Genomic DNA, 51,240 nt, shown 5'->3' on the forward strand with positions numbered 1-51,240 from the left:
TATTCAGTTGTGGCGTGGCGATTGTTGTGGCTGACCTATGAAGCTCGCAAGAATCCAGACACTCCTTGTGACACGGTTTTGTCAGCTCACGAGTGGCAGTCTCTTTATGCAACGATTCACCGGACGCCAAATCCCCCGTCCACACCGCCTTCGTTGCGAGAAGCCGTGCGCATGATTGCGCAACTTGGAGGCTTTTTGGGTCGTAAGGGTGATGGGGAACCGGGAGTCAAGACAATTTGGCGTGGGCTGTGTAGACTCCATGATATTGCCTCTACTTGGCAACTGAGGGACTCTGGCCACCCCAAAGAGGTGATGGACTTCCAAATGGGCTATACATAAATCTTCATTAAGAAAGATGTGGGTAATGGATAGCCCCTTGTGGGAGAGGGGGTTGGGGGGTGAGGGGACTGCGGTCAATCAACCTGACACGATCTTACACCCTTGTGCGCCCAATAGATTGCCTAAAATCCCAGACCGCACCGGCAGCCCCACCCCCAAATAGCGCGCTCACCCCTTTCAACTTCAAGGCACCTGCGGCCCAGAAACCCGGTTTCTTTAAGAAACCGGGTTTCTCAGTATCTCACAAAGGATGAGAAACGCTAGAAACAGACAGACAGAATTAAACCTCACACCCCCTTCCCTGGAAAAACCGTCCTTCTCCCGCCCTTTTGTTCGGGGGCGCGGGGGATGCGCTAAGATAGCACAGCTTACAGCCAGCATCAACCGTGCTTCTCAACCCCGCCTATCAGCGCCCGCACCGGCAATTCCATGACTAACCAGCTATTCTGCGGCGACAACCTCGAAATTATGCGCCACTACCTGCTTGACGAATCGGTAGATTTGTGCTATATAGATCCGCCGTTTAACTCCCAGCGAAACTACTACCAAATCTGTAACGAGGGGGGCAAAGAAACCAAAGCAAAAGCCTTTGCTGACACCTGGAAATGGGACAGCACAGCCGAAACCGGCTTTGACGAGATAGCCGGCAGCCGCCAGGGCAGATTCACCCGCCAAACCAGTGACCTGATGGCCGGCTTATCCAAAGTCTTGGGCAAAGGCAGCTCCCTCGCCTATCTGGTCAGCCTCACCCTCCGCATCGCGGAAATTCACCGTATCCTCAAGCCAACCGGCAGTTTCTACCTGCACTGCAACCCCACCGCCAGCCACTATCTGAAATTAGTGCTAGACGCCATTTTCTGCCCCCGGGGAGGCGAGTTTCAAAATGAAATCATCTGGTGCTATTCTATCGGCGGGAAAAGCCGGCAGCGCTTCGCCCGAAAGCACGATACAATTTTATTCTATACGAAAGCCGGTGAAAACTACACCTTCAACCATCAAGCCGCCGCCATTCCCAGAAAAGTCACCTCTCACATGAAAATAAGGACCGACTCAGAAGGAAAGCAATATCAAGAAAAAACAGACCGAAAAACCGGCAAAGTTTACAAGTATTACCTGGAGGACGGAAAAATCGCTGAAGATTACTGGACAGACATTGAAACCCTAAACCGAACAGACAGACAGCGGTTGGGCTATCCCACGCAGAAACCGGAAGCCCTCTTAGAGCGCATCATAAAAGTCAGCAGCAATGAAGGCGATGTGGTGTTGGACGCCTACTGCGGTTGCGGGACGACCCTAGCAGTCGCTGAGCGCCTCAACCGGCAGTGGATAGGTGCGGACATCAATTCCAGGAGCGTCAGCCTAATTCTCAAACGCCTTGAAGATTCCTTCGGCACGGACATCCTCTCCCAAATCCAAATTATCTCCCATCCGGCTGATTAATTTACGTTTGGGAAATCGCCGGCCCCTGAAACTTCACGCTCTTGCCAGTATCTTACCAGATATCCCACAATCTCCAATCTAAAATCTAAAATCTAAAATAGATAGCACCGGCAAGCCGTGTCGCCCGAAGCGGCTCAGAACTGCCTGTAATATTGCCATCTGCCGACCGTAAAATTTTATGAATTCACCCATGCGCCGGTTACGCCTAGCACCCCAAGCCCTCCATCGCCTCCGCCGCCAGCACGCCATGATAGTCGCTGGACTGCTGGCAATTGCCATAACCGTGAGCGGCTGCGCCGCGTCGGGTCAGTCAGGTAGCTCCAAACCAGCGAGTCCAGAATTAAAAGCGCAAATTTTGCAGGTTATGCGCGAAAATCCGCAAGTAATTGTGGAGTCAGTACAGGCATACCAGCAGCAACAGCAGCAACAGCTCCAGCAGGCGCGCCGGTCATTTTTGCAGCAAATGCTCACCAATCCCGGCGCAGTGATTGGCGACTCCCCCGCCACCGGCGCAGCCGATCGCAAGATTGTCCTGGTCGAGTTCTCCGACTTTCAGTGTCCGTTCTGCGCCAAGGCGCACAAGACGGTCAAGCAGTTCATGGACAAATATAAAGATAAAGTCACCCTGACCTACAAGCATTTGCCGCTGACTCAGATTCATCCCGAGGCGCTGCCGGCGGCCAAAGCGGCGTGGGCCGCAGGACAGCAGGGGAAATTCTGGGAGTATCACGAAGCCCTGTTCAGCCAGCAAGAAAAGCTGGGCGAGCCGCTGTACGTCGCCACAGCCGAAGGGCTGAAACTCGACATGGCTCGGTTCAACAAGGATCGCAGTGGGGCGGCGGCGGAGGCTGCGATTCAGAAAGACATTCAGCTGGCTGAGAGCCTCGGGATTAATGGCACCCCCTTCTTCACCCTCAACGGCGAAACCCTCAGCGGCGCTATCGAACTCCCTGATATGGAGAAGGCTCTGGAGCGAGTCCGCGCTGCAGCTGGAGCTGGAGCTGCAGGCAAGTGAAAATGCCCTAACTGCTTTTAACTCGCTCCCCGCCTGAGGTTGGGAGCGAGAGAGTCGGCGGATCGCAGTAGAAAGACGGTGGAAATTTTTGCGGCCCTTAAGCTGTTAGGCTTTTAATCTGCTTGTCTGTCCGGAAGGGCATATCCTCAGTGACGTCCTTAACAGGCAGATACTGGCAGCGATTGCCAAGGCAGAGCATGCAAATTAAAAGCTTTTTTGCTTGTCTTTACCCTTTCTTACTCCCCCTCCCCGCAGCCGGCAATCGGGGGTTGGGGGGGTGGGGTTCATACCACCGGCTGCTGCTAGCCAGAAAGTCAGGGGTGTGGGGAAGCCGGCACCGTTAAACCGTGGCCAATTCCGGTGTGGGGCGCTTGCTGTTGCGAATGCCTTCAATCGCCTCAGCGTAGCTCTTAGCCTTGAACACAGCGGAGCCGGCCACAATGGCATTGGCACCGGCTTCCAGGACTTGCCAGGTATTGTTCCCCTTCAAGCCGCCATCCACCTCAATCCAGGGGTCAAGTCCGCGCTCGTCGCACATCTGGCGCAGCTGGCGAATTTTGGGCACCACAGCGGGGATAAAGCTCTGCCCGCCGAAGCCCGGGTTGACGCTCATGATCAGCACCAAATCGCAGACTTCCAGCACATACTCAATCAGCTCCAGAGGGGTGGAGGGGTTGAGAACCACACCGGCTAGCTTGCCCAGTTCGCGAATCTGGCAGAGAGTGCGGTGCAGGTGCGGCGAAGCGTTGTGTTCGGCGTGAACCGATATAATATCAGCCCCTGCCTTAGCGAAGTCCTCAACGTACTTTTCCGGCTCCACAATCATCAGGTGGACATCCAGCGGCTTCTGGGTGACCGGGCGGATGGCTTCCACAATCAGTGGCCCAATGGTTATATTGGGGACAAAGCGACCGTCCATGACATCGACGTGTATCCAGTCTGCGCCCGCTTCGTCCACGGCGCGAATCTCTTCTCCCAGCCGGCTGAAATCGGCTGATAAGATGGATGGAGCAATAACTACAGGCTTTCGGGAGGGTGCTGGTGTCATGGTTGGCGGTGTCTCCTGCGTCACGTTTCGCAATCAGTTTAACAAAATATTTATAGTCCTTTAAAGTAACCCGCGCACGCCTGAGAAGGCAAATTTAGGAAAATGGTAGCTTTGAATCAGCTGAGAATTGTTAGAAAACTGGCCGGGTTTGTGGCGGTGGCGGGCTTGGCGGGGCTGCCGGCGGCGGTCTGGGCCCTGGACACCTCTGTCGGACCTGCCGGCATCGACGCCCTCAGGTTGCACGAGCCTCCCTATAACTTGCTCGGACGCAAGATCGCGATTGGCCAGGTAGAAATAGGCCGGCCCGCACAGTTTGGTGTGGACAAAGCGGTTTCCCACGATCTGGCGGTCGCCGTGACGCGGGTGTTCCAAGGCGACCGCCCGCCCAAGTCCAACACCAACGTCGATCCCCACGCCCAAAACGTGGCTTCCGTGATGATCAGCGCCGACAAAGCCCTGCGGGGAGTCGCGCCGGGAGCTCGGCTGTACGCTTCATCCGCCACCAACACCCGCAGCAAAAACCGGCAGGCGCTGGAGTGTTTGGCCACGCAGCACGTGGCCCTGCAGAACGGCGGCGACGTGCGAGCGATTAACTTCAGCTTTGGCGAACCCCTCAGTCTCGATCCCCGCCCCGAGCCGGTGTTGGATGGCAACGCCCCACTGACCCAGTGCCTGGACTGGTCAGCCCGCGCCCACAACGTCCTGTACGTGATTGCCGGCAATCAGGGCACAGGCGGCATCCCCATCCCCACCGACAATTTCAACGGCGTCAATATTGCCTTCAGCGGGTTAGAGGGGGGAGTGTTCGCTCGGGTTGACGTTGCCAACTTGGGCAGCACATTCACCGGATTCGCCCGCCGGCTGGCTGGCATAGAGGGGAATGTCGGTTCGCGCCGGTCAGTGAGCCTGCTAGCCCCCGGTCGGGACGTCTCCCTGCTCAACCTGGACGGAAGCGTCACCCGCGCCACCGGCACCAGTTTCGCCGCCCCCCACGTCACCGCCACCGTCGCCCTGCTGCAAGAATTTGGCGACCGCATGCTGCGCACCAAGCAGCCCAACTGGAGCCTAGACGCTCGCCAGCAGGAAGTGATGAAAGCCGTCTTGCTCAACTCAGCTGACAAAATCAAAGACAGCGGCGACGGGCTGCGCCTGGGCATGACCCGCACCATTATAGACAAAGACAGCCGCGACTGGCTCGCTTCCGACGCTTACCAAAACCAGGCTATTCCCCTGCACGCCCAAATGGGAACCGGACACCTCAACGCCTTCCGGGCTTACCAGCAATTCAGTCCCGGCGAGTGGAAACCGGCAGCCCCCGTGCCGCCGGTGGGGTGGGATTATAGCACAGTCAGCGCCTCTAATGCAAGCGACCGGGCGGGGGGCCCCCAGCCCTCAATTCAAGAGTACGTCCTGGAGAAACCCTTGCAGCAGGGGAGTTTTGTGGCCATTACCCTGGCGTGGAACCGGCGGGTGGAGTTAGAAGACAGTAATAATAATGGCGAGTATGATCAGGGTGAGCAGTTTCGCGACATGGGGCTGAACAACCTCGACCTCTACATAATGCCAGCTGACGAAAGCGACCCCGCCAAGAGTGTGCGGGCTTCCGTGAGCGCCACTGACAGCGTAGAGCACATTTTCTACCCCATCCCCCAAACCGGTCGCTATAAAATCCGGGTGCAGTTTGCCGGGCAAGTCAATCAACCCACCCAACCCTACGCACTCGCCTGGTGGACGGTGCCCGCACGCTAGGGACTGGTAATATTGGATTGGGCTTGGCGTATTATAAACTAAAAATCGTTAAATGTCAAGGCGAAGCAGCCACAATTCATGCATTGAGCCGCTCGCTACATCTGGGGGAAAGTCCATGAAACAAGACGGCGATCCATTTGACAATCCAGACATCGAGCACGTAAATCTATATCTGTATCTGATTCCAGTGTTTGGCTTTTTTCCGGCGCTGTGGGCGCTGTACCGGCGTCCCCAGAGCCGGGAGCAGGCAAGAGCCTGCCGGCTGGCCGTGACCCTAGCCCTAATTTGGCTGTCGGGATACCTTTTTTTGGAAACAGGGGCCAGATCTTCGGAATTCCTGACGCTACCTCTGTTATTAATGAGTGGCGTGCTGACCTCAGGCTATTTTTTGGTCAGTGTTTGGCTGATGTTCCGCTTGTGGCAAAGAAAGCCGCTGCGCTTGCCCGGGATTAGCCATGTGGCGGAGCGAGTGGTTGGCAAACGCCTGCTGTAGCCCCGCCCAGCGGGCGGGCGCGCCAGTGGCGAAAGCGCCCTTTCTGACGCCCGGGCACAAAGGGCGACAACCTGCGGCAAAATGTCAGTTCCATAGGGCCGGTACCGGCCCGGTAGCGATGCGAGCCATTTCAGCAATGACCTACTCTTTTTTTTGTGTGTGAGGAAGCCAGTGTCAGCTCAGAACATCCCCAATCAACCCCCAGCCCTGCAAAAAGCCTCTACAAGCCCGCTCCGCAAGTCCCCTCAAGCAAGCCGTGGACATTGGCTGTGGCTGGGGTTGGGCTTGACCGGTGTGGCGATGCTATCAGCAACGGCGGGTGCGCTGCTAGCCGTGTCCCTTTCCAGTACGCCGCTGATGCAAAGCCGCCTGACTAAAGAACAGGCGGCCATTTTTGGCTCTGGGGAGCGCATCTCCACATCCATGAGCGTGCGCATGCCACAGCTCACCCGCCCGGTGAATATCTTACTTCTGGGCACCAAGGTGCTGACGGCAGACGTGAACACCCCTCCCCCAGAGAATGTGGGATACCAGGCGCTGGTCAATTCCTTGGACGGGCTGGCAGATACCATGCTTCTGGTGCGCTTTAACCCTGAATCTAAAAAGTTAGTCGTGCTTTCTGTCCCCAGGGATACTAAGACTTTGGTGGAAGGTGTCGGCGTTACCAAGATTAACGAAGCGAATGCCGCAGGGGGACCGGCGCTGAGTGCCAAAGCAGTCAGCGAACTCCTCGGCGGTGTGGGCATCGACCGCTATGTCCGCGTTAACGTGCAAGCGGTGGAAAAATTAGTCGATGCCTTGGGGGGCGTCACCGTGTATGTGCCCAAGGACATGAAGTATAGGGATGACTCCCAGCACTTTTATGTAAACCTCAAAGCCGGCAAGCAAAAGCTCAACGGGGATCAGGCGCTGCAATTCCTGCGCTTTCGCTACGACGAACTCGGAGATATCGGTCGGATTCAGCGCCAGCAAATGCTGATGCGAGCCCTTATGGAACAGGCGGTCAACCCAGCTACGGTGGTTAGACTGCCGAAACTTCTCTCGGTGGTTCAGGAATATATTGATACGAATTTGAGCATTGAGGAGCTAGTGGCTCTGGTCGGTTTTGCCGCCCAAACTCAGCGATCGGGCGTCCAGATGCTGATGCTGCCCGGTGATTTCAACCAGCCTGGAGCGCACGAGGCGAGTTACTGGCTGCCCAGCTACGACCGCATTGACACCATGATGGCCCAGCACTTTGACACCGGCCATGACGGCTGGAGTGCCGGTGAAGTTAACCCCGCCTCGGTGAGTGTGGCCATTCAAGACAGCACCGGCCAGGAGAGCGCTGTCAGCACCCTCATCGATCGCCTGCGTGAGGAGGGCTACCGCAATGTTTCTGAGGGCAACCCTTGGAACGAACCGCTGCAGGTGACTCGCATTGTGGCTCAGCAGGGAGATGAGGAGAGCGCCAAAGCTATTCGCGACGCCTTGGGCTTTGGGGAAGTGCGCGTGGAAAGCACCGGCTCTCTGCGCTCTGATGTTAGCATTCAGCTGGGTCAGGACTGGCTGGCTCACCAAAAGCAGAAATCCTCCTCTCAGAATTGGTGATATCAGTTTTCAGCGCGCCGGTCACAGTATGTCCGGTTGTGCGCCTGTCATTAAGCCGGCAGAATCAATTCTGCCGCTATACAAACCAAGCCCGCCGGTGCGGGCTAATTTTTATTTAGAATGATTAACTGGACTTCTATAACCCACATTCCGCACCTTATAACCTCGTTCCCAGGCTCCTTATCGGAGACGCCCACAAGGGAGGCTCTGACTTGAAAAGGTTTGTAGTAGGGCTTTAGCCCTACCGGCTCCCCCGCAGTGGGGCAAAGGCATACTTTTCATGGGTGCCGGTGCGCGCAGTTCCGAAGCGACTTTTCCCTTTAAGCTGGTTCCTGGACTCACTTATGGGAGGCACCGGCATTCGGAGGAGCTGCCTCCTATTTAACTCACGCCCAGTTGCAATAGACAGTCAGTTTAGGACACGCTTGATACGAAGTATAGGCGTAGGGCAGGCGAGACGCCTGCCCTCAAAGTCTCTGGGAAGGACGCTGTCGCGTCCCGCTAGCGCTGACGCGCCGCTAACGCTAACGCTATCGGAGGGAACGCCTGTCCTACGTCCGTTCCCTAAGTGGCTAGTGCTATACCGCGCGTTCCGCGCCGATGCACGCTAGCGCTCTCGGGACCGACTCACTTGTAAGTGGCAACTTGAGTTAAGCTCTTATAACCTGTTAGGCTGATATAGCCTTCCTCATACCAGTGAGCTACATTTTTCGCGCTCCCCCCTCCAGCGGAACTCCCTGCCGCGCTGCGAAGCGCGTTCATCATCTGCCGCAGGTTTACTAACATTCTGCACCTCGCAGAGATATCTTGGGTGAACCCGCCCCTACAGTAAATGCTATTTTCCCTTTTGGGAGAGGGGATGAGTTGAGGGTGTTTTTTAAGCTGGACTTACGCAGCGACACTTTACGCAGCGACACTTAATGTGGTGTCAGGTGGGTGACGCTATCGCGTTCCCCACCCTACAGATAGAGGCGCAAGCGTAAGTCATGTTAAGGTCAATTAACCGGACATGATATAACAATTAGCGCCGGCACAATCGTAAACCGCAATGGCACCATCCATCTCCATCATCATCACCACCTACAACCGAGAGCGCTACCTCCGCCTCACCATTGAAAGCGTCTTAGCGCAAACCAACCGCGATTTTGAACTTATAATTTGGGACGACGGCTCCACCGATAACTCTCTAAACATCGCCCGCAACTTCGCCAATCTCGATGGGCGAGTGAAAGCGATCGCAGCCGCCCATCAAGGGCGAGCCCCCTCCCTCAAAGCCGCTCACGCTATCTGCGAGGGGACTTACGCCGGCTGGGTGGACAGCGATGACTTGCTCGCCCCAACCGCACTGGAAGAAACCGCCGCTTTTCTGGATGCCAACCCAAAAGTAGGACTCGTCTACACCGACTATTTAGTTATCGACTCAAACAGCAACGTTCTCAACTACGGACAGCGCTGTCGCATCCCCTACTCCAAACACCGGCTCCTCCTCGACTTTATGACTTTCCACTTCCGCCTGATGCGCCGCGACGCCTACCAGGAAGCCGGCGGTATCGACGAGTCAATGGAACTCTCCGAAGACTATGACTTGTGCCTGCGACTCTCCGATATAACCGAAATTAAGCACCTTGAGAAACCGCTCTACTTCTACCGCACTCACGCAGACAGCACAACCAACCGGCAGCTAGAACTGATACGCTGGTCAGCAGAAGCCATCAACCGAGCGCTCAAACGCCGGGGACTCGCCGAAACCCACGAGCTAGACGTGCAAATTGTGGGCCGGTATTTTTTGCGACAGAAAGACAATCCATCAACCTGAGCCGGGGGGAGGGATGCAAGGATTTTGGATTTTGGATGCAAGGATTTTGGATGCAAGGATTGCCAAACCGGACGGGGGTTCTCCGGGCGTAAAAAAATACTATATATCTGAACTTTGTGTGAGATATTCATCTATCCAAACGGCGAGGGTTTTGACGTGCGGCTCATTCAAAATTTGCAAGTGATGGCAGGGCATAATTTGTTCAGTTAGCCGCCCGCCTGTGAGATAATACCATTTATCGTAACTCAAAAGATTGTCGTAGCGACCTACAAATAAAGCCTCCACCGCCACCGGCTGCGGCTGGTAGCTTTTGAGCGCTTCCTTCGCGGCTAGCTCCACCCGCCTGTACTCGGGCGGAATGTCCGAACGAGCCGCCAAAAACATCTCGCGCAACGCTTGCAGCTGCTCAACTGTTTGCCGCCTATTCCTGCCGGCAGGGGGAGCCGTCGGGTCAATCAGAACCAGCCGGACTTTATAATCCAGCGATCGCAGCGTGTGGGCCATTTCCAGGATAACTGCCGCACCAAAGCAGTACCCTCCCAGGGCGTAAGAATTGCTCGGACAGTCTCGCATTATTGCCGCTAAATACAGTTTAGCATGTTCTTCAACTGTCCGCAAGGGCTGAGTGCCCGGTAAAATTCCTGGTGCGTCGAATCCGTAAACTGTACGCCCCATCTCACTCAAATGATTGGCCAAATAGTACAGGCAAAAAGAGCTCCCTCCCAGTCCGGGGACGCAGAAAAAAGGAGCGGCTTGCTTTGACGGATTGCCCCTGTCAGTGGCGCTATCTTTGATTTTGACAAGAGGGTTGTAACCCATTGGATAAATGCTGCCGGTGTGATAGGATAAACCCTTATACAGTACAGCAAGTTGGTGCGCGATGGCAAGCTTGCCGGCTGCAGCCTGGGGAAATGTCTCGTATTTACAAGGAGAGAAGTCATGGATGAGGTCAAGACAGACCGGCACTCCCAGCCGGCACCCGAACCCAAGCGCTACCCCCAGAAATTAATTGCCCCCCGCAATGCCGTGGAACTCCACCTTCTGGCGATTTGGGAAAAAATTCTTGGGGTGCGCCGGCTCGGCATAAGAGACAGCTTCTTTGACTTGGGAGGGACATCCCTGCAAGCGGCGCGAATCGTTAACCAAATTCAGCTAAAATTTGATAGAGTTATTCCAGTGACAGCGCTGATACACGGTGCGAGCGCCGAGAGAATGGCCTTGTTCCTGACGCTTGAAACAGCGCCGGCTTCTTGGCAAGCCCTGACCCCAATTCAGCGGGAAGGAACTGAGCCGCCCCTGTTCTGCATCCACGGGCAAAATGGCAGCGTGTTCTCCTACAAACCGCTGGCGGATTATCTGGGAAAAGAGCAGCCGGTTTACGGACTGCAAGCGGGTGAGGTAGCGCCGGAAACCCGCGTCGAAGACATGGCGGCTGAATACATCAAAGAAATCCGCACCGTTCAGCCTGTTGGGCCATATTTTCTGGCCGGCTACTCCTCCGGCGGCGTCGTGGCTTTCGAGATGGCTCAGCAATTAACGAGAGCCGGTGAAAAAGTAGCCCTGCTCGCCTTATTCGATACGCTCAATCCCGCACTGCTGGATGACACTCCAACCCTCGGCGCTCAACTCCGCACGCACTGGATTAACCTTTCCCGACTCAACCCATTGCAAAAGCTCAACTATATTGTGGAGCGAGGTAAATGGAAAAGCTTTGAGCTGGTCAAGAAAATGTCAGGCAAGTTTTCCGAGCCGGATCGGCATTCAAACTCTGACGAAATACCCGATATTTTCCAGCGCATAGAAGAGACTAACCGCCAAGCCTTCATAAATTATATCCCGCAAGTTTATCCCGGAAAGCTAACTCTTTTCCTTGCGATTGAGCGACCGGCAGCGCAGAGCAGCGATTCCCTCCTTGGCTGGGGCGAACTGGCAGCAGGGGGGGTGGAAATTCAGGAAGTTCCCGGACATTACAAAACCCTGATGCAAGAGCCCCGCGTCCGGGTTCTGGCGGAAAAGTTGAGCGCTTCTTTGCGCAAGGCGCAGGTGGTGGGAGATTGAAGACAGCACCGGCTCGCCGGAATGGTGCCAGCACCCGAACCCAGCAGGGAAATCGGTCGAGCGCCAACGCGATTATAACGACATTATTTTTCAGGTTAAGGGTGCCACCGGCAGTGCGGTGCATCTCAATGAAGCGATCGCACCGGCATGCGTATTGGCGAGGTTCTCAACTGGGGAAGGAGTTGCTGGCATATGTGACACCGGCACTCCCGGATGCCAGCGAACAATTGCCGGTGGAGCCAGAAGCGCAGGAGTCAGAACTGCTTTTGGGCGAGCATCCGGTAGAACCCACACTAGAAACGCAAGACCGGCAAGCACCCGCACCAGTGGAGACGGGATTGATTGCGTCTCCCTCAGCGGTGCCGGCTGACATTAGCCTGGAAGAGCCGGCTTTTGGGCACTTGACGCCGATTGCCGGTGAGGAACCTCAACAGCCAGCTGTACAGGAGGAAGAGCCAGTTACTGAGATAACTGCACCGGCACTCTCGCAAGCTGAGGTAATTGCCGATGTTGAGTCTCAACAGCTTGTTGGCACAACAGAAGTACACCTAGTGACTCAGCCAGTGGAACCGGCGGTTGAGTTAACTCGCCCGATTGCCGGTGACAAGCTGAATGAGAAGTCACCCGCACTCCGTGCAGTCCCCACAGTAGCTCCAGATGAGGCTGAGACAACCGGCTTGCCGGCAGTTGGGAAGCCAGATGCTGCTCACACAGAGATGGTAACGGGGGAGAAGCCTGTTCTGGGAGCAGAGAGCCAGACAGTGGGGCGTGCCAGTTGAGCCGGCACCGGCAACTGTTGCGCCGGCTGTTCTATCTGCGGTGGGAACTCCTGCAGCTTTGTTGAATTTTCCCCTAGAGAATCAGCCGCTGGTGGGCATTATTGATACCGGCTTTGCTGCCAATAACCCCGATATTGACTACAGCCAAATTATTTTAGGGCGGGATTATGTGGGGTCGGATGCCAATCCGTTGCTGCAGCCGGGGGAAGGCAACGAGCACGGCACCTACGTTTTGGGGGTGATTGCGGCAAAACAAAATAATGGCACTGGCATAGATGGGATTAATGATAAGGCACCGGTGTGGCTGGGACGTGCCGTAGGTTCAGGGAATTGGGCGGATTCACTGGTGGAATTTGTCAGTGCGGCTCAGGGTTCGGCGCAACCGAATGCGGTGGTAAACCTGAGTTTCGATTTGACAGCGACCCACCCGGATGGTAGTGTGACGACACGCTACGAGCTGACTGGGAAAGAACGGGCAGCTTTGAATAACGCCCAGGTGCATCAGGTGCTGATTGTGGCGGCGGCGGGAAATCAGGCAGGTCTTATGTCCGCTCTGGGTCAAGCGTCGAAAGAGTTTGACAATATTATAACAGTCGGTGCGGCAGATGGGATGAACCGGGCTGCATATTCTGGAGCGGGAGAAGGTCTGGATATTTTAGCGTTTGGAGGAACGCCAGAGCGTCCGGCAATTTCTACAGCAGGAGAAGGAGTGGGCGCTGCTGCGGGAACTTCCATAGCCGCAGCCGCTGTAACAGGTGCGGCTTCTTTGGTGTGGGCTGCTAATCCTGATTTGAGCTACCGGCAAGTAAAAGAGATTCTCTTGCAGACGGCTGCGGATTTGAACGAGCCCGGTTGGGATGCTCTGACTGGCTTTGGGTTGCTTAACTTGCAGGCGGCGGTGGAGACGGCTAGGGGAACTATGCCGGAACCGCTGTTGAGAGAGCCGGTGATGGAGCCGGTGATGGAGCCACTGTTGAGTTTTGATTTGACTGCTACTGGGGAAGCGGTTGAGGGTGCAAAGCCTTCTGAGCGTCCGGCTTTTGATAGGGGTGACGATTATCGGATTGTCAGTGACAGCAATTCAGATAATATCAGCTATACTTCGGTTATCCCCAGCGCCAGCTTGCTTTTTGATGGCCCCAGTCTCTCGTACACCTCGGAAGTCCCCAGCTTCAGCCCCACGAGTGACATCCCGATTGTCATTTCTCGAAGCTATGACAGCGAGAGCGCCGGGTTAATCAATGAGCCCCCTCGCTTCATCTCCACTAATGACATCCCGACTGTCATTTCACAGAAGCGATGACAGCGAGAGTGCCGGTTTAATCAATGAGCCCCCTCGGTTCATCTCCACTAATGACATCCCGACTGTCATTTTTTCGAGCCCTGACAGCGAGAGTGCCGGTGTAATCAATGAGCCCCCTCGCTTCATCTCCACTAATGACATCCCGATTGTCATTTCTTCGAGTTCTGACAGCGAGAGCGCCGGTCACACAGCCGTCGAACACAGCGATTACATCCCCAGCGTCTTGCAGACAGCCGTCAGCTATAGCTATGAAGTCCCCAGCATTTCTTACGGCTATGAAGTCCCTAGCGTCAGCTATAGCTATGAAGTCCCCAGCATTTCTTACAGCTATGAAGTCCCTAGCGTCAGCTATAGCTATGAAGTCCCCAGCATTTCTTACAGCTATGAAGTCCCTAGCGTCTCGCAGACAACCAGCAGCTACGTCAGCACCAGCTTTACCGGTAACACCCACAGCGTAAGCCATACTAGCGTCAACTACAGCGATAACGCCCCCAGCGTTTCGCAGACAATCACCAGCAACGTCAGCACCAGCAATGCCTGTAGCACACCAAGCGCCACCTACACCAGCGTCAGCTACAGTGATAATACCCCCAGCGTTAGCTATACATATCAGACTAGCAGTGCGGGGGATTGGTCAAATACTTGGGAGGGGGATTGGTCGAATGAGAGCGGGGATGATGGCTCACAAGACTCCGGCTATATAGATGGCAACTCCTACGACACAGGTTACGGAGATAGCTCCAACTATGGCTCGGGCTATGGTGGTGACTACGACTATGGCTGGGGCTATGGTGGGGACTACGGCTATGGCTCGGGTTATAATGGGGACTACAACTATGGCTCGGGCTATGGTGGGGATTACGGCTATGGCTCGGGTTATAATGGAGATGACAACTATGGCTGGGGTTATGGTGGGGAAAATAGCGACAGAAGCTATACGTCAGGCACCAGCAGTGATGGCAGCCCCTTCATTGATGGAACTCTGATTGTATCTAGCAGTGACGGCAGCCCCCAGCAGAACTTTATTAACGGGCTTATTAAAGCGAGCGATAGGGGTCGAGATGCTGTCCTACATTTTCTCAAAGGACTACTTTATCAATATCTAAAAAATAACGCCGCTTTGCTTCAGCCTGCTGCTGAATTGTTGAACCCAGAGGGAGTTCAAGCACGAGCCAAACTAGAAAACCTTATGCAGAGTAATTTGGCTTTTCAGGCAGGAAGAGGTGTTGCTGATGTAGCATCAATTTTACAGGGAATAGTGGAAATTGTGTCAGGAGGTGGTGGGACTATTGCAGGAGGTTTAAGCGTTAATCCTCCACTGATTGCAGCCGGAGTGGCGACAGCAGCGCATGGACTCACAACCGTAGGAGTTAGCGCTCAGGATTTGATTAACCTGATAGGTCAGGTTCTTCAGATTAGAGCTGACGGCAGTCCTTGGGATGAGGTTCCAGAGGAAGAGTGGGAAGAACTCAATAATCCACGTTACGGTCTTAGCGAAGAAGCGATAGCAATTGCAAACGGTCATGCCTATACAAATCACGCATTGGAATTTTCTGAAATCCAAAATCGGGAAGAGTTTGCAGAATTGATTGATTCCATCATAAAGAATCCCTCAGGAGTAAAAAATCTTAGCAGGCGGAGAACTGCTTACTGTGATGAGAGAACAGAAACACTTGTAATTGTAGCTCCAAGTGATGCAGATTTTGGCACAGCCTTTAGGCCCCCTGCCGGAAAATAATATTTTGATATTTTACGGGAATCTCGGCCATGAAAAGTATTAAGATCGCCTCGCCGCAAAAACAGCTGATGTAGAGCTATCTCTTCAAGAAATCGAGACTTTTGTTAGCGCAATAAATGGAGTGTGTGAGGCCATTCCAAAAGCTGATTTGAAAACGAGAATGGGAGGCTCTTGTGAAGAATACATGGCCCTTTCAAATTCCCTTTTAAAAGGGCTGGAGCGTCTTAAGTCGGACAGCACACAGTCCGAATCGTAAATTTTATATCCCAGTAAGGAGGAAAAATGGAACTTCCAAAAAATGATGCGGAAAAGGTAACAATAAAATTCACTTTGGAGAATTCATTTCATTTTAATCAAGTTTTCAATGAAATATCTCACGGCATTTGCCTGATTTTGAACTCAAAATTGGCACGAATAAAGAAGGAGCTAAAAGACTCTTAAGGGCAGTTCAAGCCTTGATTGACGAAATTGAATCAAGCAGTCAAGATTCCCATATTTCTTAAGTCAGCAGGCGGGCGCTATTGATAAAGCTTAGTGCCGGCAAACACTCAGGAGGGAGGGTTTGCCAACGGGTTTAACACATTTGTATGACAGCTTTTCAACTCGCTGCTGTAGCAATATTGTGGGAGAAAAAGATGGCGCAATACCTGATTTGGAACAAGTAGAGGCAGCGGCAACCCACCAGACGCCTAAGCCACCTTGGAAACCAGACAAGTATTTGCGAGTTGAACCGCCCTGTTCGGACATTCCCTCAGTGTTCGACTATCCCGCCCCAGATGACAGCGGGAGCGCCGGTGGCAGTGAGGGGGGAAGCGAGCCGGTGAATGAATAATTCACTGCACCCACAAAACCCTTCTCTCTTCAACCTGGGAGGAGAATCGCTGCAAGCAAAGTCGAATCGCTCACCAAATCGGGCATAATTTTTATACAATTATACCATTTCTCGGCGCTCCCTCACGGGGGCGGTTTATTAATTCTTTTCCCTTTGAAAACAAACTCTCTTCCCCGCTACTAAACCACCGGCAGCCCTTTATACAGACGTGCGCGGGGGGCTGCCGGTGGTAAAATCAGCGTCAGTACCGGCTTTACCGGAAAATATCCGGGTTCAGCCGGGGGCTGGAGTTATTGCGAGCACCTCCCCCACCTCCCTGCAGGCGAGCGCCGGTGCCGCCATCCGCGCGATCGAGGAAAGGACGCAAATTAATACCGCCAGACGCAGACTGCCGGCTGGGCCGGCTCCCCTGACCGGGGATAACTGTGCCCAAAATCTGCTCCAGCAATTTGCCATCTTGACCGCTGCCGGTAAATGTGGTAACAGCATCCGTTTGCCCGCCACTGTCAGCGACAGTCAAATTCTGGAAAACGCGATCGCGGATTGCCCGGGGATCTTGTCCGGGAGGCACCGTCAGCACAATCCGGCAAGCGGGGTTTTCCTGAGTTGTGACGCAGATAGTATTGTAGTTATTTTCCACCGCAGTGCGCAGTTCTTGCAAACCGTCGGGGCGGTAAGCTTCCAACCGGCGGCTGATTTCGTTGCAGCGAGCTTCCGGCGTCCAGCCACCCCCGAGGGCAGTAGGCGTCGCCCACGGATAAGCCAGACCCTCCTGGCTTTGCGGGTGGTACATTACAGTGTACTGACCGCTGATGTACTCGCAGGTAAACCGTGGCCCTTCAGCAGTTTGGGTGCCACCATTGCCACCGTATGGATCGTCAGCTGACTGCGGGGAATCGCTGGGGGGGACTCGCACATTGGAGCGTATCGGCCAATACTCCGCGACTAGCACCTCAGAATCAGTTGAGTTTGTCGCCGCACCGGCACTCCCGCCAACCAGCAGCGCCGCCACACCCAGGGACAAGCCAATCCCTCTAACCGCTGAGACGGCAACACTGTTACGGGGTTTTAACGACGTTGGGGACATAGTAACAATCCTCCAAGAAATTTTGGACTTTAATAGCTGTAGCACTGGGAGGGACAGGCGAGACGCCTGTCCTACGCCTTCTAGGGACAGGTGGGACGCCTGTCCTACGTCTGGGCTGAGTTTTTCCTGATGACGGAATCCGGCGCGAAAAGGTTCGCTCTCGGGTGCTGCCTGCCGGTGCCGGTACCGGCAACCACCGGCACTCCCCCACCGGCAGCCCGAAGCATTACAATTGCCTGTGGCGTGACTTTCCGAGGCAACACCGATTGGCAAAACAGCTAGAGTTATTCCCCACAGGTGAAGGTGCGGCTGAGAGCGACAGAGCCTCAACCTTTGCCGACAACCTGTCACAGCCGGTTCACCGGTGGTTCCGCTACTCAGCAGGGTTTTCCGCGCCTTGGGTAGAAGGACTCATCCAGCGAGAAAAAGCCAGAGGCAGGCGTCGAGTTCTTGACCCGTTTGCCGGTTCGGGCACGTCGCTTTTAGCCGCTGAATGTTGCGACATAGATGCGATTGGTATTGAAGCGCATCCCTTTGTCGCTCGCATCGCTCAGGCAAAGCTTTGCTGGCGGGAAAATCCCAAAGCATTTCGCGACTATGTTAATATTATCACAGAGCGAGCGAAAACGCAAGGGGGAGATGCGAGTGAATATCCGCCGCTGATTCAGAAGTGCTTCCCACCGGCAGCCCTCTCCCAGCTGGATGCCTTGCGGAAAGCGTGGGAAGAAGCTGCTGGCAGTTCCCCGGTTTCCGAACTGACTTGGCTGGCGCTGGTGTCGATTTTGCGGGAGTGCTCGCCGGTGGGGACCGCTCAGTGGCAATACATTCTGCCCAACAAGACAAAAGCCAAGATAGTTGAGCCTTACGAAGCCTTTGCGGCGAAAGTCAGGCTGATGAGCGAGGACATGGAAAAACGGCACCGGCTTGCCGGCGAAACGAGGGCGATCCTGTATCGGGAAGACGCCAGAGAGTGCGGTGCAATTCCTGCCGGTTGGGCGGATTTGGTCATCACCTCACCGCCTTATGCAAATAATTATGATTATGCTGATGCCACGAGACTGGAGATGAGTTTCTTTGGGGAAGTTCGCAGTTGGGGGGATTTGCAAAACGCAGTGCGCCGGTATCTTATCCGCTCTTGCACCCAGCACGTCGCTAAATTGAATAAAGAGATTGACAGGATTCTTAGCGAGCCGGTGCTTGAGCCGATTCGCCCGGAGATTGCAGAAATTTGCAGCCGGCTGGCGGCTGAGCGAGAAAATCACGGGGGCGAAAAGCCTTATCACACGATGATTGCGGCGTATTTCAGCGATATGGCAAAAGTTTGGCTGGCTTTGCGGCGCGTCACCGCTGCCGGCGCTCTGGTGTGCTTTGTGGTGGGGGATTCCGCACCTTATGGAATATACGTGCCTGCCGACAGGTGGCTTGGCGAGCTGGCTGTTGCGGCTGGGTTTAAAGGTTATAAATTTGAGAAGATTAGGGATAGAAATGTGAGGTGGCTGAACCGCAAACACCGGCTTCCGCTTCAGGAAGGACTCCTTTGGGTTGAGGGATAAGAAATGCAAAGGATTAAGGGAGCCGGCATTGCCGGCATTCTCGGCATTGCCGGCATTCTCGGCATTGCCGGCATTCTCGGCAGAATGAATTCTGCCGCTATACAGACAAAGCCCGCCTGCGCGGGCTTGATTTCTGGGTTTGTAGTAGGGCTTTAGCCCCACCGGCATTATCGGCATTATCGGCAGAATGAATTCTGCCGCTATACAGACAAAGCCCGCCTGCGCGGGCTTTATTGTAGCGTGAATTTCTCGTTCCCAGGCTCTGCCTGGGAATGCCTAATTGGAGGCTCTGCCTCCACCTGCAGCCGCACAAGACGAGGCAAAAAACGAGGCGGAGCCTCTAACTGTGGGTTCCCAGGCGGAGCCTGGGAACCAGATATTCTCGGCAGAATGAATTCTGCCGCTATACAAACGAAGCCCGCCTGCGCGGGCTTTATTGTCTCGTTCCCAGGCTCTGCCTGGGAATGCCTAATTGGAGGCTCTGCCTCCACCGGCTGCTGCATAAGACGAGGCAAAAAACGAGGCGGAGCCTCTAACTGTGGGTTCCCAGGCGGAGCCTGGGAACCAGATAAAAACTAGCAAGAAGAAAGTGGAATCATTCCCCAACTGTGCCTAGAAAAGAGACAGCGCCCGGCACCCCTCAGCGCCACCACCGAGCCACATCTTTAACAGCACCGGCAATCTTTTCCAGAGCTTTCTCACCCCCCAAGGCAAACATAACTGGAACCAGTATTGCTAACTCTTGAAGCAAGACGGGGCGAGTGCGGCGGGAGAGGGAGTGGAGCGCATCTCGCCAGAGGGGAAAAAGGCGAGCCGATGGTATCTCTGACAGGCGGGGTGCCAAAGCCCTCAGGACTTTTGCGCGAGCCCCCTGATTCTGAATGATCAGTGCCGCTTTTAGGGCATCGGGCAACAAATTTTCTGGCAGTTTATCCGCCAAAGCCCTCAAGACTTCTGCGCAATACTCATCATTAGAAATTCTCAGTGCCGACTGCAGGGCATCGGGAAACACTTCTGGCAGTTTATCCCCTAAAGCTGTCAGGGCTTCTGCGCGATACGCCTCATCCCGAATACTGTGTGCCGCTTTCAGGGCATCGGGCAACACTTCTGGCAGTTTATCCGCCAAAGCCGTCAGGACTTTTGCCCGATACCGCTCATCCTGAATACTGTGTGCCGCCTGCAGGGCATCGGGCAACAAATTGGAGGGCAGTTTATCCGCCAAAGCGCTCAAGACTTTTGCCCGATACCGCTCATGCCGAATACTCAGTGCCGCCTGCAGGGCATCGGGCAACAAATTTGAGGGCAGTTTATCCGCCAAAGCGCTCAGGGCATTTGCGCGCTCCCCCTCATTCCGAATACTTTCTGCCGCTTTTAGTGCCTGGGGAAACACTTCTGGAAATTTATCCGCCAAAGCGCTCACGGCTTGTGCGCGATGCGGCTCGCTCCAAATATTCTCTGCCTTCTGGAGGGCGTGGGGCAACACTTCTGGCAGTTTATCCGCCAAAACCCTCAAGACAAGTGCGCCATACCACTCATCGTCAATATACAGTGCCGTCTGGAGGGCACCGGCTAACAAATCTTCTGGCAGTTTATCCGCCAGCGCCGTCAGGGCTTTTGCCAGACACTCCTCATTGTGAATACTCTCTGCCGCCTGGAGGGCATCGGGCAAGATTTCTGGCAGTTTATCCGCCAAAGCGTTCAGAACTTGTGCCCGATATTGCTGATTCTGAATGCTTTGTGCCGCCTGAAGAGCGCCGGGCAACAAATTTTCTGGCAGTTTATCCGCCAAATAGCTCAGGGCTTCTGCGCGATACTGCTCATCCTCAATACTCAGTGCCGCTTGGAGGGCACCGGCTAACAAATCTTGTGGCAATTTATCCGCCAAAGCCCTCAGGGTTTGTGCGCGATACTGCTCCCCCTGAATGCTCAGTGCCGCCTGGAGGGCACCGGCTAACAAATCTTGTGGCAATTTATCCGCCAAAGCGCTCAGGGCATCTGCGCGACACCACTCCTCCTGAATGCTCAGTGCCGCCTGACAAGCACCGGCTAACAAATCTTGTGGCAATTTATCCGCCAAATAGCTCAGGGCTTGTGCGCGATACAGCTCATCCTGAATATTTTGTGCCGCTTTCAGGGCGTCAGGCAACAAATTTTCTGGCAGTTTATCCGCCAAAGCCCTCAGGGCTTGTGCGCGATTGCGCTCATCCCGAATATTCTCTGCCGCAAAGAGGGCGTCGGGCAGCACTTGTGGCAGTTTATCCGCCAAAGCCCTCAGGGTTTGTGCGCGAGACTCCTCATCCTGAATGCTCTGTGCTGCTTTCAGGGCGTCGGGCAGAACTTGTGGCAATTTATCCGCCAAATTGCTGAGGGCTTCTGCGCGATTCCGCTCATCCTGAATGCTCTGTGCCGCCTGCAGGGCGTCGGGCAAAACTTGTGGCAATTTATCCACCAAATCGCTGAGGGCTTCTGCGCGAAGCCGGCGATCTTGAATGCTCTGTGCCGCCTGCAGCGCATGGGGCAGCACTTCTGGCAATTTATCCGCCAACGCCTTCAAAGCTCGTGCGCGATTCCCCTCCTGGCGAATACTCAGTGCCGCCGGCAGGGCGTGGGGCAGCACGTCTGGCAATTTATCCGCCAAAGCGGTGAGCGCTCGTGCCCGATTCGGCTGATTCTGAATGCTCAGTGCCGCAAAGAGGGCGTCAGGCAACAAATTTTCTGGCAGTTTATCCGCCAAAGCGCTTAAAATTTCTGCGCGATTCCAGCCATCCTGAATGCTCAGTGCCGCAAAGAGGGCGTCGGGCAGAACTTCTGGCAATTTATCCGCCAAATAGCTCAGGGCTTGTGCGCGAAACCGCTGATCTCGAATGCTCTGTGCCGCTTGGAGGGCATCGGGCAGCACTTCTGGCAATTTATCCGCCAAAGCCGTCAGGGCTTCTGCGCGATACCGCAGATCCTGAATGCCCTGTGCTACTTGCAGGGCACCGGCTAGCACTTCTGGCAGTTTATCTGCTAAATTGCATAGCGCAAGTACATGAAACCGCTCATCCTGAAAGCTCTGTGACGCTTTTAGTGCCTGGGGCAACAAATCTTCTGGCAGTTTATCCGCCAAATCGCTCAGGGCTTGTGCGCGATACCGCTCATCCTGAATGCTCTGTGCCGTCTGGATGGCGGCGTGCAGTGCTCGATGTTTTAATGCCGGTGGCAAACAGCCGGCTAACTTTGTTAGTGCGCTTGCTTTTTGCTGTGAGTCTGGAATTTGCAAGGCGAAAATCAGTCCTTGTGCGGGAGCCCACAGGTTTTTTCTCACCAGTGCGAGCAGGAGATTCACCGGCATATTTGCCGGCAGACTGTTGACGGAAGCGGCAATCAGAGCATACCGGCACTCGCTACCGAAAACTTCGGGCAAAGTTGCCTCAGTCGGGTTTGCTTCTGCCAGCTCCCACGCGCGGGTAACATTGTTCAAATACCCCCCCGTCTGCCCCAGTCGCTCTCGCGCTTCATACCAGCCATTGCGCCCGCTTTCCGCTTCCTCCCGCAGCAGCCGGTGAATCTCCTCCACTTGTCCAGCTTTTTCCAAATGCCAGACGAGATATTCATGGATATAGCCATCTTCGGGCAGAGTGTGCCAGAGACTGTTGCGCGTATGAAGCCGGTATCGCAAGAGCAACTCGGCGTGAGCCTCTTGGAGTGAGCTAAAACCCATTCCTTGGGGGCGAGGTGCTATCAATTGCCGGCGAGCCATATCGCGCAGCAAGTCGTGCATCCTGTAGCTTTTCCACTCACACCCGCTTACAACTGCAGGAGAATCAGACAGGAGCAGCCCCTGATTCCAAAGGAATTCCAGACGCTCAGAGGCTTCTTTTTCTGACTGCATCCCCCACAGGGTAACTGCCGCAGGTGCGGCTACGCTGACATTTTCTGGCAGCACTCCCAAGGCGATAAAGTTTTCCCAGGCTTGTTCGCTATCCTCTCGCAATGCTATTAGGCTCAAGTTTGCCAGAGATTGCTCTGGCGTCATCAACTGCCATTGACTGTCAGCATGTACCATGCCGGTGTGCCTCCCTTGGGATGAGTGCTTCTGAATAGGAGAGAGGGGCGCGGTTGACCCCTCCCTACAGTTTATCACATAATCGGTTATCTTTGCCGGCTGAACCTAGCTAAGAGTTCTTCGCGGTTGAGCAGCATGATGAGTTGGGTGCGTTCCAGAGGATCGAGCTGTATCAAAGGCTCAATAATTTGGGACAATTCCTCATCGATAACCCCAAATTTAACCTGAAGCATGCTCTCAACCATCAGGCGCTGACCTTGCTGGACACCGGCTTGCGTGGCATCTTCCAGCCTTTGCAAATAAAGAGGTGACAGTTCCATAATTAACTCCCGGTCTTCTTGATCTAAGTCTTGACGGACTTCTAAAATCGTTCGCAGGTTATACAGCAATTCTAGCGCATTGAAACGGAATGGGTTATCCTTTGGAAGGGCTTTCAGCTCGGCAATGGCCTGTTTTTGAACGTTTCCCTTACCTAAAACCCTCACCCACAGGGTTTCTTGGGTGCGCGGCAGTTGGTGAATGGCGACAATTGCTGTTTTGAGAGAGGCGGGGAGAAAATAAACCCCTCTCACCCACTGATCTGGGTGCTGTATAGCGCCCAATCCTTCTAAGATTGAGGCGGAAACGGTAGGAGAGAGTATCCAAAGTTGCGGTAAGTCGGCCTCATCAATTCGGCCACTCTCCCGGTTGCGCTCTAATTCCGCATGAAGCTGGAACAGCTTGCTGAGGCAGCTGCGCACATCCGGCGGCGCAACTGCATTGCGGAAAGGCTCAAAGACTGCCGGTGTTGCCGCAAATTTTCCCAGCAAACCCAGGGTTTCTGCAACGGCTGCCGGTGGGGATGAGGGGGCAAACAAAACGTCGATTTGCCGGACTTCTCCTGCCATATCCCGGCTGGTTTCTACTTGCCCCATAGGACTTAGTATCTCTTTGAGATATTGCTTGGCAAATTGGTCATGGACGAATCTTGTCATTCAAGTTTGGATGAAACTTTTCGCTTGTATCTAAATTGTACTACTTTCCGGAATTGCCGGCATTGCCGGCATTATCGGCAGAATGAATTCTGCCGCTATACAAACGAAGCCCGCCTTCGCGGGCTTGATTTCTGGGTTTGTAGTTGGGCTTTAGCCCCAAAGTTTGTAGTTGGGCTTTAGCCCACCGGCATTTTCGGCATTGCCGGCATTGCCGGCATTATCGGCAGAATGAATTCTGCCGCTATACAAACGAAGCCCGCCTGCGCGGGCTTTATTGTAGCGTGAATTTCTCGTTTCCAGGCAGATCCTGGGAATGCCTAATTGGAGGCTCTGCCCCCACCGGCAGCCGCACAAGCCGAGGCAAAAAACGAGGCGGAGCCTCTAACTGTGGGTTCCCTGCATGAGCTGGTAAGCAGATAAATTTCGCTCTTCTCTTAGCCCGCGAAGGCGGGCTTTGTTTGTATAGCCGCGATTTCCAATCGCCAGGAAACTAGCAATAAGAAAATGTAATTATCCCCCAACTCTGCCTGGAAAGGAGACAGCGCCCGGCACCCCTCAGCGCCACCACCGCGCCACATCTTGAACAGCACCGGCAATTTCTGCCAGAGCTTTCTCACCCCCTAAGGCAAACATAACTGGAACCAGTGCCCCTAAGTCTGACAGCAAGTTCTTGCGAGTGCGGCGGGAGAGGGAGTGGAGCGCATCTCGCCAGAGGGGAAAAAGGCGAGCCGGTGGTATCTGTGACAGGCGGGGTGCCAAAGCCCTCAGGACTGGTACGCGCAACTTCTCGTCCTCAATGCTCTGTGCCGCCTGGAGGGCAGGGGGCAACACTTCAGGCAGTTTATCCGCCAAAACGCTCAGGGCTTTTGCGCGACCCCACTCATCGTGAATGCTCTGTGCCGCCTGGAGGGCGTCGGGCAAGACTTCAGGCAGTTTATCCGCCAAAGCCCTCAGGGCATATGCGCGATACAGCTTATCCTGAATGCTCTGTGCCGCTTTGAGGGCGTCGGGCAACACTTCAGGCAGTTTATCCGCCAAAGCCCTCAGGGCATATGCGCGATACAGCGGATACTGAATGCTCAGTGCCGCAGAGAGGGCGTCGGGCAACAAATTTTCAGGCAGTTTATCCGCCAAAGCGCTCAGGGCTTGTGCGCAATCCCGCTCATTCTGAATGCTCTGTGCCGCCTGGAGGGCAGCTTGCAGTGCCGGCTCTTTTAACGGTGATGGCAAGCAATCGGCTAGATCCGTCAGTGACTTGATTTTTTCCTGTGGATCTGGAATTTGCAAAGCGTAAGCCAGTCCTTGTGCTGGAGCCCACACCTTTTTTCTAACCAGTGCAACTAGCAAACCTACCGGCATATTTGCCGCCTGACTGTTAAGGGAAGCGGCAATCAGAGCACACCGGCACTCGCTACCAACAACTTCGGGCAAAGATGCCTCAGTCGGGTTCGCTTCTGCCAGTTCCCAAGCGCGGGTAACATTGCCCAAATAACCCGCCGTCTGCCCCAGTCGCTCTCGCGCTTCGTACCAGCCATTGCGCCCGCTTTCCGCTTCCTCCCGCAGCAGCCGGTGAATCTCCTCGACTTGTCCAGCTTTTTCTAAATGCCAGACGAGATACTCATGGATATAGCCATCCTCAGGCAGAGTGTGCCAGAGACTGTTGCGCCTCTTTTGCCGGTATCGCTCCAGCAACTCGGCGTTAGCCACAGCCAGCTGCAAACCCAGCCCTGGCAAATCGCCCCTCCGCTTCGGTTTTTCGGGCAAGGTTAACAAATTGCGTGCCAAGTCATGAAATAAGTCATGCAAGCGGAAAGTCAGTGTCCCATCCGCTAGAGGGACACCCGGTAACAGCAGCGCTTTACTGCGCAGGTATCGCAAGGTATCTTGGGCATCCCGCTCATCCATCTCCCAGAGGGTTGCCGCCATCGCGGGAGCAACCGTCACATCCTCTGGGTAAACCCCCAGCCAGATAAAATTGTGTCGCTCTTCTTCTGGCAATCGCTTTACGCTCAAGTTCAGTGATGCCGTTAAGCTCAGGCGTTTTAAAGTTGCCTCATCCGTAACGTCTCTCGCTCCAGGCAAGTCCAGTGTTTTTAACCGGGCAACCTCTTGCTGGAGATCCTGCAACAGAACTTTCCAGGAAATGCGCTCCGCCACCTGAGAAGCCCCCAGTTCCAGCGCCAGGGGGAGATAGCCAACCGCTTTCGCAAAATCAGCCGCTGACTTGCCCTCGACGTTTTCCAACTTGCGCCCCAGCTTCTTGGCGAGCAGTTCCATTGCCTGTTCTGGCGTCATCACATCCAGGCTAAAGGTGCTCGCTCCCAGGGCGTCAGCTATGATAGCCTCACGGGTTGTCACCAGCATCTGGCAGCGAGCTCCGCCTACCTGAAAATGTCGGGCGTGCTCCGGATTCCAGGCATCATCCACCACCAGCAGCACAGCTTTCTCCAGCAGCAGATTCTGGAGATGGGCGGAGGTTGCCCCCACACTGGTGGCGCGAAAGTTGTAGTCCCCCAGAGCCACCACCCAGCCGCCCAGCAGGGAGAGCAGGTCGGGTTCTTGACCCAGAGTTGCCCACAGAATGCCGTCACAGAAATGTTCCCTCACCGCTGAGTCGCCAGCCAGTGCGGCTGCTAAGGTAGATTTACCGACAGATCCCAAGCCGTGAATGGCGCTAATTACCAAAGTGCGCCCGGTTGAGGGCGATTCTGCCAGCAGGAGAGGTTTCAGATCCTTGCTGACTTCCGGGCGCTCCACAAAGTGAGCCGGCAGGGGGGGTGCCTGAAAAGGGATGCCCAGACGGGGAGCATTATTTGGGGGCATGTGAATGATAGTCACATCACGCCCTGCAAACCCTACTGTGGTATTGTTGTCCCCCTCAATGTTCTGGCCAACATTACTGTCCCCTGAAAAGGTTGGATTCATCCTTAATTTGGCTTACTCCCTGCGGCTATGCGCATTTAATTTGCGCTATCTCTATCTCTCCCACGTTCGGGGCAGTCTCCGTGCGTTTACCGCCATAAAGCCTTGAACGCGGTTGTAGGGCTGCTGCCCACTTGATGCAATAAGCAAATTAAAAGCATAACATCTAATCTGGTCCCTAACTTCCTAGCTGTTTGCCTAATTGATAGTTGCGTCGCGCCCTACTGTGCCAATCGTCTTATTGCCATCTCCCGTCACATTCTGTGCTGCGCTGTTACTGCCACTCACCGTCTGGCTGAAGGTGCTGACAGCCTTTGATATTGTTTCCGAATCTTCCCGCATCAAACGAGCTATTTCATCCGCCAGAGTTTTGTCCTCATCCAGCAACTTCTTGAGTTGCTTCTGGAGTGTCTCCTTGGCATCTTCATCGTCGGGAGAGTTGGCCAGCTCCTCTGCAGCCCCTTTGGCCATCGGTTTCGCTTCCACCTTCGGCCACAACTTCCCCCATAATGCCTTGGCTTTTTCCCAGGCGCTAGCACCCAAACCCTCACCCAGTTTCTTTGTTGCTTCCTCCGCGACTGTCTTTCCCCCCTTCAGCAGAAACGGCAAAAAAGGAGTCAAAAAAGCGGTTAAACTGACGACATCTACCACGCGCAACTCTCCTTCAATCGGCTAAACACCTGTCATGCCCCCACACCGGCTGTCTCAAACGAGGCGGCAGCCCACAGCTGTGGGTTCCCAGCTCATGCTGGGAACCAGATATAAAAAGCTGTCCCGCTCCCTCGCTCCCTCGCTCCCCCCACTCTATCACAAAGCCGGTCAAGCTAAACTCAAATCATTGGCGCAACTGGGGTGGCGGACTTCTGCAAAATCCACTCCTGTAAAATCGGATTCACCAACTCCGGCGCTTCATCCTGGGGACAGTGCCCCACCCCCTCCAAAGTGATAAACTTCTCAACAGTGGGGAACTTGGCAAACTCTTTCCCCAACTCCACCGGCTCCCACGGATCTTCGGCTCCCCACACAATCAGCGCCGGACACGGTAAAATTGGCAATAAGTCCTCCGGTAGCGGTCCTTGGGAGTAACTGGTAAATGCCACAAATACATCCACCGCGCCAATATCCTTCGCCGGTGCTAAGAGGATTTCTACCAACTCATCCGTCACTGCTTCTTGACGCCTGTACGCTTGCAGCAATATCTTCCGCACCGTTGCCGGTGTCGCCAGCCGGTTGAAAAATAATTGGCTGACCCACTTGACGTTTAGGATTTTTTGTGCTATTGGTGCGCCGATGCGCCGGTAGAAGGGCAGCTCAGCCCGCCGGCGATCGTGCAGCAGTCGCAACGAGCAGTTGAGCATGGCAACCCCCAGAGCGATATCGGGATTGTCCACTGCAGCTTGCATGGCAGCGACACAGCCAATGGAATTGCCGGCGAGGAAAGCTGGCCCACCGGCAACTTGCCGGCAGAAATCGGCAATTTGCTGCCCCCAGGTGTCAAAGGTGTAGGACATCTCGACGCCGGGAAGCGGTTTGGCAGATCCGCCAAAACCGATTAAATCAATGGCATAGACGCGGCAGGATTTTGCCAGCACCGGCAGGTTCTTCCGCCAGTGCCCCCAAGAGGCACCAAACCCGTGCACGAGGACAACAGCCGGTCCCGTGTCGCCTTGGCTCTGGTAGCAGATGGGGAACCCCCGCCAAATCCAGGTTTGGGTGCGGGTGCCGGTGGAGTCAGCTGAGGCGGTTGCAGGAGAAAAAGTCATGGTATTTCGCTTAGATGGCTAATGGCAATAGCCCCACCGGCATGTGCGCGAGGTGGGGGCGGGTTTATCAATATCTTCCCTGAGTCACAGAGATTTTGGCTGAACCCGCCCCTACCGGCATTTGGGATACAAAGGTTTGTAGTTGGGCTTTAGCCCAAAGGTTTGTAGTTGGGCTTTAGCCCAAAGGTTCGTAGTTGGGCTTTAGCCCAAAGTTCCCCTCGTTCCCAGGCTCCGCCTGGGAACGCCCCAAGGTCGGCTCTGCCTCCTTTCCCGCACAAGCAGATGAAAAGCCTAACCGTTTATCGCGTCTCGCCCCGCCGGCACTCACAGCGTTTTACGATTAAACGGTCTTTATAAAACACGCCTTCAGACGGGTTTTGTAGGTATGCTTTCTTCCGGATATTCCGCAATTTGCGGGCGGGACGCCCCCAAATCCGCATCTCCCCGACTCTCCGGACCGGCAATTGATAAGCAAAACTTATTGAAATTGGGAAAAGCAGGGCTAAATCCATAATTCACCGGGCCCTGACGCCCCACTTGCCGGCACCGGCTGGGTAAACAGGCAGTAATTTAGGCTAAGTTACGATTAAACGGTCTTTGTAAAACGCGGCTTGAGACGGGTTTTGTAGGTATGCTTTCTTCCGGAGATGAGGAAATTGGCGGGCGAGGGATACAAGAAACCGGGTTTCTTAAAGAAACCCGGTTTCTGGCCATTACTCCCCCTCCGGTGCACGCGGGGAGGGGGTTGGGGGGTGGGGTTCATCCGGCTGCAACGTCAGGCTTAGTGTGCCACCGGCACCCATACTGTGTCAGGATCTGAATGTTGCAACACTTTTAAGTTGAATTCAGACATGCCGGTTCAAACTCCTGCCGCTCTGCTGCCCTTCATCGGTTCTGAAGTACAATCGACTTACGATCAGGCGCGAGTGGCAATCCTTCCCATCCCCTACGAAGCGACCACCACCTACCGGCGAGGGTGCCAAAACGGGCCGGCGGCAATTCTAGACGCCTCGCAACAGCTGGAATGCTATGATGAGGAGCTAGACCGGGAAATCGCCGAAGAGGTGCGCATTTATACCTTGCCGCCGGTGGCGGACACCCGGAATGGCCAGAAGGTGACATCTGAAGAAATGCTGCGCGTCACCCAGGAAGCGGTGCTAGAGCAGATTGCCGGTGGCAAGTTCGTCATCGCCCTAGGTGGCGAACACAGCATCACCCAAGGGGTAGTGGGAGCGTACCGGCAAGCGTATGGGGATGAACCCTTCACAGTGGTTCAAATCGACGCCCACGGAGATTTGCGCCACGAGTACGAGGGGTCAATCTACAACCACGCCTGCGTGATGCGCCGGATTGTGGGCATGGGGCTGCCCACACTGCAAATCGGCATCCGCAGCATTTGCAAAGAAGAAGCCGACCTGATAAAAGAAAAACAGCTGCCGGTGATTCGGGCGCGGGATATTGTCACCCAGCCAGATTGGATGGAGCGAGCACTCGCCAGCATCCAGACGAAACGAGTGTTTTTCACCATCGATCTCGACGGACTTGACCCGACGCTGATACCGGGCGTGGGCACCCCAGAACCGGGCGGGTTGAATTGGTACAGCCTGACAGCCTTCTTGCGGCGGGTGTTTGACTCCCACGAAGTTATAGGGTGCGATGTCATGGAGTTAGCGCCGGTGGTGGATTCTGTAGTTTCCGAATTCACAGCGGCCAAATTGGTCTATAAACTAATAGGATACCAAGCGCTGGCTCAAGGCTGGTAGGGGCAGGTAACGCTTCGGGTCTGTGTTGATTCTCCCCAATTGTGATTCACACTTCGGCAATATGACTTCTATAGAAATGACCGCTACTGCCACCGGCAGCTACGCCCCGGATTTTGAACTGCCTGGAATTGATGATAAGGTACACCATTTAGCCCGCTATCTGGAAAACTTTCAAGCGGTGGGAGTGGTGTTCATGTGCAATCACTGCCCTTATGTGGGCCTGTATCTCGACCGGCTCAAACAGATCCAAGCCGATTTTCAAGAGCGAGGCGTTACCTTAATCGGCATCAACCCCAATGATGCCGAGCTGTATCCCGACGACAGCTTTGAGAACATGAAAACCTTCGCCGCCAAGAACGAGATCAACTTCCCCTACATCCGGGACGTGACCCAGGATGTGGCGCACTGCTTCGGAGCGCAGAGAACTCCGGAGGTATTTTTGCTGGACAAGACCGGCGTAGTGCGCTACCACGGGCAAATTGACGACAGCGCCAATGACCCAGAAGCGGTGGGGGTGCCCTATTTGCGCAACGCCATCGAACAGCTGCTCAGCGGGGAGCAGGTGACGCTCTCGTCCACAGAAGCGTTTGGCTGCTCGGTGAAGTGGCGGGAATAAGGGCATGGGGCATGGGGCATGGGGCATGGGGCATGGCGCATAGCGCATGGGGCATGGGGCAAATCTCCAATCCCCAATCCCCAATCCCCAATCCCCAATCCCCAATCCTTGCATCCCCAATCCCCAATCCCCAATCCTTGCATCCACGCATCCAAAATCCTTGCATCCCCAATCCCCGTTGCAAAATGCCTCTCTACTGCTATCGTATGGTGGAGGGAAATTCAGTGGAGAGAGTAGTCACGGCATCATGGGTATAGTTTATCGGCGGATTCTGCTGAAGCTGAGTGGTGAAGCCCTGATGGGGAGCCTGGGGTACGGGATCGATCCGGGCGTGGTTCAGGAGATCGCTCAGGAAGTGGCCGATGTGGTGGCCGGTGGCGTCCAGATGGCCATTGTCGTCGGCGGCGGCAATATTTTTCGGGGGGTGAAGGCGGCTAGTGCTGGAATGGACAGGGCGACGGCGGACTACATTGGCATGATTGCCACGGTGATGAACGCCATGACCCTGCAAGATGCCCTAGAGCGCAGCGGAGTGCCAACGCGAGTGCAAACGGCGATAGCCATGCAGGAAGTGGCGGAACCCTACATCCGGCGTCGCGCCATCCGCCACCTGGAAAAAGGGCGGGTGGTAATTTTTGGCGCGGGATCTGGGAATCCCTTCTTCACCACAGACACCACAGCGGCGTTGCGAGCTGCAGAAATTGATGCCAATGTAATATTTAAGGCGACTAAGGTGGACGGCATCTACGATTCAGACCCTCATGTCAACCCAGAGGCTCGCCGCTACCAAAGTCTGACCTACGGGCACGTGCTGGTCAATGACCTGCGGGTGATGGACAGCACGGCTATAGCTCTCTGTAAAGAGAATAACATCCCTATTATGGTCTTTGACATTGCGGTGCGGGGGAACATCCGCCGAGCCGTTATGGGAGAACCAGTTGGAACAATTGTGGGAGGTTTCTGTGAAGTTAGCTGACGTTGAAAGTCAAATGCAAAAAGCTGTTGAGGCAACTCAACGCTCGTTTAATACGATTAGAACTGGTCGCGCAAATGCGTCACTCCTCGACCGGGTGACGGTGGAGTATTACGGTGCCGAAACGCCACTCAAAGCTATGGCAAACATTAGCACGCCGGATGCGACCACACTCCTGATTCAACCTTATGACCGCAAAAGCTTGAACCCGATTGAGAAGGCGATTTCGCTATCAGATGTGGGGCTGACGCCAAACAATGACGGCTCTGTTATTCGCTTGAACATTCCGCCGCTGACGAGCGAGCGCCGCAAGGAATTTGTGAAAATGGCGCACAAGTACGCCGAAGAGGGGAAAGTTGCCATTCGCAATATCCGCCGCGAGGCTGTAGACTCGGTGCGCAAGCAGGAAAAAGCCGGCGAGCTGGCTGAGGATGAAGCGCGGGACACGCAAGATAAAATTCAAAAGCTGACGGATAAGTACATCGCTAAGCTTGAGAAATTGCTGGCGGACAAAGAGAAAGAAATCACTACTGTGTGATCGGGTGTTAGGGGTTGGGGGTGCGGAACGCTTTGGCTGATATATCCTGGCGATTAGAAATCGCGGCTATACAGACAAAGCCCGCCTGCGCGGGCTAATTGGAAAAGGGCCTGTTCTACCGTAGCCCAAATTCAAAAGTGGGATGCTCCCCGTGTTAGGGATCTGGTGTTAGGTGCGATCGCTAACCTTCTGTCCCGAAACCCTAAAACCTCTTCTCCCCAAACCGCCCCTTAACGATTTGGGATTTGGGATTTGGGATTGAGGAAAACGGCAGGAAAGGATTTTCAGCCAGAGAAAAAATACTGTCTGCGGACCCTTGCAAGATGCCTGTCCTACGAGGTAGAGCCGTAGGGCAAGCGTTCCCTCCAACGCCCAATGTCTAATGTTGTAACCCATTTGGCTCGTGCTGTAACATGTCCGGCAATAGGGGCGGCCTGACTGTTCGCCCCCGAAAAGCCTGCGAGGCGACACCCCCCTGTCCGCACAATAGATTTGCAATAATTTGCAATAGGAATGCCGGCGGAAATGGCTGACCGGCTCTCGACCGCACGGAAGGCAAACACCAACAGAAAAACCAGATTGAGGAGCGAACGGAAAAGATAATGTTTGATTGTATCATTGTCGGTGCCGGCCCTGCCGGTGGGACCGCCGCCTATCACTTAGCGAAGCGGGGGCGCTCCGTTTTAGTTCTGGAAAAGGAATCCCTGCCTCGCTACAAACCCTGTGGCGGCGGCGTCTCACCGGTGGTTGCCCAGTGGTTTGACTTTGACTTTTCCCCAGCGATTTCCCTGAAGGTGAGCGAGATTCGCTACACCTGGAAGATGGGAGATCCAGTGGAAGTGGCTCTGGAAACCAAGGAGCCAATCTGGATGGTGCGGCGCGAGGTGTTTGACCACTTCTTGGTGCAGCAAGCGCAAAAGCAGGGAGCTGAACTGCGAGACAGTACGGAAGTCACCGGCATCCAATTCAAAAGCGACAGGTGGGAAGTCAGCACCGGCAATGGGCCGGTGGAAGGCCGGTATTTAATCGCGGCGGACGGTGCCAAGGGGCCAATGGCCAAGTGGCTGGGCTTCAAGGAGCGCAAGCGCCGGCTCGGGGGAGCTCTGGAAGCGGAAACCCCACTCCCGAGCGAACCCGCTCCTGCGGCTTACTTTGAATTTGGTATGGTCAAAAATGGCTACATCTGGAACTTCCCCAAAGCAGATGGGTACTCTATCGGCATTGGGACGTTCCGGGGCGGTGAGTCTCAAAACTTCAGGAGCATCCTGGCTGAGTACAGCACGATGTTTAATGCCGATTTCTCCACTGCCAAACAGTATGGCCATCCCCTGTGCTTGTGGGACGGCAACCAGAAGCTGCACACCCAGAATGCGATTTTGGCCGGTGAAGCCGCCTGCGTGGTCGATCCGTTTACCGCTGAGGGGATTCGCCCCTCGATTTTTAGCGGGCTGAAGGCGTCAGAGGCGATAGACGCAGCGCTGGAGGGCGATCTCAACGCACTGGAAAAATACACCGAGGTCATCAGTGAAGAGTGGGGCGCAGAGATGCTGTGGGCGCAGCGGATAGCGGGGCTGTTCTACCGCATTCCCGGTATCGCTTATAAAGTGGGTGTGAAGCGACCCTCTGCAACCAAGCGCATCGGCCTGATTCTCAGCGGGGAACTGCGCTATTCCGATGTAGCAGAGCGGGCCATTAAACGCCTGAGCAGCAGCTTGATACCGGGTGCGAGCGGCTGAGGGGGATTTTAGAGTTTAGATTTTAGAGTTTAGATTTTAGGGTGGCCTGGTAAAGTCTAAACTCTAAATTCCAAAATTCCCGATATGGGTGCTGATATGTTGAAGAGAAACCGGGTTTCTTGAAGAAACCCGGTTTCTGGCCTCCAGTAGATGACTTGGGGATTTTACCTGAGACGCTAACGACCGAACGCTCTACAAGAAGTAACGAATAACTAACAGCATAATGACACAAATGTTTGACTGCATAATTGTCGGTGCCGGCCCTGCCGGTGGCGCAGCTGCCTATCACTTAGCCAAGCGGGGGCGCTCGGTTTTGGTGCTGGAAAAGGAATCTCTGCCTCGCTACAAACCCTGTAGCGGTGCTGTCTCACCGGCAGTCGCCGAGTGGTTTGACTTTGACTTTTCCCCAGCGATTTCTCTGAAGCTGAAGCAAGTTCGCTACACTTGGAAAATGGAAGATCCGGTGGAGGTGGGACTGGATGTCTCGGAGCCAATCTGGATGGTGCGGCGGGAGGTGTTTGACCACTTCCTGATCCAGCAAGCGCAAAAGCAGGGAGCTGAACTGCGCGACGGTACGGAAGTCACCGGCATCCAGTTCAAAAACGGTTCCTGGCAAGTCAGCACCGCGAATGGGCCGGTGGGAGGCCGGTATTTAATCGCGGCGGACGGTGCCAAGGGGCCAATGGCCAAGTGGCTGGGCTTCAAGGAGCGCAAGCGCCGGCTGGCGGCTGCTTTGGAAACCCCAATTACAGCTAAGAATGGGTCAGATAGTAAGGTACTCTTTGATTTTGGCCAGGTGAAAAATGGCTTTATCTGGACTTTCCCGAAATCCGATGGCTATTCTATCGGTGCCAGCACGTTTCAAGGCGGTGACTCGCAAGATTTTAAGAAGATTTTGGGCGAGTACGCCACTGAGTTAGGCGTGGCGGAAGGCACCGGCAAGCTTTACGAGCACGCCCTTGTTTTGTGGGATGGCAATCAGAAGCTGCACGCGCAAAATGCGCTGTTAGCCGGTGAAGCAGCCTGTGTGGTCGATCCGTTTACAGCGGAAGGGATTCGCCCTTCAATGTTCAGCGGCGTCAAAGCAGCAGAGGCAATCAACGGAGCGCTTGCCGGTGCCGGTGACGCTCTAGAAAAATACACCGAGGCGATCAACGAAAAGTGGGGCGGCGATATGGTGTGGGCGCAACGCTTATCTGGTTTATTTTACCGGATTCCTGGCATTGCGTATAAAGTGGGGGTGAAACGACCGGCAGCCACCCAGACAATGGGCAAAGTGTTGTGCGGCGATTTGCGCTATTCCGAGGTGGCGGATTTCGCTATCAAACGGCTCAGCAAGAGTATCTTGCCGGGGATGGGCCGGTAAAGAGATTTTGGATTAAGATCAGTAGTAGGGTGCGTTCCGGGGGAACGCAGCCTACGGGGCGCTGGATTGCTGCTGGTAGGCGAGATAAACCGCTTCTAGAAATTGCTCGGGGGTAACTCCCTCCGGCACTTTTTCCATCTCTATCGCATCTTTGACTTGACGAGCGAGTGTTCGGCTTAACTCAGATTTCGCCTCCTTCGCCAGATCGCCGCGCCGCTGCAAATACTCGCGAATGACGGCAAAGTCGTCTGGGAGCAGCAGGGATAAGTTGGCTATTTGGGGCAACTGTTGCGCTAGGTTTCTAGCCGTCTCAGAAATGGGAAATGTTGCCGGTGCGGCGGGCTGTTCCGCTTGAATGACAAGGGTGCCGGCGACTAGATCTCCCAGGCGCTTCTCCTGGGAAGTTAGCATAATGAGAAACGCACCGATAAACAAGGTGTCATCAATGGGTCGCAGCAGAGCTCGCAGTGTCGCTTGTTGCAGCTCGACGGTGCGCCCGTCGTCACGAATGACGCGAATTTTGGCAAAGCGTTTTCCTGGGGTTTGACCTTGCCAAAAGGTTTCAAAGAAAACGAAGTACCCCATATAGATGCAGAACGTGCCCAAGATGGCAATTGATACTAGCCAAAGTCCTATATTATCAGTGCCCACCAGTTGGGCCAACAGTTCTACCAGCTGAATCGAAAGGAAAGACCAGGCGATTAGGAACACCACGACTATTACGCCCAAGACGTGATAGTCAATGAGCAGGGCAAAGGCGCGATTCCCAATGCCGGCGAGGTTAAATTCCAGTTCGACACTTTCTGGCGTGAGTAGTGTGACGCGATTAAAGAAACGCATGGCTGCTTATAGAGTTAAATGGTGCGGTTGCGCAACTGCAAACCCAAACCCTCGCGCCGGCTCCGCAGGTCACAGTATACCACAGCTTTGATGGCTTGCCATAGCGGCAGCACAAATACACCTATTGCTAAGCCTAAGAGGTAGGATAAAATATAGGTTAAAGCCAGAAAATTAGGGGACTGGGGCGGGTAAAATTTGGCCAAGGTTTCCTGAATAACAGCGGCAGCGATTTGCGCGGGAATTTGTAAAGGTAGTGTAATTAAAAATCCTAAAATCGCTATGGAAAAAATCCGCCGAACCTGTCCCTTAGTCAACTCCCAGCTGCGGGCAATCGTTTTCACTACGCCGGTGTCGCTCTCGATTGCCAAGGGCACGTCAAAAATGAAAAGGCGACAGAGGAACCAGATTAAAAGGTAAAAAATCGTAACAATAGCGATAAATCCGAGCAGAACGAAGATGGCAATGGCCGCAGGATTTTGTTGAACTTGGCCTCCAAAAATCGCGATTATTGCAACAGCAGATATAGCGCCTAAAATCAAGACAGAGAGATATAAAAGTAGGAAAAATCCCATATACATAAGGAACCACAAAACATAGGCGCGTAAAAAGCGCCATTTTCGCGGGCCGATATAGCTGCGAGCGTCCTGGGCACTTTCGGGCTGACTGACCACTTCCCCAAAAGCCAAGCGCAAAATTACAGCCGAATTAGCAATAGATTCAGCCAAGCAATACACAAAAAACACTATCCAAATCGGAAGGATTAACCTCAAATCAGAAAGGCTAAGCTGGCCATTTAAAAAAAGTAAAGGCAGAGGAATGAGCAGGGCGATGGGAACCAGTTGCCACAACGTGGCTTGCAGAGCGATACCGAAATATAATTTCAGATGCGAGCGATAGAGCCGAAAGCCAGCACTGACGACATTGCCAACGCTGAGTGGCTGTATGGGATTGGGAGAGCTCTGGCTAGCCGGCATGAGGGAAAGCCTCCTGTTGAGAGGAACGCTAGGTTTGATGCTATTGTAAGCTACCCTAGGGGTAGAAACCGGCAAGCATTTCTAAAGAAATTATGAATATTCAGCGTTGGGTGGCGCGGCGGGAACCGAACTGGAAGCAGCTGGACGCCCTGTTGCAGCAAGTGGAGAAAAAAGGACTGAAGTCGCTGCGATCGGATGAAATCCGCCAGATGGCCAGTTTGTATCGTTCGGTGTCGGCAGATCTAGCTCGGGCGCGAACAAATCAAGTGGGAGAAACCCTGGTGCGCGACTTGCAAATTCTCACGTCTCGCAGCTATAATCAAATTTACCAGGGGTCGCACCGGCAGCAATGGGGAGCGGTGCTGGAATTTTATCGCTGGGGGTTTCCGGCGGCGGTGCGGCAGACCTGGGGATACATCGCTACCGCTGTGGCTATCTTTACAGTGGGGGCGGCGATCGCTTGGTGGTTTGCCTGGCAAGACCCCATGTTTCTGTCTCTTATAGTCCCAGAAAGTTTGATTGTCAAGGTGCGCGACCGGCACGAGCTGTGGGTGGGGTCAATTGTGGGGATTGAACCTTTAGCCTCCACCAATATTATGATTAACAACCTGAAGGTGGCGTTTGCGGCGGTTGCCGGCGGAATGACTGCCGGTGCGTTTACTGTGTTTATACTGTTTTTCAACGGAGTGCAAATTGGGGCGATTTCCGCCTTGGTGGGGCAAAATAATTTAGCTTATCCCTTTTGGGCGTTTGTGTTCCCCCACGGTTCCCTGGAACTGCCGGCGATTTTTTTGGCGGGGGGTGCCGGTCTGTTGCTCGCTAGGGCGATTCTTTTTCCGGGGAAATACCGCCGGCAAGATGCGCTGAAAGTCTGCGGCTCCCTTGCGGCACAGCTGGTGTTTGGCATTGTGCCGATGCTGGTGATTGCCGGCACTGTTGAGGGATTTTTCTCGCCCAGTCCTGCCGTTGCGGAGGAACTGAAGTATGCGGTGGGGATGCTATTTTTTGCGCTGCTGGTGATGTATTGCAGTCGAAAGAAGTCGGAATAGTTTATGAACCGCCCCTATTATAGCGGCTCTCAGTTGGATGAACTATGGCCCATAAACTCGGTTTCTTAAAGAAACCGGGTTTCTCAGTACCTCACCAAGATGAGAGAGGCTATATTTCATTTTAATGGCAGGGGATTTATCGCTTAAAGTTGGGGGGGCTTGGCGGTTGGAAACCGCAGCTACACAGACGAAACCCGCCTTCGCGGGTTTCAAGAATTGCAAAAGGTTGGCGCACGCAAGGCAAGTCGCAGTATCTAGCTCGGGGGATTTATCCTGTGCCGGGGGCGGGTTTAGAAATATAGCAGCAGTCATATTGGTTAGAACAATAGAAGCTTTGGGAGCGGGGGAGCAAGAGAGGGCCGAATGTAGGTTTCCTAAATGCTTACTGCTATATAGACGTAGGGCTGGCGTCCGCCGAGCCTGAAGGTCTAATGTTCTAATCTAAGTGGCTACTGCTATATCTTTCGTTGTCTGGCAAATCCCTTTGGCGAACCCGCCCCTACAAGCTGCCGGCAGTTGACCTCAATCAGATAAATATAGCAGCAGTCATATTAGTTAGAACAATAGAAGCTTCCGGAGCGGGGGAGCAAGGAAGGCCGGAATGTAGATTTACTAAATTCTTACTGCTATATAGACGTAGGGCAGGCGGGACGCCCCCCCTGAAGGTCTAATGTTATAAACTAAGTGCATACTGCTATAATGGCAGGGTATTTATCGCTTAAAGTTGGGGGGGGGCTTGGCGGTTGGAAACCGCAGCTACACAGACGAAACCCGCCTTCGCGGGTTTCAAGAATTGCAAAAGGTTGGCGCACGCAAGGCAAGTCGCAGTATCTAGATCCGGGGATTTATCGCTGTGCGGGGGCGGGTTTAGAAATATGTTTCGTTGTGTGGCAAATCCCTTTGGCGAACCCGCCCCTACAAGCTGCCGGCAGTTGACCTTGGGTTTTAAGATTCTAGCTCTTCTCTTAAGTCCGCGTAGGCGGACTTCGTTTGTGTAGCCGCGATTTCCAATCGCCGGGAGCTTAAGTTGACACCAGTGGCCACCCACGGAGACCGCCCTCTTCCGGGTTTCAAAGGGTGTACTTCATCCAACTGAAAACCGCTATAAATCTCTCTCAGTTTACCGTCCTGCTTGAATGCGAGCTAGTGCGCTATAATAAAAAGGAAGCATAAATCAAAGACTGAGGGATAAACATGAAAGCGTTTGAAGTCATGGGAACTGCAGACGATCCCGATGATGAGAGTAGTGAATCTGTAAAAGCTAGTCTGCGCCGCTCCTTGCAGGAAGCCAAAGCAGGTCATCGCTTGCCCCTCTCTCAAATGTGGGAGGGGATTGATGCGGGAAACGCTACAGCTGGTTCCGCGCTTTCAGCTGCAGGTACCGGTCAACAAGCTGGGTGCTGATTCGATCCGCCGGCGCGTCGAGCACGAGCACGCCTTTTTGCTTCAGCTGAGCGAACGCAACCCCGCGCTGCGACAGTAAATCTAGCGCCACAGCGCGAGTGTACGCCGCTGATATCTCTCCCTTTTTCCCGTCAGCAACCGGCACAGACGTGTGAGCCAAAGTGTCAACTTGCGGGTCGCGGAGCGTGACGCAAAATGGCAAATAGCGCGGCGTCAGCCGTCCCAAAGCGGCGAGGAGTTCCGAGGAAGCAGTGCTGTCAACAATATCCGTAATCAACACCACTAGCGACCGGCGAGTTTGCAGCTTCACGAGATTTGTGACCGCACCCATATAATCTGGCTCTAATACCACCGGCTGAATTGGCGTCAGTCGCTCAATGAGCCGGTTGAGATGCTGCTGGCCCCGTTCTGGCGGAATCCAGGCGGTAACTTCCCGGTCAAACACCCCAACCCCCACGCGATCGCCCCGGCTCAACCCAGCTAAAGCGAGCGCCAAAGTTGCATTCAACCCCCAGTCAAACCGCTTCAACCCCCTCACCCGCGCCGTCATCAAACGCCCCCGATCCAGCAAAATCATTACCGTTTGCTCCTGTTCGGGTTCGAGCACTCGCACCTGCAGCGGCGTTCTCCCAAACGCCCCCAACCGCCGCGATGTCGCTTTCCAGTCAATCAAGCGGAAATCGTCACCGGCACTATACTCCCTCAACTCCGCAAATTCAGTTCCCATACCGAACCGGCTCGCTTGCGGCGTATTGCCGGCATTTAGCAGCGCCAGCCGAATCGCCAGCGCCCGCAATGCCAGCAAATCCGGATAAACCGCTACTTTTTGACTCGCCCGGACTGTCCAGTCGTGCCAAGCCAGCCCCCAAGGGCCAAGCTGCCTCACATGAATGTCCCCCCACCCGCACTCGCCCCGATTTTTCGGCTGCACTGTATAGGTGAGTTCCTCTGTGGTGTCCGGTTGCAGGGCGGCGTCAAGTGCCGGTGCCGAGACTTCAAACTCTACCGGGTAGCTGTCGCGGATTTGAATGTGGGCGGGGATCTTTCCGGCTCGCACCGACAGAACAACCGGATTTTCTCGCCCGATGGAAAGGCGTCCCAGGGAGCCGCGCGTTACTTGCGTGCGATGAGCGCGCACCCGGATTCCATCAAAAAGCATCAGGAGGAGGATGCCGGTGTCGTAGAGGAGGGTGCCGGTGATGCCTGCCGGCAAGTTAAAGAAAATGGCGAGTGCCGGTGCGATGAGGATGCCCAGCAGCAAGAGGAAATAGACTCGGAGTGAGGGGATCATTGGATTGATTGGCGAATTGATAGGGGGGAATAATGAACCGCCCCCGTGAAGGGACGCCAAGAAGGAAAATCTATTCTTTTTCTTACTCCCCCCCTCCCCTTGTGGGAGAGTGGGCTGGGGGGTGAGGGGAAGAGGGGGCTGAAGTAGTTCAAGGACATAATATCACTACCTCGGCACCGGCACCTGGCTCAAGAGCGAAGCGATCGCCGCATCCACCTGCAACCCATCCAGCTGCGCCTCGGGTCTGAGAATCAGCCGGTGGCGCAGCAGCGGCGCAGCCACAGCTTTAATATCATCCGGCGTCACAAAATCGCGCCGGTTCAGCCACGCATTCGCCTTGCCCGACAGCAGCCAAGCCACCGCAGAACGGGGAGACGCCCCCAGCGCCAAATCGGGATGCTTGCGCGAACGCTGCACCAATTCTAACATATAATCTACCACCTTTTCTGCAACTTTTACCCCCCTTACTTCCTGACGCGCCGCCAAAACTTGCTCAACTGCTGCCAGCGGCTTCAGCTTCTCCAAATCCAGCCGGCGCGATAGCAAATTCGCCTGACTGTTCAGCAACATTTGCTTCTCCGCCGCCGCCTCCGGATAGCCGACAATCAGCTTAAACAAAAACCTGTCCAGCTGCGCCTCCGGCAGCGGATAAGTCCCCTCAAACTCCAGAGAGTTTTGCGTCGCCATCACCCAAAATAGAGCCGGCAACGCCAGACTTTCCCCATCCAATGTTACCTGCTGCTCCTGCATCGCCTCCAGTAGCGCCGCCTGGGTTTTCGGCGGCGTCCGGTTAATCTCATCCGCCAGCAATATCTCGGTGAACACCGGCCCTTTTTTCAGGGTGAAGCTGCGGGCATTCATATCAAAAATATTCGTCCCCAAAATATCCGCCGGCATAATATCTGGCGTCAGCTGAATCCTCCGGAACTCCGCTCGCACCAGTCGCGCCAGCACCTGCGCCAAAAGCGTCTTGCCGGTGCCTGGCACGCCCTCCAAAATCACATGCCCGCCGGCAAGCAGCGCCACAAGCAGCTGCTGCACCAGCGCCGCTTGCCCGACAACAATCTCGTTGAGGGCTTGGCTCAGTCTCGTAAATACAGCGTTAGTTTCGCTCATTAATTAGTGCTTATGTATCAGTTGTCTGGGAAATGGGGAATAGAAGCCGGGATTAGGGGATTAGGGGAGAAAAAACTCTTAATCCCCAAATCCCCTAATCCCGGCTCATCACCCATTGCCATTTTCTCAACCAGGTCAGCAAGTCTCGCTCACTGATTCGGCGCTTTTGCGAGTGCAGTTGCAGCAATTCTAGCAATTGAGCTGCCGGTCGCCCGGTTTCCCTGGCCCAGGCATCGGCCAGCACCTGCGGTTCCAGCAGCACCGGCCCGAGTCCCAAGGCTTTTTGCAGCTGCAGCTGCTGTTCTTTGCCGACTGCTTCGAGAATAAATTCCCGGCTTTCGGCTTTTTCTAAGACGCCGGCAAGGGCTTGAATATAGGCAGTGCTGCTGTCGGTGGCCGGCACTTCTAAGGGTTGGGGCTGCCCGAAGCGCCGGTTTCCAGCCCAGATGCCGGCGAAAAGCATGACGCCTGCCTGCAAAAAAGCGGCCAGCAAGGGGGTTTTGGCCAGATAGGCCAGCCAGCCGGCGGGGGTTTGTTTGCTTTTGCTATCCTGCGGGTTCCTGTAGCCGTGGATATATTCATCCACCCAGACCCTATTGTTATTTTGAGTGACTAGCTGTGCCAGAAATTCATAGTTTCCGGGTTCGTTTTGATAGGCGTTGGCGGCTAAATGGGGCGTGGTGGCCCAAACGATCCGTCCCTTGCCGATTTTCTCCTGCCACACCGCATCGCCGAAAAAATCGCCGAGGAGAGTGGTTTTTGCGGGGTGGCCCGATGGGCTTTCTTTTCGCCGGCGTCGGGTTTCAATTTTAACGCCGCCTGCGGGGGAATCGAGCACTGTGCTGAACTCCGCCGCACTCACTGGCTCACTCGCTCCCAATATTACCAGGGTGTTGCCTTTTTTTATCCAGTCTTGTTCCTGGGAGTCAGTCGATTCCGGACGCAGCTGGCTGTTGACTCGCAACAGGGTGATCGGCTTTTTGCTCTCGGAAGCTGGCTCTGCCTGGGAAGGGGTGTTTTGGCTGCTCAGTCCTGGCAATTCTTCAAAAGGTTGCTGCCAGCGCTGCACCGGCACGCCCCGCTCCTGCATGTAAGCGTACCATGCGCCATACCCGTCGGGAGAGCGGCTGTAGGTGGAACCCTGACTCTGTAGGGTCTTGTTGGGCGCAGCGGCTAGGGTGAGCAGCACGATCGCGGCAATGGCGATTCCCCCGGCACCCCACAGCCGACGTTTGGAAATGTTCATACAATTTACGTTTGATTACTTTGTAATCATAGTCTGATATTGCGGTAATTGTAGAAACGGAATTTATTTTAGTTTGGCCTCCTGGGATATCTGCCGGTAGGCTTGCTGGCACCGGCGGAAATCTTCTGGTGCCGGTTCGGCGGTGCCAAAGCACAGCCGCTCGTGGGTGAGGAGGAGAATTTCATAGGGCTCACCGGCTCTGAGCTGCCGGAGCAAGTGCCGGTATTCGCCATCGGTGCGGCTGGGCAGGTTTTGGGCGGTGCCGGTGTCGTGCAGTTGCTGCAGCATGGCCATATACAGTGAGCGGCAGGCTTCGCGGTAGTTGCCAAGGCGCTGAAATTCTTGCGACTGCTGCTGCCAAGCTGCCGGTGTTAATGGGCTCTCCAGGGGGGTTACTTTTGGGGAATTCCCCAACAGGGAGGGGAAAGCGCTCCAAATTTCCGGCCACAGCCGCAACAGCCGCAAAGCCAGCCAGCTCAGGAGCAAACCTAGCGTTACCCAGAATAGCGCCCAGGAGACTGGCTGCAGCCAGCTCCAGCCGGCAGGCAGGGATGGCCATGATACCTGGGGCGGGTGAAATTGCGACAGTTGCAGTTCCAGCCACTCTGCCGCCTGTTGCTGCAGCTGCTGTAGCTGCCAGCCAAAGTTTGTTGTCTCAAAGGAGCCCGCAGACATGTTGATTGTAGATTTTAGATTTTAGATTTTAAACTGCAGGAAACGTGGTAAAATCCTCAAGCGGGTAAGGTTCAGTTAAAAGTTTCGTTTTAAGATAAAGTAATTCAACGGATTTCCGATGACAGTTTACTTTTACAAGGTGGAGGGGCCCTATGGTTGCTTTTCCAACTTCTCTCCCCACGGGATTAACCTGCTGGGGAAAGACTGGCCAACGGTGGAGCATTACTATCAGGCGCAAAAATTTGCCGGCACTTCGGAGGAAGGGGTGATGGCTCTGATTTATGCCGCCCCGACGCCGGTGCTGGCGGCGGCACTGGGGCGGGACCCGAAGCGGACGCTGCGCCCGGATTGGCACGAGGCTAAGTATTATATCATGCGAGAGGCGGTGTTCATCAAATTTCTCACTCATAAAGACATTCAGGCCACGCTGCTGGCCACCGGCTCTGAGACGATCGTGGAAAACTCCGCCACGGATTATTACTGGGGCTGTGGGGCTGAGAAAACGGGCCAAAATCATCTCGGTCGCATTCTGATGAGTGTGCGCGAAGAGATTCGGCAGTGTCTGGCACAGCATTAGGCCGCCGCCAGCGCCGGGCAGCCGTCGGCCATGAAATTCGCAGCCCCCACCAGCAAGCCGGCTTTTCAGGCCCGTGTTGGGAGAGGGTTTTGTTAAGTTATATTAAGAAAAGCCGGGCCGGTGTTCCTGATTGGGGTGCCAGCGGGTGGAAGCGAGAGCAGGAATTTTTACGGGCGCTCTGTCTGGTTTTAAAATTACAGTAGAGGATAATTACAGAATAATTTAAGATTGTTGGAAACAAGGGAATGAATCTGGCCGATAATACGCAGACCCTACAGCAGATACTGAACCAGGAAGTTTTGCTGCACCGGATGACCAACCGGATACGCCAGTTTCTGGAGTTGCAGGAGATTTTGGCCGCGACGGTGGCAGAAGTGCGCTCGTTTTTAAAGACGGATCGGGTGATGGTCTACCGGTTTGAGGCGGATGGCAGTGGGGAAGTGATTGCTGAGTCGGTGAATAACCATAGACTCCCCTCTATGTTAGGGCTGCATTTCCCCGCCGATGACATTCCCCTGGAGGCGCGCGAGCTGTATGTCAGAGCGCGGGCGCGCACGATAGTGGATGTGAACTCGCAGCAGATCGGGATGAGTCCGCTGCGCGACGCCCAGACAGGAAACCCCTTAGGGACGGCAGATATCCGCTACCGCCCAGTAGACTCCTGCCATGCGGCGTATCTGAAGGCAATGGGCGTGCAGTCTTCCGTGGTGGTGCCGGCGATCCACCAAAACGAGCTGTGGGGGCTGTTGGTGTCCCACCACTCAGAGCCGCAATTCATTTTCGATCAAGATTTGCAGCTGCTGCAAGAAGTAGCGGATCAGGTGTCGGTGGCGCTGGCGCACTCGATTATGCTCAGCCAAGTCCGGGCCCAGCAAGCGCGAGAGGCCACGATTAACCGAATCGCCACCCTGCTGCACGCCCAGCCAACTATTCAACTGCAAGCGGCGCTGCAAGCCACCGTCGCCGCTTTTGAAGGAGCCGGTGGCCGACTGTACATCAGGCGGGGCGGAATGGCGCACCCCCACTGCGAGTTGGTAACCTGTGGGGATCAACCGGCTCGCTGGGGAGAGGGCCAGCTGGAAGAGCACCCCCTGTGGGGGCAAGGGTTGGCCGCGGGTGTTCCGCCGGCACACCCAGAAACCCCCCAGCCCGGAAGCGGCGGCATCTGGGCAATTACAGATATATATAAGGATGCGCAGTTTCTTTTGCTGGCACCGGCATTCCAGCCGACTCGGATTCGGGGGCTGCTGGCGGTTCCCCTGCACTACCGCCAGCAGTTGCTCGGCTTTCTGAGCGTGTTTCGCGAGGAAATAGAAACGGAAACCTTGTGGGCGGGACAGTTTGACACCAGTGCGAAACAGCAGAGGCCACGGGAATCTTTTCAAGGGTGGCGAGAGCTAAAAAAAGGGCAGTCCCGCGAGTGGGTTCGTGAGGAGATTGAGCTGGCTCAAGCCATTGGCTACCAGTTCTCGATGGCGATTCAGCAGTACCTGCTCTATCAAGAAGTGCAAGCGCTCAATGCTAATTTGGAGCGTCAAGTTCAGGAGCGCACCGCCCAGCTGCAACAGTCTTTAGAGTTTACCAGAGCGGTGAAGCAAATTACCGATCAAATTCGCAGCACGCTGGATTTACAAACAATTCTGCAAACTATTGTGCGAGAAGTCCGCGCCTTGCTGAATGCAGACCGGGTGGTGATTTACCAGATAGCTGCAGATGGGTCCGGGGAGGTGACGGTTGAAGAAGTTAGGGGTAACTGGCGCTCAGTTTTGGGGGTGAAATCTACAGGAAAGTGCTTTCCGGATGAGTATTTAGAGCTGTACGATTTAGGAAGGATACGGGCGATTAATAATGTGGCAGACGAGGAGATTAGTGACTGTCACCGGGAGTTTTTGCAGGGTCTTGAGATTCAAGCCAACCTGAGTGTGCCGGTGCGGATAGAGTCTCAGATGTGGGGGTTGCTGATCGCTCACGAGTGCCGGTCGCCGCGCGTCTGGAAAACGGCTGAGCTGGAGTTCCTGCAGCAGCTGGCTTCGCAAGCGGCGATTGCGATTCACCAAGCGGAACTCTACGAACAGAGCAAAGAAGCCGCTGTGCAGTCGGCGGCGCAAGCGCAAGAGCTGGCGCGGGCGCTCAGTGAGCTACAACAGATGCAAACCCAGCTGATTCAGAGCGAGAAGATGTCCGCCCTGGGCGAGCTGGTTGCCGGTGTGGCGCATGAAATTAATAATCCGGTGAATTTTATCACCGGCAATCTGATTCACGTCAACCAATACGCCAGCGATTTGCTCGAATTGCTGGATCTTTATGCTGAGAAATATCCCAAGCCGCAGGCGGAGATTCTGGATCGGATTGAGGAGATTGAGCTGGATTTTATTGTTGAGGACCTGCCCAAGATGCTGTCCTCGATGCAGGTTGGGGCTGACCGCATCCGCCAGATTGTCCTGTCTTTGCGCAATTTTTCTCGCATCGACCAGTCGGAGAAGAAGCCGGTGGATATTCATGAGGGGATAGACAGCACTCTGATGATTTTGCAGCACCGGCTGAAGGCGAAGGCAGAGCGACCGGCGATTCAGGTGAGCAAGGAGTATGGCCAATTGCCGCAGGTGGAGTGCTATGCCGGTTTGCTCAATCAGGTGTTTATGAATGTGCTGAGCAATGCGATTGACGCGCTGGAGGAATATGACAAGCGCCGGCAGCCGGCGCAGATGAAAGCTGCTCCCAGCAAAATTACGATTCGCACGGAAGTGGGGGATGGGGAATGGGAAGTGGGGCATGGGGGAGAAGGACAATCACCAGCGCCCAGCGCCCAGCGCCCAGCGCCCCACTGCCAATTTGTTCGGATCGTGATTGCTGACAGCGGTCCGGGAATGCCAGAAGCAGTGCGGGCGCGGATTTTTCAGCCTTTCTTCACGACAAAGGAAGCCGGTAAGGGCACCGGCATGGGGCTGTCTATCAGCCGGCAGATTGTGGTGGAGAAACACGGCGGCGTGTTTGAGTGCGTTTCCCAACCGGGGAAGGGTACGGAGTTCTGCATTGAGATTCCGGTGGTGCACTTTCCTGCGGTTTCTCAGGAGAGAGTTGGCGCGGTTTTGTAGATGTGGGGTGCGTTACCCTCTGCGTAACGCACCTGCCGGTGACTGGGAACCCAATTTGTGAGGCTCTGCCTCTGTCTGTTAATATAGCAGCAGTCAGATTGACTGCTCCTATAAAACCCGCTGGTAGGGCCGCGTTTTGAGCGGGTTTATAAAGAAAACCTGAAGGAGCCAGGAACCGGGTTTATTCTGAGGGCATTACATATCGGCTTCCCCAGCAAAAGAAACCCGGTTTCTTTAAGAAACCAGGTTTGTGGAGCCTACTTCATCCCACTGAAAATGGAACTCTACCACCGGCACTCCCCCAACCCTGTTTTGGCCCACTCCTCCCCCAACTTCACACTGTCCAGTTAAGAGAATATAAAGCTTTAAGAAAATTATATTGACAGCGAAACAAAACGAAGATACAATCTAAGATATAGCAGTATGCACTTAGGTTCGTACATTTTGGCCTCTTTTGCACCCCCCCACTCCTGCTCCTATTGTTCTAACCCATATTACTGCTGGGATATAGACGTAGGTACGGCGTCCGCCGGGACTGAAGGTTTAATGTCCTAATCTAAGTGGCTACTGCTATAGATGTAAAAAAGTTTGGCTAGATCGCCATACAAGTTCCTAAGAGGTAAAGGTGCAAAGAACGATACCTTGCCTGTTTATGCGCGGCGGCACGTCGCGCGGGCCCTATTTTCTGAAGAGAGATTTGCCGGCAGACGAGGCAACGCGGGACAAGGTACTGCTGGCGGCGATGGGCTCACCAGACTCTCGCCAAATTGACGGGCTCGGCGGCGCTACAAGCCTCACGAGCAAAGTCGCCATCCTGTCTGAGTCGGATCATCCTTGGGCGGATGTGGATTTCCTGTTCGCGCAAGTCAGTGTCGCGCAACCCAAGGTCGATTTTGGGCCGACCTGCGGCAACATCCTGGCCGGTGTTGGGCCAGCCGCCATCGAGAGGGGTCTTGTCAAGGCAGAGGACGGCGAAACCACAGTCAAGATCCGCGCTGTTAATACAGGGGCGCTGATCGAAGCGGTGGTGCGCACCCCGGGCGGTGAGGTGACATACGATGGGGACACGGCGATCGGCGGCGTGCCCGGAACAGCAGCGCCGGTCCTGCTCAACTTCATGGAGGTTGTTGGCTCCAAGACCGGCAAACTGCTGCCCACTGGCCACCGGCGCGAGGAAATCGAGGGGGTAGATGTTAGTTGCATTGATGTTGCCATGCCGGTGGCGATCGCACGCGCCAGTGCGCTGGGGAAAACTGGCTTTGAGACAAAAGCTTAACTTGACGCCGATACAGCCTTCTGGGAGCGCGTTGAAGCCATACGCCGCATCGCCGGCTTTCGTATGGGACTGGGCAATGTCGCCAACAGCGTCATCCCGAAATTCGCTATCATTGCGCCACCCCGCTACGGCGGCAGTGTTACTTCCCGCTATTTGGTCCCGGATTCCTGCCATTCTTCCCACGCAGTAACAGGCGCTATCTGCGTCGGTTGCTGCAGCCTCCTCAAAGACTCTGTGGCGGATGGCGTGGCAGTGGTGACCGGCTCTGAGCGGGAGACGCTCGCCATCGAACACCCATCCGGAAAAATGGAAGTTGCCTTTGTGACTCGCAGCGAGGGCTCAGAAATAACCGTCGAACGCGCCGGTGTGGTAAGAACCGCACGGTTGCTGTTTTCCGGTTACGCCCACCTTCCGGAGTGCCTGTGGAATTGAAGCCGTCTGAATCATCGTTTATGCTTAAACAATAGGCGTTGCGCAGGAGTGTAATAAACTCTTCTCTTCCCCCGCCGGCGGGGAGGGGGTTGGGGCGTGGGGTTTCTCCCCCCAATACACAACGCCCGAAAATCAGCCGGCTCACAGAAAGAAACAGAAAGAAAAGGAGAAATCATGTCCGAAGAAAATCTGCCAAGGCAATTAAAACGGGAACTCGGTTGGTTTGGTGCCGGCATAACAGGACTTGCATCGGTCATCGGAGTGGGCATTTTTGTAAGTATCGGCATTGCCGCCGGCATCTCCGGAACGGCTGTGATTGCAGCGCTGGTTGTGGCAGGGCTTTTGGGAGCTTGCAACAGTCTTAACCTCGCCCAACTCGCTGCGAGCAATCCTGTGAGCGGTGGCATCTACGAATACGGCTATAAGTATTTAACACCCAGTTTGGGTTTTACGGGAGGCTGGATCTATTTTTTAAGTAAAGTTGCGGTAGCGGCAACGGCTGCCTTAGGCTTTGCGGGGTATTTACTGAACGCCACGGGTTTAAGTGAGACTCATTTATTAGTCCCAGTAGCGGAAGCCGCCGTAGTTCTTGTAACGTTAATTGTTCTGGGAGGGATGCAGCGCTCGAAGGGATCAACTATCGCGGTTGTCTCTGTTACGGTTTTTTCCCTACTTTTCTTGATTGTAGCCGGTTTAGCTGTCCATTTTCCTGAGGGGTTTGAGACTTTGCTCGCTCCGGGAAAAACCTCTGGTAACTGGACCCCCAACTTTCTCCATTCTGTGGCCTTAATGTTTGTTTCCTACAATGGCGCAGCTCGCATCACGATGGTGGGGGAAGAGATAGTAGACCCGCGAAAGAATATACCCAAAGCGGTTATGCTGACGGTGATTATCACCCTGCTGCTTTATCTGAAAGTGGCGGTGGTGAGCTTGGGTTCAATTGGAGCGGAAGCTTTTAGTGCGGCGACAGCAGAAAAAGCAGCGCCTTTGGAAGTGGTTGCCGAGAGCTTTGGCATTCCGGGTGCGGGAAGCATCTTGGCTGCCGGTGCGATCGCTTCCATGCTGAGTGTACTGCTGACGACTGTGCTAGTCTCGTTTGCTGTTAGCAATGGGACGGCGTGGGGATATGCCCAGTGTTTTTGGGAAACTGAACAGTGCGGGGACAACACCTTACTGGGCGGTGATATTTTTAGGCACTGCGCTGGCGCTTTTAGTTTTAACCGGCAATGTGAGAACGACTTGGGCGTTTGGTACATTTGCCGTACCGGTGTGTGATTGTCAGTCTAGCGGCGCTGTGGATGAGTGATGAGGAGCGGCTGTACCCAAAATGGATAAGTTGGGTGCCTCTATTTTCTGGCTTATTTCTAGCTTTCTGGGTAGAGTGGTATGTCTGGTCTATTGGTCTGGGATTAATTGGAATTGGTTTAATTTGGCACTGGGTAGATCACAGGATTAAAGTGGCTGGAGAGGTTAAGCTGGCAGAGTTTTGAACACCGGCACTCTGGGAACGGGTTAATTTTCTCCCCGGCAATCTGTTTCACGTCATATAATGTCCGGGCGCACCGTTTTTGTCTAGAGAGGTTTGTAGGGGCGGGTTCACCAGCAATCTATCGGGAAAGCGGAGAATCTTTATAAACCCGCCCCCCACACAGGGAAGATATAGCAGTATGCACTTAGGTTAGAACATTAGACCTTCAGGGGGGGCGGGACGCCTGCCCTACGTCTA

Annotated in this window: 39 protein-coding genes and 1 pseudogene; 26 read left to right on the forward strand and 14 right to left on the reverse strand. The window is 54.6% G+C overall.

Translation table 11 applies throughout. The features are described 5' to 3' along the window. The 3 genes from OSC10802_RS45640 to OSC10802_RS0101185 all read left to right on the forward strand — a co-directional run. A partial coding sequence (locus OSC10802_RS45640; protein WP_304412224.1) for an IS4 family transposase occupies positions 1–339 on the forward strand: 339 nt, incomplete at its 5' end. Positions 340–768: 429 nt separating this feature from the next. Beyond that, a complete protein-coding gene (locus OSC10802_RS38185) occupies positions 769–1,779 on the forward strand; it encodes a DNA-methyltransferase (protein ID WP_017714951.1) in 1,011 nt (336 codons plus the stop codon). A 178-nt stretch (positions 1,780–1,957) separates the two neighbouring features. After that, on the forward strand, positions 1,958–2,794 hold the full coding sequence (locus OSC10802_RS0101185; protein WP_369797049.1) for a DsbA family protein: 837 nt from the start codon (positions 1,958–1,960) through the stop codon (positions 2,792–2,794). Between the two features lie 340 nt (positions 2,795–3,134). On the opposite strand, the gene rpe is transcribed toward OSC10802_RS0101185, so the two are convergent. Then, positions 3,135–3,842 carry a ribulose-phosphate 3-epimerase gene (gene rpe / locus OSC10802_RS0101190; RefSeq protein WP_017714953.1) on the reverse strand — a complete coding sequence of 236 codons (708 nt, stop codon included), beginning with the start codon at positions 3,840–3,842 and terminating at the stop codon, positions 3,135–3,137. A gap of 102 nt (positions 3,843–3,944) precedes the next feature. Between rpe and OSC10802_RS0101195 the strand changes: the two genes are divergently transcribed. The 4 genes from OSC10802_RS0101195 to OSC10802_RS0101210 all read left to right on the forward strand — a co-directional run bounded on the left by OSC10802_RS0101195 (position 3,945) and on the right by OSC10802_RS0101210 (position 9,490). Continuing rightward, complete coding sequence (locus OSC10802_RS0101195; RefSeq protein ID WP_017714954.1) at positions 3,945–5,591, forward strand: S8 family serine peptidase; 1,647 nt, start codon at positions 3,945–3,947, stop codon at positions 5,589–5,591. A 115-nt stretch (positions 5,592–5,706) separates the two neighbouring features. Beyond that, entirely contained in the window at positions 5,707–6,084 is a 378-nt protein-coding gene (locus tag OSC10802_RS0101200; protein ID WP_017714955.1) for a hypothetical protein, read from the forward strand. Between the two features lie 171 nt (positions 6,085–6,255). Then, positions 6,256–7,674, forward strand: a complete 1,419-nt coding sequence (locus tag OSC10802_RS0101205) for an LCP family protein (protein ID WP_017714956.1) — start codon at positions 6,256–6,258, stop codon at positions 7,672–7,674. Positions 7,675–8,722: 1,048 nt separating this feature from the next. Beyond that, positions 8,723–9,490, forward strand: coding sequence for a glycosyltransferase (locus OSC10802_RS0101210; protein WP_017714957.1), 768 nt, complete (start codon positions 8,723–8,725; stop codon positions 9,488–9,490). Positions 9,491–9,589: 99 nt separating this feature from the next. Here OSC10802_RS0101210 and OSC10802_RS0101215 read toward each other — a convergent pair whose 3' ends face one another. After that, positions 9,590–10,456, reverse strand: a complete 867-nt coding sequence (locus tag OSC10802_RS0101215) for a thioesterase domain-containing protein (RefSeq protein WP_155967273.1) — start codon at positions 10,454–10,456, stop codon at positions 9,590–9,592. Between OSC10802_RS0101215 and OSC10802_RS0101220 the strand changes: the two genes are divergently transcribed. From OSC10802_RS0101220 to OSC10802_RS0101245, 5 genes are all read left to right on the forward strand, one after another. After that, positions 10,430–11,548 (forward strand): thioesterase domain-containing protein, encoded by a 1,119-nt coding sequence (locus OSC10802_RS0101220; RefSeq protein ID WP_017714959.1) that lies wholly within the window; start codon positions 10,430–10,432, stop codon positions 11,546–11,548. The two genes, OSC10802_RS0101215 and OSC10802_RS0101220, sit on opposite strands and share 27 nt — an antisense overlap. Continuing rightward, entirely contained in the window at positions 11,545–12,327 is a 783-nt protein-coding gene (locus OSC10802_RS0101225; RefSeq protein ID WP_155967275.1) for a hypothetical protein, read from the forward strand. Before OSC10802_RS0101220 ends, OSC10802_RS0101225 begins: the two co-directional genes overlap by 4 nt. Then, the gene (locus tag OSC10802_RS0101230) at positions 12,317–13,630 is read left to right on the forward strand and encodes a S8 family peptidase (RefSeq protein WP_017714961.1); all 1,314 of its coding nucleotides are present in this window, start codon (positions 12,317–12,319) and stop codon (positions 13,628–13,630) included. Before OSC10802_RS0101225 ends, OSC10802_RS0101230 begins: the two co-directional genes overlap by 11 nt. After that, complete coding sequence (locus tag OSC10802_RS43790; protein ID WP_017714962.1) at positions 13,596–15,368, forward strand: hypothetical protein; 1,773 nt, start codon at positions 13,596–13,598, stop codon at positions 15,366–15,368. The genes OSC10802_RS0101230 and OSC10802_RS43790 overlap by 35 nt, the downstream gene beginning before the upstream one ends. A 562-nt stretch (positions 15,369–15,930) precedes the next feature. After that, positions 15,931–16,200, forward strand: a complete 270-nt coding sequence (locus OSC10802_RS0101245; RefSeq protein ID WP_155967277.1) for a hypothetical protein — start codon at positions 15,931–15,933, stop codon at positions 16,198–16,200. A 253-nt stretch (positions 16,201–16,453) separates the two neighbouring features. On the opposite strand, the gene OSC10802_RS0101250 is transcribed toward OSC10802_RS0101245, so the two are convergent. Beyond that, complete coding sequence (locus OSC10802_RS0101250) at positions 16,454–17,560, reverse strand: COP23 domain-containing protein (RefSeq protein ID WP_232731592.1); 1,107 nt, start codon at positions 17,558–17,560, stop codon at positions 16,454–16,456. Here OSC10802_RS0101250 and OSC10802_RS0101255 point away from each other — a divergent pair. Together OSC10802_RS0101255 and OSC10802_RS48545 are read left to right on the forward strand one after the other, a co-directional pair. After that, on the forward strand, positions 17,554–18,840 hold the full coding sequence (locus OSC10802_RS0101255) for a TRM11 family methyltransferase (RefSeq protein ID WP_026098069.1): 1,287 nt from the start codon (positions 17,554–17,556) through the stop codon (positions 18,838–18,840). The genes OSC10802_RS0101250 and OSC10802_RS0101255 overlap by 7 nt on opposite strands. A 3-nt stretch (positions 18,841–18,843) precedes the next feature. Next, the gene (locus OSC10802_RS48545) at positions 18,844–18,996 is read left to right on the forward strand and encodes a hypothetical protein (RefSeq protein ID WP_017714967.1); all 153 of its coding nucleotides are present in this window, start codon (positions 18,844–18,846) and stop codon (positions 18,994–18,996) included. Between the two features lie 484 nt (positions 18,997–19,480). Here OSC10802_RS48545 and OSC10802_RS38195 read toward each other — a convergent pair whose 3' ends face one another. From OSC10802_RS38195 to OSC10802_RS0101295, 5 genes are all read right to left on the reverse strand, one after another. After that, on the reverse strand, positions 19,481–22,888 hold the full coding sequence (locus OSC10802_RS38195) for a hypothetical protein (protein WP_155967281.1): 3,408 nt from the start codon (positions 22,886–22,888) through the stop codon (positions 19,481–19,483). A gap of 86 nt (positions 22,889–22,974) precedes the next feature. Further along, on the reverse strand, positions 22,975–23,862 hold the full coding sequence (locus OSC10802_RS0101275) for a hypothetical protein (RefSeq protein ID WP_026098070.1): 888 nt from the start codon (positions 23,860–23,862) through the stop codon (positions 22,975–22,977). Positions 23,863–24,417: 555 nt separating this feature from the next. After that, positions 24,418–26,787, reverse strand: a complete 2,370-nt coding sequence (locus OSC10802_RS38200; protein ID WP_017714973.1) for an NB-ARC domain-containing protein — start codon at positions 26,785–26,787, stop codon at positions 24,418–24,420. A gap of 195 nt (positions 26,788–26,982) precedes the next feature. After that, the gene (locus OSC10802_RS0101290; RefSeq protein ID WP_017714974.1) at positions 26,983–27,435 is read right to left on the reverse strand and encodes a hypothetical protein; all 453 of its coding nucleotides are present in this window, start codon (positions 27,433–27,435) and stop codon (positions 26,983–26,985) included. A 179-nt stretch (positions 27,436–27,614) separates the two neighbouring features. Continuing rightward, positions 27,615–28,547, reverse strand: coding sequence for an alpha/beta fold hydrolase (locus OSC10802_RS0101295; protein ID WP_017714975.1), 933 nt, complete (start codon positions 28,545–28,547; stop codon positions 27,615–27,617). A gap of 851 nt (positions 28,548–29,398) precedes the next feature. Between OSC10802_RS0101295 and speB the strand changes: the two genes are divergently transcribed. From speB to OSC10802_RS0101325, 6 genes are all read left to right on the forward strand, one after another. Continuing rightward, positions 29,399–30,310 (forward strand): agmatinase, encoded by a 912-nt coding sequence (gene speB, locus OSC10802_RS0101300; RefSeq protein ID WP_017714977.1) that lies wholly within the window; start codon positions 29,399–29,401, stop codon positions 30,308–30,310. Positions 30,311–30,386: 76 nt separating this feature from the next. Continuing rightward, complete coding sequence (locus tag OSC10802_RS0101305; protein ID WP_017714978.1) at positions 30,387–30,926, forward strand: thioredoxin family protein; 540 nt, start codon at positions 30,387–30,389, stop codon at positions 30,924–30,926. Positions 30,927–31,173: 247 nt separating this feature from the next. After that, positions 31,174–31,902, forward strand: a complete 729-nt coding sequence (gene pyrH, locus OSC10802_RS0101310) for a UMP kinase (protein WP_017714979.1) — start codon at positions 31,174–31,176, stop codon at positions 31,900–31,902. Then, the gene (frr, locus tag OSC10802_RS0101315; protein ID WP_017714980.1) at positions 31,889–32,437 is read left to right on the forward strand and encodes a ribosome recycling factor; all 549 of its coding nucleotides are present in this window, start codon (positions 31,889–31,891) and stop codon (positions 32,435–32,437) included. The genes pyrH and frr overlap by 14 nt, the downstream gene beginning before the upstream one ends. Positions 32,438–33,039: 602 nt before the next feature. After that, positions 33,040–34,173: a geranylgeranyl reductase family protein gene (locus tag OSC10802_RS0101320; RefSeq protein ID WP_017714981.1), complete on the forward strand. Its 1,134-nt coding sequence runs from the start codon at positions 33,040–33,042 to the stop codon at positions 34,171–34,173. A 232-nt stretch (positions 34,174–34,405) separates the two neighbouring features. Beyond that, a complete protein-coding gene (locus OSC10802_RS0101325) occupies positions 34,406–35,539 on the forward strand; it encodes a geranylgeranyl reductase family protein (RefSeq protein ID WP_017714982.1) in 1,134 nt (377 codons plus the stop codon). Positions 35,540–35,590: 51 nt separating this feature from the next. Here the strand turns inward: OSC10802_RS0101325 and OSC10802_RS0101330 are convergent, their stop codons facing one another. Together OSC10802_RS0101330 and OSC10802_RS0101335 are read right to left on the reverse strand one after the other, a co-directional pair. Then, on the reverse strand, positions 35,591–36,379 hold the full coding sequence (locus tag OSC10802_RS0101330; protein ID WP_017714983.1) for an RDD family protein: 789 nt from the start codon (positions 36,377–36,379) through the stop codon (positions 35,591–35,593). A gap of 14 nt (positions 36,380–36,393) precedes the next feature. Then, a complete protein-coding gene (locus tag OSC10802_RS0101335) occupies positions 36,394–37,065 on the reverse strand; it encodes a DUF7847 domain-containing protein (RefSeq protein ID WP_198525035.1) in 672 nt (223 codons plus the stop codon). 380 nt (positions 37,066–37,445) lie between these two features. Here OSC10802_RS0101335 and OSC10802_RS0101340 point away from each other — a divergent pair, with 380 nt between their 5' ends. After that, complete coding sequence (locus OSC10802_RS0101340) at positions 37,446–38,402, forward strand: stage II sporulation protein M (RefSeq protein WP_017714985.1); 957 nt, start codon at positions 37,446–37,448, stop codon at positions 38,400–38,402. Between the two features lie 1,348 nt (positions 38,403–39,750). Here OSC10802_RS0101340 and OSC10802_RS0101345 read toward each other — a convergent pair. From OSC10802_RS0101345 to OSC10802_RS0101360, 4 genes are all read right to left on the reverse strand, one after another. Then, positions 39,751–41,097, reverse strand: a complete 1,347-nt coding sequence (locus OSC10802_RS0101345) for a DUF58 domain-containing protein (protein WP_017714986.1) — start codon at positions 41,095–41,097, stop codon at positions 39,751–39,753. Positions 41,098–41,262: 165 nt separating this feature from the next. Then, entirely contained in the window at positions 41,263–42,213 is a 951-nt protein-coding gene (locus tag OSC10802_RS0101350; RefSeq protein WP_017714987.1) for an AAA family ATPase, read from the reverse strand. 94 nt (positions 42,214–42,307) lie between these two features. After that, positions 42,308–43,459 carry a DUF4350 domain-containing protein gene (locus OSC10802_RS0101355; protein WP_017714988.1) on the reverse strand — a complete coding sequence of 384 codons (1,152 nt, stop codon included), beginning with the start codon at positions 43,457–43,459 and terminating at the stop codon, positions 42,308–42,310. Positions 43,460–43,522: 63 nt separating this feature from the next. Next, positions 43,523–44,134, reverse strand: coding sequence for a DUF4129 domain-containing protein (locus OSC10802_RS0101360; RefSeq protein WP_017714989.1), 612 nt, complete (start codon positions 44,132–44,134; stop codon positions 43,523–43,525). A 118-nt stretch (positions 44,135–44,252) separates the two neighbouring features. On the opposite strand from OSC10802_RS0101360, the gene ybiA reads away from it, so the two are divergent. From ybiA to OSC10802_RS53935, 5 genes and pseudogenes are all read left to right on the forward strand, one after another. After that, a complete protein-coding gene (gene ybiA, locus OSC10802_RS0101365; RefSeq protein WP_017714990.1) occupies positions 44,253–44,711 on the forward strand; it encodes a riboflavin biosynthesis intermediates N-glycosidase in 459 nt (152 codons plus the stop codon). A gap of 245 nt (positions 44,712–44,956) precedes the next feature. Beyond that, complete coding sequence (locus OSC10802_RS0101370) at positions 44,957–47,806, forward strand: GAF domain-containing sensor histidine kinase (RefSeq protein ID WP_017714992.1); 2,850 nt, start codon at positions 44,957–44,959, stop codon at positions 47,804–47,806. A 625-nt stretch (positions 47,807–48,431) separates the two neighbouring features. Further along, positions 48,432–49,514 (forward strand): annotated as a pseudogene (locus tag OSC10802_RS53930) (4-oxalomesaconate tautomerase). Between the two features lie 174 nt (positions 49,515–49,688). After that, positions 49,689–50,789 carry an APC family permease gene (locus OSC10802_RS38210; RefSeq protein ID WP_232731593.1) on the forward strand — a complete coding sequence of 367 codons (1,101 nt, stop codon included), beginning with the start codon at positions 49,689–49,691 and terminating at the stop codon, positions 50,787–50,789. Continuing rightward, positions 50,786–51,004, forward strand: a complete 219-nt coding sequence (locus tag OSC10802_RS53935) for a hypothetical protein (protein WP_232731594.1) — start codon at positions 50,786–50,788, stop codon at positions 51,002–51,004. Before OSC10802_RS38210 ends, OSC10802_RS53935 begins: the two co-directional genes overlap by 4 nt. Positions 51,005–51,240: the final 236 nt, after the last annotated feature.

It is taken from the genome of Kamptonema formosum PCC 10802, from assembly GCF_000332335.1.
Classification (GTDB): domain Bacteria; phylum Cyanobacteriota; class Cyanobacteriia; order Cyanobacteriales; family Oscillatoriaceae; genus Oscillatoria.

Bases quoted from the DNA above. Each gene is read 5' to 3' on its own strand.
- OSC10802_RS0101330 (WP_017714983.1), bottom strand. From the start codon at position 36,379: ATGCGTTTCTTTAATCGCGTCACACTACTCACGCCAGAAAGTGTCGAA.
- OSC10802_RS0101345 (WP_017714986.1), bottom strand. From the start codon at position 41,097: ATGATCCCCTCACTCCGAGTCTATTTCCTCTTGCTGCTGGGCATCCTC.
- OSC10802_RS38210 (WP_232731593.1), top strand. From the start codon at position 49,689: ATGTCCGAAGAAAATCTGCCAAGGCAATTAAAACGGGAACTCGGTTGG.
- OSC10802_RS0101195 (WP_017714954.1), top strand. From the start codon at position 3,945: ATGGTAGCTTTGAATCAGCTGAGAATTGTTAGAAAACTGGCCGGGTTT.
- OSC10802_RS0101340 (WP_017714985.1), top strand. From the start codon at position 37,446: ATGAATATTCAGCGTTGGGTGGCGCGGCGGGAACCGAACTGGAAGCAG.
- OSC10802_RS0101350 (WP_017714987.1), bottom strand. From the start codon at position 42,213: ATGAGCGAAACTAACGCTGTATTTACGAGACTGAGCCAAGCCCTCAAC.
- OSC10802_RS43790 (WP_017714962.1), top strand. From the start codon at position 13,596: ATGACATCCCGACTGTCATTTCACAGAAGCGATGACAGCGAGAGTGCC.
- OSC10802_RS48545 (WP_017714967.1), top strand. From the start codon at position 18,844: ATGCAAAGGATTAAGGGAGCCGGCATTGCCGGCATTCTCGGCATTGCC.
- speB (WP_017714977.1), top strand. From the start codon at position 29,399: ATGCCGGTTCAAACTCCTGCCGCTCTGCTGCCCTTCATCGGTTCTGAA.
- OSC10802_RS0101360 (WP_017714989.1), bottom strand. From the start codon at position 44,134: ATGTCTGCGGGCTCCTTTGAGACAACAAACTTTGGCTGGCAGCTACAG.
- OSC10802_RS0101185 (WP_369797049.1), top strand. From the start codon at position 1,958: ATGAATTCACCCATGCGCCGGTTACGCCTAGCACCCCAAGCCCTCCAT.
- OSC10802_RS0101220 (WP_017714959.1), top strand. From the start codon at position 10,430: ATGGATGAGGTCAAGACAGACCGGCACTCCCAGCCGGCACCCGAACCC.
- ybiA (WP_017714990.1), top strand. From the start codon at position 44,253: ATGACAGTTTACTTTTACAAGGTGGAGGGGCCCTATGGTTGCTTTTCC.
- OSC10802_RS38200 (WP_017714973.1), bottom strand. From the start codon at position 26,787: ATGAATCCAACCTTTTCAGGGGACAGTAATGTTGGCCAGAACATTGAG.
- OSC10802_RS38195 (WP_155967281.1), bottom strand. From the start codon at position 22,888: ATGGTACATGCTGACAGTCAATGGCAGTTGATGACGCCAGAGCAATCT.
- pyrH (WP_017714979.1), top strand. From the start codon at position 31,174: ATGGGTATAGTTTATCGGCGGATTCTGCTGAAGCTGAGTGGTGAAGCC.
- OSC10802_RS0101200 (WP_017714955.1), top strand. From the start codon at position 5,707: ATGAAACAAGACGGCGATCCATTTGACAATCCAGACATCGAGCACGTA.
- OSC10802_RS0101210 (WP_017714957.1), top strand. From the start codon at position 8,723: ATGGCACCATCCATCTCCATCATCATCACCACCTACAACCGAGAGCGC.
- OSC10802_RS0101355 (WP_017714988.1), bottom strand. From the start codon at position 43,459: ATGAACATTTCCAAACGTCGGCTGTGGGGTGCCGGGGGAATCGCCATT.
- OSC10802_RS38185 (WP_017714951.1), top strand. From the start codon at position 769: ATGACTAACCAGCTATTCTGCGGCGACAACCTCGAAATTATGCGCCAC.
- OSC10802_RS0101305 (WP_017714978.1), top strand. From the start codon at position 30,387: ATGACCGCTACTGCCACCGGCAGCTACGCCCCGGATTTTGAACTGCCT.
- OSC10802_RS0101295 (WP_017714975.1), bottom strand. From the start codon at position 28,547: ATGACTTTTTCTCCTGCAACCGCCTCAGCTGACTCCACCGGCACCCGC.
- OSC10802_RS0101370 (WP_017714992.1), top strand. From the start codon at position 44,957: ATGAATCTGGCCGATAATACGCAGACCCTACAGCAGATACTGAACCAG.
- rpe (WP_017714953.1), bottom strand. From the start codon at position 3,842: ATGACACCAGCACCCTCCCGAAAGCCTGTAGTTATTGCTCCATCCATC.
- OSC10802_RS0101320 (WP_017714981.1), top strand. From the start codon at position 33,040: ATGTTTGATTGTATCATTGTCGGTGCCGGCCCTGCCGGTGGGACCGCC.
- OSC10802_RS0101325 (WP_017714982.1), top strand. From the start codon at position 34,406: ATGTTTGACTGCATAATTGTCGGTGCCGGCCCTGCCGGTGGCGCAGCT.
- OSC10802_RS0101275 (WP_026098070.1), bottom strand. From the start codon at position 23,862: ATGACAAGATTCGTCCATGACCAATTTGCCAAGCAATATCTCAAAGAG.